The 55907-nt window shown below is 39.7% G+C and carries 65 protein-coding genes and 1 riboswitch (2 of these 66 only partly in view); of the genes, 15 read left to right on the forward strand and 50 right to left on the reverse strand.

The genetic code is table 11. The features are described 5' to 3' along the window. From MKX82_RS12765 to MKX82_RS12780, 4 genes are all read right to left on the reverse strand, one after another. Positions 1–128, reverse strand: the 5' portion of a protein-coding gene (locus tag MKX82_RS12765) for an adaptor protein MecA (protein ID WP_233313335.1). The gene continues 457 nt to the left of window position 1, outside the view; 128 of the gene's 585 nt are visible here — the first part of the coding sequence; it begins with the start codon at positions 126–128; its stop codon lies beyond the left edge, outside the window. 83 nt (positions 129–211) lie between these two features. Beyond that, the gene (locus MKX82_RS12770; RefSeq protein WP_251646257.1) at positions 212–1006 is read right to left on the reverse strand and encodes a metallophosphoesterase; all 795 of its coding nucleotides are present in this window, start codon (positions 1004–1006) and stop codon (positions 212–214) included. Positions 1007–1501: 495 nt separating this feature from the next. After that, on the reverse strand, positions 1502–2293 hold the full coding sequence (locus tag MKX82_RS12775) for an ABC transporter permease (protein WP_341077604.1): 792 nt from the start codon (positions 2291–2293) through the stop codon (positions 1502–1504). After that, the gene (locus MKX82_RS12780) at positions 2290–3210 is read right to left on the reverse strand and encodes an ABC transporter ATP-binding protein (protein WP_237941667.1); all 921 of its coding nucleotides are present in this window, start codon (positions 3208–3210) and stop codon (positions 2290–2292) included. The genes MKX82_RS12775 and MKX82_RS12780 overlap by 4 nt, the downstream gene beginning before the upstream one ends. A 636-nt stretch (positions 3211–3846) precedes the next feature. Between MKX82_RS12780 and MKX82_RS12785 the strand changes: the two genes are divergently transcribed. Beyond that, positions 3847–3969: a hypothetical protein gene (locus tag MKX82_RS12785; RefSeq protein WP_341077605.1), complete on the forward strand. Its 123-nt coding sequence runs from the start codon at positions 3847–3849 to the stop codon at positions 3967–3969. 311 nt (positions 3970–4280) lie between these two features. Here MKX82_RS12785 and MKX82_RS12790 read toward each other — a convergent pair whose 3' ends face one another. After that, the gene (locus tag MKX82_RS12790) at positions 4281–4790 is read right to left on the reverse strand and encodes an ankyrin repeat domain-containing protein (protein ID WP_341077607.1); all 510 of its coding nucleotides are present in this window, start codon (positions 4788–4790) and stop codon (positions 4281–4283) included. Positions 4791–5008: 218 nt separating this feature from the next. Between MKX82_RS12790 and MKX82_RS12795 the strand changes: the two genes are divergently transcribed. Genes MKX82_RS12795 through MKX82_RS12805 form a run of 3 tightly spaced genes read left to right on the forward strand, consistent with a single transcriptional unit; the run spans position 5009 to position 6083 of the window. Next, a complete protein-coding gene (locus tag MKX82_RS12795) occupies positions 5009–5233 on the forward strand; it encodes a spore coat associated protein CotJA (RefSeq protein ID WP_233313330.1) in 225 nt (74 codons plus the stop codon). Further along, positions 5233–5493, forward strand: coding sequence for a spore coat protein CotJB (locus MKX82_RS12800; protein ID WP_282581436.1), 261 nt, complete (start codon positions 5233–5235; stop codon positions 5491–5493). The genes MKX82_RS12795 and MKX82_RS12800 overlap by 1 nt, the downstream gene beginning before the upstream one ends. Before the next feature lie 20 nt (positions 5494–5513). Continuing rightward, positions 5514–6083, forward strand: coding sequence for a manganese catalase family protein (locus MKX82_RS12805; RefSeq protein WP_341077610.1), 570 nt, complete (start codon positions 5514–5516; stop codon positions 6081–6083). 44 nt (positions 6084–6127) lie between these two features. On the opposite strand, the gene MKX82_RS12810 is transcribed toward MKX82_RS12805, so the two are convergent. The 5 genes from MKX82_RS12810 to MKX82_RS12830 form a co-directional block, all read right to left on the reverse strand. After that, complete coding sequence (locus MKX82_RS12810) at positions 6128–6586, reverse strand: YpbF family protein (protein WP_341077612.1); 459 nt, start codon at positions 6584–6586, stop codon at positions 6128–6130. 66 nt (positions 6587–6652) lie between these two features. After that, entirely contained in the window at positions 6653–7474 is an 822-nt protein-coding gene (locus tag MKX82_RS12815) for a LysM peptidoglycan-binding domain-containing protein (RefSeq protein WP_341077613.1), read from the reverse strand. 41 nt (positions 7475–7515) lie between these two features. After that, positions 7516–8094, reverse strand: coding sequence for a CPBP family intramembrane glutamic endopeptidase (locus MKX82_RS12820; RefSeq protein ID WP_341077615.1), 579 nt, complete (start codon positions 8092–8094; stop codon positions 7516–7518). Continuing rightward, positions 8087–9598: a RecQ family ATP-dependent DNA helicase gene (locus tag MKX82_RS12825; RefSeq protein ID WP_341077618.1), complete on the reverse strand. Its 1512-nt coding sequence runs from the start codon at positions 9596–9598 to the stop codon at positions 8087–8089. The genes MKX82_RS12820 and MKX82_RS12825 overlap by 8 nt, the downstream gene beginning before the upstream one ends. Further along, entirely contained in the window at positions 9595–10650 is a 1056-nt protein-coding gene (locus tag MKX82_RS12830; protein ID WP_341077621.1) for a helix-turn-helix domain-containing protein, read from the reverse strand. Before MKX82_RS12830 ends, MKX82_RS12825 begins: the two co-directional genes overlap by 4 nt. 245 nt (positions 10651–10895) lie before the next feature. Between MKX82_RS12830 and MKX82_RS12835 the strand changes: the two genes are divergently transcribed. Continuing rightward, positions 10896–11144, forward strand: coding sequence for a ferredoxin (locus MKX82_RS12835; RefSeq protein WP_233313323.1), 249 nt, complete (start codon positions 10896–10898; stop codon positions 11142–11144). Positions 11145–11188: 44 nt separating this feature from the next. Here the strand turns inward: MKX82_RS12835 and MKX82_RS12840 are convergent, their stop codons facing one another. The 13 genes from MKX82_RS12840 to MKX82_RS12900 all read right to left on the reverse strand — a co-directional run bounded on the left by MKX82_RS12840 (position 11189) and on the right by MKX82_RS12900 (position 23761). Beyond that, entirely contained in the window at positions 11189–11779 is a 591-nt protein-coding gene (locus tag MKX82_RS12840; RefSeq protein ID WP_341077624.1) for an ECF transporter S component, read from the reverse strand. A 165-nt stretch (positions 11780–11944) separates the two neighbouring features. Beyond that, positions 11945–12077, reverse strand: a riboswitch (FMN riboswitch). Between the two features lie 217 nt (positions 12078–12294). Continuing rightward, entirely contained in the window at positions 12295–13176 is an 882-nt protein-coding gene (locus MKX82_RS12845; RefSeq protein WP_233313321.1) for a M23 family metallopeptidase, read from the reverse strand. A 287-nt stretch (positions 13177–13463) separates the two neighbouring features. Further along, positions 13464–14657, reverse strand: coding sequence for a hypothetical protein (locus MKX82_RS12850; RefSeq protein WP_341077628.1), 1194 nt, complete (start codon positions 14655–14657; stop codon positions 13464–13466). Next, positions 14632–15201: an RNA polymerase sigma factor SigX gene (gene sigX / locus MKX82_RS12855; protein WP_325169552.1), complete on the reverse strand. Its 570-nt coding sequence runs from the start codon at positions 15199–15201 to the stop codon at positions 14632–14634. Before sigX ends, MKX82_RS12850 begins: the two co-directional genes overlap by 26 nt. Before the next feature lie 184 nt (positions 15202–15385). After that, complete coding sequence (locus MKX82_RS12860; protein ID WP_237941671.1) at positions 15386–17152, reverse strand: ATP-binding protein; 1767 nt, start codon at positions 17150–17152, stop codon at positions 15386–15388. Continuing rightward, on the reverse strand, positions 17149–17865 hold the full coding sequence (locus MKX82_RS12865) for a response regulator transcription factor (protein ID WP_233313317.1): 717 nt from the start codon (positions 17863–17865) through the stop codon (positions 17149–17151). The genes MKX82_RS12860 and MKX82_RS12865 overlap by 4 nt, the downstream gene beginning before the upstream one ends. A gap of 225 nt (positions 17866–18090) precedes the next feature. Further along, positions 18091–18819 carry a pseudouridine synthase gene (locus tag MKX82_RS12870; RefSeq protein ID WP_237941672.1) on the reverse strand — a complete coding sequence of 243 codons (729 nt, stop codon included), beginning with the start codon at positions 18817–18819 and terminating at the stop codon, positions 18091–18093. A 158-nt stretch (positions 18820–18977) separates the two neighbouring features. After that, a complete protein-coding gene (locus MKX82_RS12875; protein ID WP_233313315.1) occupies positions 18978–19511 on the reverse strand; it encodes a spore maturation protein in 534 nt (177 codons plus the stop codon). 7 nt (positions 19512–19518) lie between these two features. Further along, complete coding sequence (locus tag MKX82_RS12880) at positions 19519–20106, reverse strand: nucleoside recognition domain-containing protein (protein ID WP_233313314.1); 588 nt, start codon at positions 20104–20106, stop codon at positions 19519–19521. After that, a complete protein-coding gene (locus tag MKX82_RS12885; RefSeq protein ID WP_233313313.1) occupies positions 20099–21247 on the reverse strand; it encodes a D-alanyl-D-alanine carboxypeptidase family protein in 1149 nt (382 codons plus the stop codon). Before MKX82_RS12885 ends, MKX82_RS12880 begins: the two co-directional genes overlap by 8 nt. Positions 21248–21401: 154 nt before the next feature. Further along, entirely contained in the window at positions 21402–22295 is an 894-nt protein-coding gene (locus MKX82_RS12890; protein ID WP_341077635.1) for a superoxide dismutase, read from the reverse strand. A gap of 132 nt (positions 22296–22427) precedes the next feature. Then, positions 22428–23009: an SMC-Scp complex subunit ScpB gene (gene scpB, locus MKX82_RS12895; protein WP_282581398.1), complete on the reverse strand. Its 582-nt coding sequence runs from the start codon at positions 23007–23009 to the stop codon at positions 22428–22430. Next, positions 23006–23761, reverse strand: a complete 756-nt coding sequence (locus MKX82_RS12900; protein WP_233313310.1) for a segregation/condensation protein A — start codon at positions 23759–23761, stop codon at positions 23006–23008. The genes scpB and MKX82_RS12900 overlap by 4 nt, the downstream gene beginning before the upstream one ends. Before the next feature lie 193 nt (positions 23762–23954). Here MKX82_RS12900 and MKX82_RS12905 point away from each other — a divergent pair, with 193 nt between their 5' ends. Next, positions 23955–24479: a DUF309 domain-containing protein gene (locus MKX82_RS12905; protein WP_233313309.1), complete on the forward strand. Its 525-nt coding sequence runs from the start codon at positions 23955–23957 to the stop codon at positions 24477–24479. A 58-nt stretch (positions 24480–24537) separates the two neighbouring features. Here the strand turns inward: MKX82_RS12905 and MKX82_RS12910 are convergent, their stop codons facing one another. After that, the gene (locus MKX82_RS12910; RefSeq protein ID WP_233313307.1) at positions 24538–24906 is read right to left on the reverse strand and encodes a GNAT family N-acetyltransferase; all 369 of its coding nucleotides are present in this window, start codon (positions 24904–24906) and stop codon (positions 24538–24540) included. Between the two features lie 448 nt (positions 24907–25354). Here MKX82_RS12910 and MKX82_RS12915 point away from each other — a divergent pair, with 448 nt between their 5' ends. Further along, positions 25355–26221 carry a DUF1002 domain-containing protein gene (locus MKX82_RS12915; RefSeq protein WP_233313305.1) on the forward strand — a complete coding sequence of 289 codons (867 nt, stop codon included), beginning with the start codon at positions 25355–25357 and terminating at the stop codon, positions 26219–26221. Between the two features lie 36 nt (positions 26222–26257). Here the strand turns inward: MKX82_RS12915 and lysA are convergent, their stop codons facing one another. The 9 genes from lysA to MKX82_RS12960 form a co-directional block, all read right to left on the reverse strand. Then, positions 26258–27583, reverse strand: a complete 1326-nt coding sequence (lysA, locus tag MKX82_RS12920) for a diaminopimelate decarboxylase (RefSeq protein WP_341077639.1) — start codon at positions 27581–27583, stop codon at positions 26258–26260. A 184-nt stretch (positions 27584–27767) separates the two neighbouring features. Further along, on the reverse strand, positions 27768–29240 hold the full coding sequence (locus MKX82_RS12925) for a spore germination protein (RefSeq protein WP_341077642.1): 1473 nt from the start codon (positions 29238–29240) through the stop codon (positions 27768–27770). Continuing rightward, entirely contained in the window at positions 29221–29802 is a 582-nt protein-coding gene (locus tag MKX82_RS12930; protein ID WP_233313295.1) for a stage V sporulation protein AE, read from the reverse strand. Before MKX82_RS12930 ends, MKX82_RS12925 begins: the two co-directional genes overlap by 20 nt. Before the next feature lie 34 nt (positions 29803–29836). Beyond that, complete coding sequence (locus tag MKX82_RS12935) at positions 29837–30256, reverse strand: stage V sporulation protein AB (RefSeq protein ID WP_233313293.1); 420 nt, start codon at positions 30254–30256, stop codon at positions 29837–29839. Beyond that, the gene (locus MKX82_RS12940; RefSeq protein WP_341077646.1) at positions 30246–30866 is read right to left on the reverse strand and encodes a stage V sporulation protein AA; all 621 of its coding nucleotides are present in this window, start codon (positions 30864–30866) and stop codon (positions 30246–30248) included. Before MKX82_RS12940 ends, MKX82_RS12935 begins: the two co-directional genes overlap by 11 nt. A gap of 118 nt (positions 30867–30984) precedes the next feature. Beyond that, positions 30985–31740, reverse strand: a complete 756-nt coding sequence (sigF, locus tag MKX82_RS12945) for an RNA polymerase sporulation sigma factor SigF (RefSeq protein ID WP_233313290.1) — start codon at positions 31738–31740, stop codon at positions 30985–30987. A 12-nt stretch (positions 31741–31752) separates the two neighbouring features. Beyond that, positions 31753–32193: an anti-sigma F factor gene (spoIIAB, locus tag MKX82_RS12950; protein WP_233313288.1), complete on the reverse strand. Its 441-nt coding sequence runs from the start codon at positions 32191–32193 to the stop codon at positions 31753–31755. Further along, positions 32194–32544, reverse strand: coding sequence for an anti-sigma F factor antagonist (gene spoIIAA / locus MKX82_RS12955; protein WP_233313286.1), 351 nt, complete (start codon positions 32542–32544; stop codon positions 32194–32196). Between the two features lie 125 nt (positions 32545–32669). Beyond that, positions 32670–33833 carry a D-alanyl-D-alanine carboxypeptidase family protein gene (locus tag MKX82_RS12960; protein WP_237941676.1) on the reverse strand — a complete coding sequence of 388 codons (1164 nt, stop codon included), beginning with the start codon at positions 33831–33833 and terminating at the stop codon, positions 32670–32672. Positions 33834–34060: 227 nt separating this feature from the next. Between MKX82_RS12960 and map the strand changes: the two genes are divergently transcribed. Beyond that, positions 34061–34807 (forward strand): type I methionyl aminopeptidase, encoded by a 747-nt coding sequence (map, locus tag MKX82_RS12965; RefSeq protein ID WP_233313282.1) that lies wholly within the window; start codon positions 34061–34063, stop codon positions 34805–34807. A gap of 45 nt (positions 34808–34852) precedes the next feature. On the opposite strand, the gene MKX82_RS12970 is transcribed toward map, so the two are convergent. The 9 genes from MKX82_RS12970 to spoIIM all read right to left on the reverse strand — a co-directional run bounded on the left by MKX82_RS12970 (position 34853) and on the right by spoIIM (position 42863). Further along, the gene (locus MKX82_RS12970; protein WP_341077653.1) at positions 34853–36268 is read right to left on the reverse strand and encodes an amidohydrolase; all 1416 of its coding nucleotides are present in this window, start codon (positions 36266–36268) and stop codon (positions 34853–34855) included. 118 nt (positions 36269–36386) lie between these two features. Then, a complete protein-coding gene (locus MKX82_RS12975; RefSeq protein WP_233313279.1) occupies positions 36387–36731 on the reverse strand; it encodes a DUF6176 family protein in 345 nt (114 codons plus the stop codon). 115 nt (positions 36732–36846) lie between these two features. Next, positions 36847–38151: a pyrimidine-nucleoside phosphorylase gene (locus MKX82_RS12980; protein ID WP_341079537.1), complete on the reverse strand. Its 1305-nt coding sequence runs from the start codon at positions 38149–38151 to the stop codon at positions 36847–36849. A gap of 26 nt (positions 38152–38177) precedes the next feature. Next, complete coding sequence (locus tag MKX82_RS12985) at positions 38178–38999, reverse strand: purine-nucleoside phosphorylase (RefSeq protein WP_233313274.1); 822 nt, start codon at positions 38997–38999, stop codon at positions 38178–38180. A 12-nt stretch (positions 39000–39011) separates the two neighbouring features. Next, positions 39012–40196, reverse strand: coding sequence for a phosphopentomutase (gene deoB, locus MKX82_RS12990; protein ID WP_341077656.1), 1185 nt, complete (start codon positions 40194–40196; stop codon positions 39012–39014). 167 nt (positions 40197–40363) lie between these two features. Further along, entirely contained in the window at positions 40364–41254 is an 891-nt protein-coding gene (gene xerD, locus MKX82_RS12995; protein ID WP_341077658.1) for a site-specific tyrosine recombinase XerD, read from the reverse strand. Between the two features lie 6 nt (positions 41255–41260). Beyond that, entirely contained in the window at positions 41261–41488 is a 228-nt protein-coding gene (locus MKX82_RS13000; protein WP_237941678.1) for a YqzK family protein, read from the reverse strand. Positions 41489–41621: 133 nt separating this feature from the next. Continuing rightward, positions 41622–42071 carry a ferric iron uptake transcriptional regulator gene (gene fur / locus MKX82_RS13005; protein WP_233313267.1) on the reverse strand — a complete coding sequence of 150 codons (450 nt, stop codon included), beginning with the start codon at positions 42069–42071 and terminating at the stop codon, positions 41622–41624. A 123-nt stretch (positions 42072–42194) separates the two neighbouring features. Then, positions 42195–42863 (reverse strand): stage II sporulation protein M, encoded by a 669-nt coding sequence (gene spoIIM / locus MKX82_RS13010; RefSeq protein WP_233313264.1) that lies wholly within the window; start codon positions 42861–42863, stop codon positions 42195–42197. Between the two features lie 155 nt (positions 42864–43018). Between spoIIM and MKX82_RS13015 the strand changes: the two genes are divergently transcribed. Next, positions 43019–43576, forward strand: coding sequence for a GNAT family N-acetyltransferase (locus MKX82_RS13015; RefSeq protein WP_233313263.1), 558 nt, complete (start codon positions 43019–43021; stop codon positions 43574–43576). A gap of 52 nt (positions 43577–43628) precedes the next feature. Here the strand turns inward: MKX82_RS13015 and MKX82_RS13020 are convergent, their stop codons facing one another. Then, complete coding sequence (locus MKX82_RS13020; protein WP_341077663.1) at positions 43629–44801, reverse strand: endonuclease Q family protein; 1173 nt, start codon at positions 44799–44801, stop codon at positions 43629–43631. Between the two features lie 9 nt (positions 44802–44810). Beyond that, positions 44811–45353 carry an NUDIX hydrolase gene (locus tag MKX82_RS13025; RefSeq protein ID WP_233313260.1) on the reverse strand — a complete coding sequence of 181 codons (543 nt, stop codon included), beginning with the start codon at positions 45351–45353 and terminating at the stop codon, positions 44811–44813. A 93-nt stretch (positions 45354–45446) separates the two neighbouring features. Here MKX82_RS13025 and mciZ point away from each other — a divergent pair, with 93 nt between their 5' ends. Together mciZ and MKX82_RS13035 are read left to right on the forward strand one after the other, a co-directional pair. After that, positions 45447–45599 carry a Z-ring formation inhibitor MciZ gene (mciZ, locus tag MKX82_RS13030; protein ID WP_233313259.1) on the forward strand — a complete coding sequence of 51 codons (153 nt, stop codon included), beginning with the start codon at positions 45447–45449 and terminating at the stop codon, positions 45597–45599. A 73-nt stretch (positions 45600–45672) separates the two neighbouring features. Next, on the forward strand, positions 45673–46584 hold the full coding sequence (locus tag MKX82_RS13035; protein ID WP_233313258.1) for an aldo/keto reductase: 912 nt from the start codon (positions 45673–45675) through the stop codon (positions 46582–46584). Positions 46585–46622: 38 nt separating this feature from the next. Here the strand turns inward: MKX82_RS13035 and MKX82_RS13040 are convergent, their stop codons facing one another. Together MKX82_RS13040 and MKX82_RS13045 are read right to left on the reverse strand one after the other, a co-directional pair. Further along, positions 46623–46868: a YqkE family protein gene (locus MKX82_RS13040; protein ID WP_341077670.1), complete on the reverse strand. Its 246-nt coding sequence runs from the start codon at positions 46866–46868 to the stop codon at positions 46623–46625. A 20-nt stretch (positions 46869–46888) separates the two neighbouring features. Next, on the reverse strand, positions 46889–47338 hold the full coding sequence (locus tag MKX82_RS13045; RefSeq protein ID WP_233313256.1) for an OsmC family protein: 450 nt from the start codon (positions 47336–47338) through the stop codon (positions 46889–46891). 305 nt (positions 47339–47643) lie between these two features. On the opposite strand from MKX82_RS13045, the gene MKX82_RS13050 reads away from it, so the two are divergent. Both MKX82_RS13050 and MKX82_RS13055 read left to right on the forward strand, forming a co-directional pair. Next, positions 47644–48552: an alpha/beta hydrolase gene (locus tag MKX82_RS13050; protein WP_233313254.1), complete on the forward strand. Its 909-nt coding sequence runs from the start codon at positions 47644–47646 to the stop codon at positions 48550–48552. Positions 48553–48592: 40 nt separating this feature from the next. Further along, on the forward strand, positions 48593–49030 hold the full coding sequence (locus MKX82_RS13055; protein WP_237941682.1) for an ASCH domain-containing protein: 438 nt from the start codon (positions 48593–48595) through the stop codon (positions 49028–49030). A gap of 47 nt (positions 49031–49077) precedes the next feature. Here the strand turns inward: MKX82_RS13055 and msrA are convergent, their stop codons facing one another. The 3 genes from msrA to rnz all read right to left on the reverse strand — a co-directional run bounded on the left by msrA (position 49078) and on the right by rnz (position 51541). After that, a complete protein-coding gene (gene msrA, locus MKX82_RS13060) occupies positions 49078–49593 on the reverse strand; it encodes a peptide-methionine (S)-S-oxide reductase MsrA (RefSeq protein WP_237941683.1) in 516 nt (171 codons plus the stop codon). Positions 49594–49792: 199 nt separating this feature from the next. Further along, positions 49793–50584: an SDR family NAD(P)-dependent oxidoreductase gene (locus tag MKX82_RS13065; RefSeq protein WP_233313251.1), complete on the reverse strand. Its 792-nt coding sequence runs from the start codon at positions 50582–50584 to the stop codon at positions 49793–49795. A 27-nt stretch (positions 50585–50611) separates the two neighbouring features. Further along, positions 50612–51541 carry a ribonuclease Z gene (rnz, locus tag MKX82_RS13070; protein ID WP_233313249.1) on the reverse strand — a complete coding sequence of 310 codons (930 nt, stop codon included), beginning with the start codon at positions 51539–51541 and terminating at the stop codon, positions 50612–50614. 386 nt (positions 51542–51927) lie between these two features. Here rnz and zwf point away from each other — a divergent pair, with 386 nt between their 5' ends. Continuing rightward, complete coding sequence (gene zwf, locus MKX82_RS13075) at positions 51928–53433, forward strand: glucose-6-phosphate dehydrogenase (RefSeq protein WP_245399878.1); 1506 nt, start codon at positions 51928–51930, stop codon at positions 53431–53433. Between the two features lie 88 nt (positions 53434–53521). Continuing rightward, complete coding sequence (locus tag MKX82_RS13080; RefSeq protein ID WP_237942315.1) at positions 53522–54631, forward strand: metallophosphoesterase; 1110 nt, start codon at positions 53522–53524, stop codon at positions 54629–54631. 49 nt (positions 54632–54680) lie between these two features. Here the strand turns inward: MKX82_RS13080 and gndA are convergent, their stop codons facing one another. Then, positions 54681–55907 carry the 3' portion of an NADP-dependent phosphogluconate dehydrogenase gene (gndA, locus tag MKX82_RS13085; protein WP_341077685.1) on the reverse strand. Its footprint extends 183 nt past the window's final position, so 1227 of the gene's 1410 nt are visible here — the last part of the coding sequence; its start codon lies off the right edge, out of view; it ends in the stop codon at positions 54681–54683.

Consider the following 55907-nt stretch of genomic DNA (forward strand, 5'->3'; position numbering starts at 1 on the left):
TCATGAAAAAAATATTGCCATTTTATCGAGTCTTTCCATATATCATCTTTCGTCAGTCCACGTTCATACAGATCATCAAATGTCAGGTATATCTTTATTCTATTATGATTCAATCGTTCTAAGCGCATGACAATGCCTCCTGCTTCTATCTGAAAAAACTCTTACTGTAGCGTATGAATGAAGCAGGAAAACGGTGATTTGTCTGTATTATTTAGATTCGTTTATCTTTAGTATGCTGGATTTTAATAATATGCGTTTCCGGCTTAGCTCCAAGCCTTAACGGTATGGAGGTTGTGCCGTATCCATTGCTGACTAGAATAGTCGTTTTCCCAATGACCTTCGTAGTTCCTTTCTCATATGGACCGAACCCTAATATCCGAATTTGTCCACCGTGAGTATGACCGCTCAGCACTAAAGTCACTCCATCATCGTCCGTTAAATCTTCCATTACTTTCGGATTATGACTGACAAGTATTTTGAAATCAGATTTCTTGATGCCTTGTAAAGCCATTTCTAAATCATCGTGTTCTAAGGAACGGTCTTCAATCCCAGCTAAATGCCATTTTTGTTTTTTCGGAGATGTAAAGGAAACCGATCTATTATCAAGAACCGTTACATTCTCTTCAGCAAAAAGCTCCTTCAGCTTTTCTATATCTGCTTCATAGTCATTATTTCCCCATACGAAAAAAACGGGGCCAATTTCTTTAAGCTTTCTGAGATTACTGCGGACCGTATCAAACTGGACGCCCTTTTCAAGTAAATCTCCGCCAATAATAACAAGCTCTGCAATTCCCTTTGCTTCCTCCACAATGGCAGGAGATACTTCCCTTCTATGTATATCAGAAATGAAAAATATCGTAATTTCCTTGAATGTCATTGGAAAATTAGGAAAGTAAAACATCTCATATTTCATGTTATCCTCCATTGCATTCTTATGCATCTTTACAATCAATGCTATTCCTGCAAGGATCATCAGGATGACTGCCACAACAACCAACACAAGCATACCCTTCCCCCCCTTTTTTTAGTCTATTGAATTATTGTATAATGTTCACTTTGTTTTTACCAATAAATCGACAGCTTGTTTTAAGCGAAGTCCTCAAATTAACAAGGCATTTTACGTGTTCCTTCTACTATAATTGTCTTTTCATGAAAAAATTTACATTTTCAGTTTTCATAAACGAAAACAGGGAGGCTTAGGACCTCCCTTTCCAATTTGGTAAACCTTGATTTTATATTACTTCTTGGGTATGAGGATTAATGTTAATACTTCGCCTCCCTTTGAACAGTTTGGATTACCTTACCTTCACCGTTGCTTACCGCTAGCAATGTTTTCAATAATTTGATTTGTAATTTAGGTATAAAATTGGATATCTGAGTTCTTATGCTCCAATATTATTTTTTTGCGTAAACTCCGTTACTCCGCTTCCCATTGCATCATGGCTGCTTTGACAAATTTGGGCTGACGCTGCTTAATTTGAAATGCCTCTTATCTAACCATCTATTTTAAAATAGATTCATAGCTAAATTTCTCCTTCGAGCCTTTCATAAGAATTGCCGCAAGCAATGCCAACACAACTCCTAAAGCTAATAAAATCCAGATACTTACAAGCAGTAATCCTGTAAATTGTCCAACCACGAGGAGTATCACCGGCAGGACTAGGAAGACTGTGCGCTGCTGGGCTTCCTCCACAGTTTGTGCTTTCGCAGATGCGCGTACAATTAGCGTAATGGCAATCAAAGAGATGGCCGGAGATATAAGCAGCATGATAATCATCCAACTAATGTCAGGCAATATAATGGCGCCTGTCGTTAAAACTATTTCAATTTCCATGACAAGAATCATTGCGAAGAATGATGTAAACGAGACAATCATGCTCATCAAAAAGGAAGCAATTATTTTTGATTGGAATATTTGCTGCAATGAAAGCGGGCAATAAAGTAACGTTTCCAGTGTGCGATTTGCTTTCTCCCCGACAATGGAACTTGCCGCCATTACAGAAGAAGCCATTATTGGAATGATTAAAAAGAATACAGGCATAATGTTGTTCAGCACAAGCTTTATTATATTCTGATTGAAGTTGCCTGCCTGTTCCGCAAGGGGAAGCATCTCTAACAGCTTTTGAAATTCAGCTGTTTCTTCTGGCACAAAGTGTATGACTAGGATAAATATCGAGGGTAGGATGACTGTCAATACCAGCGGTACAATCAACATAACGGAAAACATTTGCTTGTTACTTGTGATTCCTCGTAAATCCTTTTTTATGATGGCTCTTTGCATTGCGTTGATCATTTAATGGTCTCCTTCTGCTTTTCTTTTTCAATTAAATTGAAATAGATATCCTCCAGCGAAGGACGCTTCATTGACACATGGTAAACATCGCCACCTTCTTCTACGATGCTAGAGACAATATGGGGGATTTCCTCTTCCGTTTGAATATCCATTTCAAAATTCCGTTCTCCTATTTTTCGATATGACAGACTGCCGGGTAGCTTGCTGGCTTTTATCTTGACTTTCATTCCGGAAATAACCTTGGAACGAAGCTGCTCAAGACTTCCAGATGCGAGTAAAGTTCCCTGATTCATCAATCCAAATGAGGTGCAAACCTCCTGCGCATAGCGCAATTGATGGGTACATAAGAATATGGTCATTCCTTTGTCACGTGCAAGACTTTGGATCAGTTTGTTGACACTTTGGGCACTTTCAGGATCAAGCCCGGAGGTAGGTTCATCTAAAAACAGGACTTTGGGTTGATGAATCAACGCACGAGCAAGGGAGAGCCGTTGGCGCATACCTGTAGAATAGGTGGTTAGTTTTTTATCTTTCGCATTCGAGAGATTCAACTTTTCTAATAGAGATTCAGCGTGTCTTTCACTCTGGCCAGAACTTTTGCCGAATGCAGAGGCATAAAAAATGAGGTTTTGAATCCCTGTCAAATTGTCATACATCTGCGCATGTTCCGTCACAACACCGGATAGACCATGCACTTTTTCTGGATTTAGAGTCGGATCAATTCCTAACACCCGGCAGCTTCCCGCAGAAGGTGTGAGCATGCCATTCAAAACTTTGATAGTAGTGGTTTTTCCGGCACCATTCGGGCCTAAAAATCCAAAAACTTCACCTTGCTCAAGAGTGATGCTTATATTATCCACCGCCTTTTTACCCCCGGGATATATTTTTGACATATGATCTATAACAACTGCTTTCATTATCAAACCTCCTTATTTTCAATTAAAGTACTATGCTCTTAACCGTTGGTCAGATTCTTCCGGAGATTAATCCTGGGGTAGCGCTGTCTCCATTTTGATTTTTGTTTTTAGCCAGCTATCAATAAGAACAAAAAATCATCTCCGTGAAGATGCAAAAGATAAATGATACAAAACCAACTCAGTGTAATTCTCTGATAACTCTAATACTTATCCCATTCACTTCAGCGTTATATTGTCCTTGCACTGCGGATATATAATAACTTGCTGTTCTCTTGCATTCATTCACCACTCCTGAAGGCGTTCCCATCATGGAATCTATTAGAGAAAGCAAAGCCTTCTCCCGAATGCCCTTTAACGTTCATAGAGGAAGTAACCACGGATTTTCCCGAACTTTCCTTACCATCTAAATCTTGATAACGTACAAAGCTTGTTTAACCCCTAGAACACCCGCTGTTAAATAATAGGAATATTCTCTTATCCATTCACTGTCTAACTGTTCAAAAGCAGAATCTGACTCAGCTGCTTGCTTATAATAGAAATTATCCCCCTCTGCCTCTTCTATCCCCTGCCACCTCTAGCTCTCCATTTGTGTTTAGCACAACTACATTCTCGTTCGAATAATTACTGATAGATGAAATGCTAGAATTAGTTTCAGCTGCTTTTGTAGGTATTACAGCAGCATGTGTAATAACAATGGGTGATACTAAAGCAATCGCGATTGCCTTTTTGGAAAGAATGCTTTTCTTTCTCCCTTCCTAATTCTTTAGACATTATAAATCCTCCTTAGAAAGTCAATATTAATTAAAGCGTTTCCCATTGAGTCTGGCAGAGAAATAAAATTCTCAATACAAATATAACAAGTAAAAGAATAATTTTCTGCAGGACTTTTACTCTAATCTCTGAAAATGGTATTATCAGCATCCTTTTATCATAATAGTATAGAGGTCATGAGAATTTCACTTCCAAAAACGCAAGCAGATTTTAATCATGTCTAGTCTATCTTACATTGTAAAAACCCATCGCTTCACTAATGGAAATGAAAAACTCTCCAGTAGCGGAGAGTTTTTCATTTATTCTATTTCATTTATCTTCTGCTTTAAATATTTAGCGATTTCTGTTTGCCCAAATTGTCTAGCATATTCATATGCATCCATATTCTTAATATTCTCTCCTGTATATCTAATTGAGATATCTATTCCCTTTTCAACTAGAAACTCAGCTACCTCTTTATGCCCGCCATAAATTGCTCCAAATAACGGATTTCTGTTTGCCAAGCTCACATCTATTTCTGCACCATGCTCTATTAAATACTTCACTATTTTCAAATGCCCAGCTCCTGCTGCCAAATTTAATGAAGAAGCATCAAAGATACCACCTTTTGTATTAACATCGATTCCTTTTTGAACTAGATACTCTACTATTTCAAAATGTCCTTTCTTTGCTGCAACATGTAACCAGGTACCAAATGGTGTCATTAAGTGTAAAGATTCTGGATTATCATCTATTAAATGCTTTACTTCATTAATATCACCAATCTTTATAGCATTTCTTATCGTTTTATTTACAATTTTTTTATCCATAATATTAGCCCTTCTGTATTTTCTAATATCTTGTACTAGCTATGCACCTTAATCTTCAAGTCCTTCAACTATATCATCAAAGTCATGCCCATTAATCAAAAACCAAGTACTATTAGCAATCCGCATCAAGTTACTTCTTCGGTCAAAAAACATTAGAATGATTTTGCAAATCATTCATATTATTGTAAAGATATGAAAATAAAGGAGGGCTTTTTGTTATGAGTCAGTTTTATAAAAAATACCACCCTTATATAAGCCCTAATGATCCTTGCCCGCCATTGAAAACAAAAGTATATTCCACCCCGCCCAATTTATATATGGGCTTTCAGCCGCCCCATTTGCCGCAATTTTCACCAATGGAAGCACTCAAAGCAGGAACATTATGGAAAGCTTTTTATGACCCTTATTATAGTCCTTATGAAAAAAGAGAAGGTGATGCATGATGAAACAGCTACCTGCAGAATATTATCAGCTTCTTGAACAGCTGCAAGCTGTTGACTTCGTACTGGTCGAATTAACACTTTATCTTGATACACATCCGAATGATCAAGATGCAATCAATCAATTTAATCATTATGTTAAAGAAAGAGAAAAGTTTAAACAGCTATATGAAAGCAGGTATGGTCCACTTCTGCAATTCGGAAACAGCTATTCAGGCAGTCCATGGGATTGGGACACAGGGCCATGGCCTTGGCAAGTATAAATGATTGAGGGGGCATTGATATGTGGCTTTATGAAAAGAAATTGCAGTATCCTGTTAAGGTCAGCACCTGTAATCCCATGCTGGCTAAATTTCTGATAGAGCAATACGGCGGCGCAGACGGGGAACTGGCTGCAGCACTGCGCTATTTAAATCAGCGTTATACGATACCTGATAAAGTGATTGGCCTTTTAACAGATATCGGCACAGAGGAATTTGCTCATTTAGAAATGATTGCAACAATGATCTATAAATTAACTAAAGATGCAACTCCAGACCAACTAAAAGCTGCCGGCCTCGATGCGCATTATGTCACACATGAAAAAGCGTTATTTTATCATGATGCTGCAGGTAATCCGTGGACTGCTACATATATCCAGGCTAAAGGTGACCCGATTGCGGATTTATATGAGGATATTGCTGCTGAGGAAAAGGCGCGGGCGACCTATCAATGGATTATTAACATGAGTGATGATCCTGACTTAAATGATAGCCTGCGGTTTTTGCGGGAAAGAGAAATTATTCATTCCCAGCGGTTTAGAGAAGCGGTTGAACTTATTAAAGAAGACAGAGATCGAAAGAAAGTATTTTAGAATATGCAAAAAGAGACTAAAGTACAGTATTTTAGTCTCTTTCTCTACTTTGTTTCATGGAAAAGATTAATGTCATACTCCTGTTTCATCATATAAAAAACATGGTGACGGCCCTTCCACTCTTCTTCCTTCTTCCAAAGATCTTTAGCTTTATCGATAATCTCACAACGGAGCTCATGATATTCCTTCTCTGCTTTATCCTTTTTTTGTTTAAGAACATTCATAAATCCGAAGGAACCAACAATCATGGCCAGTGCATAGAGATTAAATGTTTTAGCGATAAAAATAGAAAACATGATGGCAAAGGAATGGGAGAACGGAACGGCAATATGTTTATACAGCCAGTAAGCGTAAAAAAATCCAAAAATAATTGTCAGCCACATAACAAATAAATGCCTTGTTTTTATCATGTCAAATTTACGTTTTTTCTCCACTAGCTTTTGCAGCATTTCCTTTGTCGTTTCATCTGTATTGCTGTCAAGATTTAATATCGACGATTCCATATGCCAATCCTCCTTCCCTTTCACTATATGAAAGGAAAGGACAAGTTAGAATCATTTATTTAGCGGTTATTGTGGAATTTTTAATACTTGCCCAGCCAGTACATTATCACTTGTAAGCTGGTTTGCTTGCTTAATGATCTCTATTCCAGTTTTAGAGTTATAATATTTCATCGCTATTCTGTATAGTGTTTCATTAGCTGCTACAGTATGATAGATAACCGATTGTTGGGAGGCTGCTTCTGCATTTTCTGTTTCTGTTTTTTCAACCGGTTCCTGCTTTTCCACCTCAGAAGCAGCTGCCTTTTCCGCTTGGCTGTCTGCTGTGGTTTTTTCCTGTTCTGCTGCTGTTTCTTGTTTCTTTGCAGCCTCTTCTTTCTGTTGTGCTGTTTCTTGTTTCTTTGCAGCCTCTTCTTTCTGTTGTGCTGTTTCTTTCTGCTTGGCTACTTCTTTTTCTTCCTGCTCAGCGCTGGATGCTTGTTCTTTTGCGGTTTCATCAGGCTTTTCTTCTGCTTCACTGTCTTCTTTTTCTACTGTTACATTACCAGTTGCAGAACTACTGCCCTTTTGTTCAACACCTATCTGCTCGAATTGATTGGAAGAGCTGTTCACTGGAAGCACTGTGTCAACTGAATAGCGGTTTATCATTTCATGTATGCCGAGCAATAGTACAGGCAGGGCAATAAAAGAAATAGCAAGAATCGTCATGCCTGTATACTTTTGGTTTTTCTTTTTCTTTTTTTTCTTTTTATGATGAACAGCTCTGCGCGACGGCAGTTCTTCTGTTACTCTGCTTGGAATCGGTTGAGCTGGCTTTTCACTTTCTTCCAACCGAGAAAGCCGTTTTTTCTGCCGTTCTGCTTGAACTCTGTAAGGATCTTCTCTTGTCATGAACATCCCTTCCCCCTAAACATATTTCAAACGTAATAATATTAGTCAAAAATCTTATATCTAATCAGCAAACCAAGGAAAAAGTCGATTGTAAAATGCATGATAATGGTCGCCAGTAAACTTCCTGTCCACATATATAAAAACCCAATTAAAAGACTTATAAAGATGATGTTTACAAATAAAAACCAATTAAATAAATATCGGTAGTGGATGACTGCAAAGATAATGCTTGCTGCCAATAATCCTAAATTTGTTTGAAGGATACCGCGAAACAATATTTCTTCACTGATACTAATCACAGCAGCGATTATGGCGATATGAGCTGGATGCATATTTTGAAATATTCGTTTGTTTAGTCCGCCGTCATCATGATACTTTTCAGGTAGATATCTCATAAATATCATATCGAGGCCAACAACCGCCGCACCTAAGGCAAAGCCGATTAAAATATGGTTCCAATTAAAGAGGCTTAAAGAAGTAAATAGATCCTCTATCTGGAATACGAATATACCTAAGCCTGCAGAAATAATTAATAATATAAATTGTGTTATATATAAGTGCTTTATAAGCTCTTTATCAGACAAAGTATTTAACAGCTGGGAATATTTTTGTTTATTCATCGGCTTTTTCTCTTCTCTTATTTAGAATAAAAGCAAGCTGTCTTTTCCAGCCATCACCAACAAGCTCTGCCTTATCATTAATAGGCTGACCCGCATAAAACCTCTCCATATTCAAACCGCAATTATCACAGCATACGGAATTAATTTGTGCTTCTTTTTCCTGGAAATAGCTCGTCAAATAGGATCTGCGGCATTGCTTTAATAATACCCATGCAAGCATATCGTGTATGCTTTGTTTTTTAACAGCAAGCCTGTTCTTGCAAAATTCACTAAAATGGTTAAGCTTTGCTTCTATTTGCTTGCAGGTTTTTCCTTCTGGCTGAACATAGGCAGTTAGCACTCGCCATTGAGTTTCAGTGAATTGCTCCATTATCCAAGCCAGCTCTTTTTCAGCCCAATCTTCATATGTAGTATATGGAAGCAGAGACCTTCGCAGTTGATTTAACTGCAGCTCATTCGGCAGCTCCATTTCCGTGAGCTGATAAGCAAGCGTTTCGTCACCTGGCACATATAAGAGGATGGAAATACTGTTTTGACGGTCTCTGCCAGCCCTGCCGATTTCCTGTAAAAAAGACTCTACTTGTGTTGGGAAATGATAATGAATAACATAACGGATGTTCTCCTTATTAACTCCCATGCCGAATGCACTTGTTGCACAAACGATATCAAGCTGGCCATTCAAGAACTGTTGCTGAATCAAGATGCGATCCTCTTGGGACATGCCGCCATGATAGGCATTTATTCTTTTACCCGAGTTTTGCTTAAGTTCTGCAGCAGTTTGCTCTGCCAGCTTTTTGCTTGAAAAATAAATGATGCCAGGTCCTTGCAGTGTGTTTGTCAGTTCTTCAAGCCTTTTCCTTTTTTCTATCCCACTCGATAAAATTTCTGCTGTTAAGGCAATATTGGGTCTGTCGACACTGTAAATGACTTGTTCAACAAATTCTAGAGCTAATGATGATATAATATCTTTTCGGATGGCGGGAGTGGCTGTTGCTGTAAGTGCCAATGTTAATGGATTTCCCAACTCCTTGCGCACTATCCCTAAATTTTGGTACTCTGGTCTGAAATCATAGCCCCATTGGGAAATACAATGAGCTTCATCGACAACAAATAAACCAATTTCCAGTTTTTTCAAAACATTCAATATATAGGGTGTTCCAATCATTTCTGGGGAAATAAACACGAATTTATACTTGCGTATATTTTTAATTACGTCATTTCGCTCTTGCCAGCTTAAAAAGGAATTAATGGCAACAGCACTTTTTTCGCCATTCATTTTCATTTGTTCGACTTGATCTTGCATGAGTGACAGTAATGGCGAAATGATGATGACCGTCCCTTTCAGAAGTTTCCCAGGCAGCTGATACACCAATGATTTCCCTGTTCCAGTCGGCAGCATTGCCAATGTATGACGATTCTCCATTAATGCTGAGATTGCTTCCTTTTGTCCTGGGCGGAAAGAGGGCAGCGAAAATAATTTCATTAGGTTTTTTTCTAAATTCAATTTATGCCTCCCCCTAACTTCGCAAGAACGATTCTTATTTCAAAATATGACACTTCAGGAAGCTGTTGTTTGATTTGCTTCAACGACTTGGAAGCAGTAACTTCTGCGATTTTTTTTATTTTAGCTATTTTGTCGGGACTAACATATTCTTCAATCGAAAAATCAGGGATATTCAATACGAGTTCTGCGATATGATCTTCAATTGTACTCATCTTCAAACGTCGCATTGTACTTATTTCGTCAAGGCTTAAGCCTTTTTGAATATATTCATATGTCGCTTTGGTTGAATTAGTCAAAATATATGCAGTATTATCATCCATCACCATTTGTCTTAAAAATGGGAATTTTTCTTTAGCATTGAGAATTTTCTTCAGCATAAAGTGAAGCAATGACAGAAAGTAAAGCTCATAATAACTTCTGTCTATCCCAAAACTAGCTGCCGCTTGCTCTGGAGTTAGCCCAATATGCTCTGACCCTGTTAACCTGCACACAAGGTATTCAGGTAACACTGCTTCATCATCGAGGCAATCAGCCAATTCTTGGTAAAGCTGTTCATTCAGTAATTGTCTGTCGCCAGCATAATTCTGCAATGCTTGCTTCATCCACGCCTGTACTACGATATTTCGCTGAATTGGCATATAGCGATTATCGCCTTTGGAAAGATGGGAGGCAACTTGAACAGAAAGTGCCAGCCGCTCCCAAAATCCTACAGCAATTCGGTGATATTTCCAGCCATTTAAATGGGTAGGAATAGGGTATTCTATAAGTAAACGCGCAAACTCATCTTCTTGTTTCGGATTGATGTCATAATGCTGAAATGTTTTTCCTTCAGCAGTCCATTTCTGCTCTTTTAAAGCAGAAATAATCCTGTCGAACTCTGCTCTTGATAAATTCGGGTATGTTTGAAAAAAAGGCATAAGTTCAAAAATATGGATATCCTGTATCGTTTGCGCTGATTTTTTGCCGTTTAGGATATGAAGGACAGAGTAGATAGTTCTTTCTCCCTTTATTCTTTGTAAACAATATAACACGATTACCTCAATAAAGGTCATATACGAAAACTCCTTAAAATAATGGTTCATGTCGAATTATGTACTTTCTTGCTTTATATTTTACCACGAAAACTGTACTTGGAGCTAAACTTGAATCATTAATGCGAGGTTTATTCCTTTATATTAGTCTTTTTTATTGAAAAGTTATACATTCAGTTTTACAATAAAGGATGGATAGTAAAGATGTATCATTATTTATAAATGCATATTACTTAACAAAAGAATACTGGAGGTTTTTACGACTCATGGCAAAATATACGATTGTTGATAAAGATACATGTATTGCTTGCGGTGCATGTGGAGCTGCAGCTCCTGATATCTATGATTATGATGATGAAGGCTTGGCATTTGTAATGCTTGACGATAACGAAGGAACTGTAGAAGTTCCAGAAGTATTGCTTGACGATATGCTTGATGCATTTGAAGGCTGCCCAACAGATTCCATTAAAGTGGCAGATGAGCCGTTTGAAGGCGACGCATTAAAATTCGAATAATAAAAAAAGCAAAAAGAGTTTTTCTCTTTTTGCTTTTTTTATTATTATGCTACCTTACGATATTGAGCTTGCTTTGTGATCCAGCCTTTCATTTTCGTAAAAACAAGCAGGAACAAGGCTGAAACGATAGCGCCTTTAATAAGGTTAAACGGCAGGATTAAGGAAATTACATATGCACGCATTTCGGCAGATGTCATTGGGTCCCATCCGATAAACTTAATATAAACTGGCAATAGTACAAAATAATTGAAGAAGCTAAGGGCTATACTCATCACAAAGGCACTTGAGATAAGGCCGAGCACCATTCCCAATTTTGATTTCAATTTATTGTAGATGAAATAGGCAGGCAGGATAAATGCAACTCCAGCAATGAAGTTTGCTAAATTTCCTACAGGTATTCCAATCTCACTGTTATGGACAATATAATCCAGAAGGTTTTTTATCAACTCTACCAATATACCTGCAACTGGACCAAGAATTAACGCTGTTACCAATGCTGGCAAATCACTGAAATCCAATGTCAAAAATGGAGGAAACGTTGGAAGCGGGAACTTGATAAACATAAGCACAAAAGCCATGCTGCTCATCATTCCAATCAAGACAAATTTCCTTACATTCATTTTCTTTTTATTCATTTCTTACTCTCTCCTTTTAGGATCCATCTGCCTAAGAAGAGAGATTCAGCAATTTTGTTAAGGCACGCCAAATAAAAACCTCAAGCTAACATGAGCTTGAGGGAGTGTTTAAAGGCATACTTAACAAACGTTCTAACTAATAATTTTTTCGAACGATTGCAGAACCTCCATCTTCTCCCATCCAGACTTTACTGTCGGTTTTGGATTTTCACCAAATCAGCCTAACGAATAGGCTCGCGGACTTAGAGCAATACTCCTCACCGCCGGTCGGGAATTACACCCTGCCCCGAAGATAGATCAATATTTTATTTTTTTACTAATTTATATTATACATAAGATTGGCTGTTATGGGAAGAACATTGCTTATAATAAAAGCGGGAAGTTTTATCGGAATTAAAAGGAGATTTTCGAACTGGGGCAACTCACAAAGAAAGAAACATACTGGGAACTTTGTTTATTGCCCATTCTCACTTAGTGATACTACTTTTATGTAAGTCAAACCTTTAAGGAATACATTATTCATAATAGATGTTCACATTAGGTGTGATGCCGCTATTTTTATCTTCCTGCTCCTTTAATTGCTTAAATTGAAGCAGACTCATGCTTTCAGGGGGAAGCAAGGCAGGTTGTTCACCTAATATTGCGCTTATTTCGTTTTCTTTTATGTAATAGATTGCTTTTTTATATGGAACTTGCCCAAGAGTTGGGTTATAGCCTACCGGCTCTTCTACCGTTATTTCCAAAGTTTCTGGTTTTACCTCTGCCTGTTTTTCGGCTTTTGCCTTTTCCTTTTTATTTTCTTTCGTGGTTACTTCTTTTTTTACAGGTTTGCTTTTTGCTTCAGCAGCTTCCTGTCTCGCTGGTTTCGCTGCTGCTTCGACTGTCTGTCCCACTTCTGCCTCTCCTAATGCCAATATCGGGTTTATCGCATTTTCCTTTGTTACCGTCCATTCTTTTTCGTGAATCTCAAAATGCAGGTGGACGCCAGAGGAATGGCCAGTATTGCCCATCTTCCCAATGAGGTCGCCCATTTCAACCTTTTGTCCTTCCTTCACTACTCGTTCATTTAAATGGGCATAAACGGTTTCTAAGCCATTAGTATGCTTAATAAAAATTACATTCCCGTAGGATTGGGAATAATAAGACTTTGTGACATTGCCGCTGTCTACAGCAAATACAGCAGCTCCAAGGTCACCTGCAATATCAATTCCTTTATGATCTCCATGTCTTGTATTAAATGTATCTGAAATCATGCCTTCACTCGGCCAAGTCCACCCTTTGGTGCGTTCAGACAGTGAAGGTGATTTAGCTTCTGAATGCTTGCCTCCTAAAAATAACAAGCTGACAAACAGAAGCATTATTGCAGCTATGAGCAGCCGTCTGATATAGTCTCCCATTGTATCCTCCTTTTTTTCCTAACACGAAAATAACCTGCAACAAATATTTGTTGAGAGAAAAAAGAAAATTGAAAAGTTCCTCTTTCACCATATGAGTACATGTTTCGTTATAGAACTGATCAGTCCACCTAGATGAAAGTGACAACCATTAGCATAAGAGCATTTGCCTAGTCTCCTAAAAGCTATGAAACAAATGTTAGTATGGGATATGTTCTCTTAATTCATGCATTCTTTTTCACCGTCTAACAAAAACAACTAAAAAAAGCTCCAGCTAAGCTGGAACTTTTTTAATTCATTTCTCGTTTATTTGCCGCTACAGGAACTGGGATTTCATCAGTAAATACAAATCTTCCAATTTGATTAATCCCAGCGTTTTCAAATCTCACTGTTTTAAATTGGAAATCCTTAGCGGTCAGCAAGATCGATTCTATAGCTCTAAGTGTAGCTTTATCCGCATGTAGGACGCTGTCTTTTGTTAAATACAGCTCCAATTCACTTGTTTCTATATTTGGAACTATCTTCTCGAAACGGATATTGTCAGGGATTGATGCAGACAGACCATATTCCGGCATATCCTTTTGCATATTGATAAGTGCGGTCTCAATATCATGATACGGTGTCTCCCAAGGAACATACAGGGCATTTTCAGCCTCGACTGAATCTGTTAAGAGATAGTACCCTCTGTTTTCAAGCTGCTGATAATATATCTCCGTCAAATCTCTGTCACCAACTAATACTCCCTTTTGACCCTTTCTCCTGAATTCCATTTTATCGGCACCGACACTTTCCAGCTGCTGATAAACAATAGAGTTTAAGAAGTCATCTGAACCGATTGCTCCAAGGGATGTGACATCATCTGCGAAGTCAATAATAACTGTCTTATTGCTCATGTCATAACTGACTGTCCCATCAAATGGGTAATAGTTATCAAGGCCCCAGCTTGTTTCCTCAATGGCAGACATGTATTTTTTATACAGGTCAAATTTAGATAAGCTGTCCGGATTTTCAACAAGAATGCTGACAGGCACTGCCACCTGCAGATTCTTATCAGGAATAGGGTATGTGAGCAGCTCTTTGTCTCCTACTTCTTCTGCATACAAAGCTGTTGTTTGTAATTCAACATCTGCCTGTCGATTCTCGACTTCTCCTGACTGCTCTTTCATTTGGAACGAAGATGAGTTTTCTGTGCTTTGGCTGTCTTCATTAATTGCTATATATTTGCTGTTTTCGGATGAAGATGAATCACTTAAATTATAATTGCCGTAATTTGACCGAAAGAAGCTTTCTCCTATAACAATAAGAAGCATGAAAGCAAATACAGAAGCGACTGCTGGCATGAGCCAAGGACGGCGAATCCGTTGTTTAGACTTGCCGGCCGCAATATTTTGATAAATGCTCTTTGGGTCCCGTTCATCCTTAATGGCCGGGAATTGCCTCAACAGGCTTTTTAGCTGCTCATCGCTCCAATTGTTTTTTTCCATTGTATTCCTCCTCTCTCGTCCATTCCTCCATATGTTTTTTTAGTGCTTTTAAAGCGCGGTGCTGTGTTGTCTTTACCTTACTTTCTGTCCAGCCGAGTGTTTCTGCCGTCTCTGCAATGGACCGTTCCTGAATATAGCGAAGAATAATGACCATCTTTTGGTCCACTGTACATACCTTTAATGCTTGATATAAATATTGCACTTCTTCAGATAGTATAGCCACTTCCTCTGGCAGAGAATCATCAGCTTTGATTTGCTGTTTAGACCAATCAAACTTCTCCATGATTCTGTCCTTCCAGTTTTTATTTTTACGAAAATGGTCGATCGCTACATTCCGTGCAATACTGAACAGCCACGTTTTTTCTGCACTTTTCCCTTCGAAACGGTCATAGGATTTCAATACGCGAATATATACTTCCTGCACTAAATCTTCTGCCGTCTCTTTATGGCTGACCATATAAAATAGAAATTGAAAAACGTCATGATGATATTTTTTATATAGTTCATCAAAAACGGAGTCCATCAGTTTCTCCTCCCCGTTTATAAAATTAGTCGTATTGTTTTCCACAATAGTTACGGATTTTTTTCTTCTACAATAATTTTTTATGTAATTATTAAGATTAATCGTATTTTTAAGCAAAACAAAAAGGAAGGAATAATCCTTCCTTATGTTCTATTATGTTAAATTGTTTCTTGTGAATCAAGAAGAATCGGCAACATCTCTAAATTTATTCAACATTTCGGGGCAAAAAGATAAAAAATGTCGTTCCATGACCATACTTGCTTGTGACAGATATATGGCCATTATGAGCCTCCACGATATTTTTGGCAATGGCAAGCCCCAGTCCTGTGCCCGCGCTGCCTCTCGTCCTTGCCTTATCCGCCTTGTAAAAGCGCTCAAAAATATATGGCAAATCCTCTTCTTTAATCCCGGCACCGTTATCTTCTATTTCCAAGTAAATGCCGACATTATCTGATTTTGCATTGATTTTCACAGTACCATTGTCTTTCGTATGCCTGATGCAATTGTCGATAATATTTGTGACCACCTGCTCCATTTTATCAACATCCATCACAAATGGCGTCATATCCTCTTGGATATCCATCGTTATTTCAATATTTTTTTCTTTTGCGATTGCATTAAACTTCCGTGCAACCCGATGAAAGAAGGAAGTCATTTCCACTTCATCTAGGAATAGCTCAAGATGTCCCGCTTCCATCCTTGCTAAATCAAGGAGCTCATTGACAAGGCGGCCCATGCGAAGAGATTCGTCATAAATGATTTTGGCCATTTCCTGCTTTTCTTCCTCAGATTGTGCAATATTATCTACAATGGCTTCACTATAGCCTTGCAGCATACTGATCGGTGTGCGCAATTCGTGAGATACGTTAGCAATAAAATCGTTGCGCAGCTTGTCCAGCTTCCGCTCTTCGGTCATATCCCTAATAACTGCAATAGCTCCTCTTATCTGTTCCCTATTATAGAGGGGACTTACAATAATCACCCACGCTCTATGCGAAAGCTTCATCTCGGCAATTTGCTCTTCTCCCGTGCCGATGGCAAGCTGAAACAGTTCTTTCACTTCTGCAGGCACTTGCTCTTGCAGCGGCTCACTGCTGCCTTGTTCATAATGCCAATATTGCAGAAATCTTTCTGCCGGAGGATTTGTTATAAGCAAACTTCCGTTTTTATTAAACGTAAGCACCCCGTCTGCCATGCCGCTCAGTATATTACCGAGCTGTTCTTTTTCTTGGCTTAAGGCATTTATGTTAAAGTTCAGCCGTTTTGCCATTTGATTAAATGCTACAGACAGCTCCCCTATTTCATCTTGAGACCATATTGGAACAGTAGTCTCGAAATTCCCTCTTGCCAGCTCCATTGCAGCCTCTCTCATCTTGCGGAGAGGGGCTGTAATTCTAGTAAGCAAAAAGAAAGCAAATATTGTTGTTAAAATAATGGCGACAACAGCAGCTAACACAATAAACTTCGTTGTTGAGTTTTTTGTATCATTAAGAACAGACAGATTTTGAAAAACATAGACTGCACCAATCGGTTTATCTCCCTGAAGTATAGGAACACCGCTTGCTGTCACTTCAACATTCTCATTTGTTCCTTCGCTTGCAAGTTTAATTGTTTGCATAGTCTCCTTGCCGTTAACGTTCACTTGTTTAAGCTGTTTGCTTGATAGGGCCGTTTCCATTGAATCCTGCGTAAATTCACTGTCCGGAGATATCGAAGTCTTACCATCTAATTCAATCGCCGCAGCGGCAGATTCATCCACCAGCTCCCACACGATATCCATGCCAATATCCGGATGTTGCTCAAGAATGCTTGACGCCTTGGCAGCATTGCTTGTCAGCTCTTTTTTTGTCAACTCCATATGATACTGCTCAAAATACTCAAGGAGCATAACAGTCAATATAATCAATACGACTGAAATCAGCAGTAAAAAGGTACTCCAAAGCTTAAATACAACACTTCTCCAAAACATCATCCATTGCTGACCTCGAACTTGTAGCCTACTCCCCAAACTGTAACAATCATCCGAGCAGCGTCCTCTGATACTTTATTCAGTTTTTCTCTCAAACGTTTAACATGTGTATCGACTGTGCGTAAATCGCCAAAAAAGTCATAATGCCACACTTCTCTCAGCAGCAGCTCCCTGTCATATACTTTGTCTGGTGATTTAGCAAGAAATAACAGCAATTCATATTCCTTTGGCGTGAGACTGACTTCTCTGCCATTTGCAAGAACACGGTGCGCATCATTGTCAATTGTTAAGTAAGGAAACACAATTAAGTCCTTTGCACTGCTTTCACTTTGTACAAATCCAGCTGGAGCAGATCTTCTTAATAAAGCTTTGACTCTCAACACCACTTCCCGCGGACTGAAGGGCTTAACAATATAATCATCTGTACCTGCTTCAAATCCTTGCACCCTGTTAATTTCTTCTCCTTTGGCAGTAAGCATAATAACAGGTGTCGCCTTTTTCTCCCTCAGCTCCTTGCAAACTTCCATTCCGTCCTTGCCTGGCATCATCAAATCGAGCAAAATAATATCATAATCGCTGGAAAGAGCTTTATTTAAAGCGGTTTGCCCGTCTGATGCTTCCTCAACAAGAAAGTCCTCTCGTTCTAAATACATTTTCAGCAGCCTTCTGATTCTGTCCTCATCATCCACGACAAGAATTTTTATTTCCTTCTCCATTTGGTAATCCTCCTTACAACGCTTCTATGATAATAATGGAAGCACGCTAAACACTTTTTTGCATGTTTCCTTTTTTGCCCATCTTATAAACAATAAAATCCCAAAGACTTGTTAAATATCAATGGGATTTCCGTAAAAAACTTATAATCATTATAGCATTTTAATGTTGCAGATATTGTAATCATGCACCTTGTTCTGTGAACGTTTTATGAATTTTTAACAAGCTTATTTTTTCTTATTCGCTTCCGTGCGAAGAAGTTTTACTTCATGTGCTGTTAATTCACGTGCATCACCAGGGCTCAAGCCATTCAAATTCAAAAAGGAGTATCGTTCCCTTTTCAGCTTTAACACAGGTGTGCCAATCGCTTCGAACATTCTGCGGACTTGGCGGTTTTTGCCTTCATGAATTTTCAACTCAACGATAGACGTTCCTTTTTTCTTATCCACAGACAGAACCTTAGCTTTTGCTGGTGCTGTCTTACCGTCTTCAAGCATAACGCCTTTTTCCAGCAGCTTGATTTTCTCTCGCATCGGAATGCCTTTAATCTTTGCGACATATACCTTCTCTATTTCCCCTTTAGGGTGCATCATCAAGTTGGCGAATTCTCCATCATTTGTGAGCAAGATAAGTCCAGATGTGTCATAATCAAGACGTCCGACCGGATAGATTCTTGATGATATTACTTCAGAAAAGAAATCTGTTACGACTTTTCTGCCTTTATCATCATTCACACTCGAAATCACGCCGCGAGGCTTGTACAGCAAGAAGTATACAGGCTCCTCCCTTTCAATCGGAACACCGTTCACTTCAACCTTGTCAGAAGGTCCAACTTTTACACCTAATTCTTTTACGACTTTACCGTTAACAGTAACTCTTCCATCCAGAATTAATTCTTCTGCTTTCCTTCTCGATGCAATCCCAGCATGGGCAATTACCTTTTGCAGTCTTTCCATTTATGTTTCACCTCATTAAATTCATCAACAGCAATAGCTTACTTTTCAAACAGCCATATTTTTTGTCATCTTTTGAATTATGACATAAGTTTGCCCATTTTCAAAGGAAAGTCTGTAAAAACACTGAAATAAAAAAAAACTCCGAACGAATCGGAGCATCACTTACCAAACATTAATGTCACAACAACAATCGCTGCTACAAACCCGACAAGGTCTGCAAGCAGCCCTACTTTAAGTGCATCACCCATCTTTTTGATGCCGACAGCGCCAAAATACACAGTTAGCACATAAAAGGTCGTATCAGTACTGCCTTGAATAGTAGCCGCAAGCCGGCCGATATAGGAGTCCGGACCATAGGTGGCAATCAGGTCACTTGTCATACCAAGTGCTGCATTGCCAGAAATAGGGCGAATAAACGCAAGCGGAGCAACCTCTGATGGCACTCCAAAAAAGTCTAATGCCGGCTTTAGAAATCCCATAAAATATTCCAATGCCCCTGATGCACGGAATACCGAGATTGCCACAAGCATGCCCACTAAAAAAGGGATAATGGAAAAGGCCATTGAAATGCCCTCTTTCCCTCCTTCTACAAAACTTTCATATGTTGGTACACGCTTGTATGTTCCATAAACGAGAATAAAGCAAATTAAAGAAGGAATCATCCAAACTGACAACAGTGAAATAATTTCCATTATGAATTCATCCTTTTCTCATTCTTCGATAGTAAAAATATCGATCAATTAAAATCCCGCTAATTGCGGAGAAAATCGTCGCAATTAAGGTCGGTCCAACTATATCAGTCGGTGAAGCTGAATCGTAGTTGATGCGAATGGCGATAACCGTTGTTGGAATAAGCGTTATGCTGGAGGTATTTAATGCCAAAAAGGTTATCATACTGTTGCTTGCACTCGTCTTGCCTCCGTTTAACCGCTTCAGCTCCTCCATTGCTTTTATTCCAAGGGGAGTCGCAGCATTTCCCAAACCGAAGATATTGGCCATCATGTTGGAAAGAATATATCCCATGGCCGGATGGTCCTTCGGCACCTCTGGAAACAGCTTGGATACTAAGGGTCTGAACAGATTTGTAAGTTTTTTCAAGAGTCCTGCTTGTTCCGCAATCTTCATCATGCCAAGCCAAAAGACTAGCACACTGATTAATCCGATACATATCGTAACTGCTTCTTTTGCACCTGAAAAGATTGCCTTGTTGACTTCATCGATAGTCCCATTAAAGATGGCAAAAACTATTCCAATCACAGTCAGGAGCACCCAAATGATATTAACCATCCTTATCTACTCCCATAACTGCCAGAAACATACTTTTAAAATGGTCAAAGAAGCTCTTCTTTTCTTTTACTTTTGCATGTTCAAAATAAACGGGAGCAGTTTCTACCAGCTTGCCTTCTAAATAGATCTCTGCATTGCCGACTATGTCAGGAACACTCTGCTCCTTCTTTTTCCAATCTGCTTGGACTTTTGAAAGCTTAAATTGGATTTTTAACTCATCCTTCTCCGCTTCCGTAATCGGATACACTAAATCCTCTTTAATATACAGCTTGTTTTTATAGAAGGAGTCCTTTGTCTTAACTTTGCCTTTTTCCAGCACTAATGCCATTTGATAATTCTTAAATGCAGTCTCATACATGTTTATATGATCATCCCAATCATCAGGATCGTTTAAAGTGACTGCAATCAGCTCGACTCCATCTTTTTCCGCTGTGGAGACAAGGGTTCTTTTCGCTCTTTTTGTATAACCTGTTTTTCCGCCTGTGGTGTACTCATAAAGACCAGTCAGCAGCTTGTTTTTGTTCTTCCAAACCCGGTCCCATTCTCCATCAGGATTTTCTGAACGGTAATTTTTTGTTCCTGCTATTTTTTTGTATTGCTCATTATCCATCGCATACTTTGTTAGTAACGCCATGTCATAGGCAGATGAATAATGATCCTCATGATCATCCAGCCCATGAGGATTAGCGAAATGTGTGTCCTTCATGCCCAGCTCTTGTGCTTTTTGATTCATTAAGTAAACAAATCCGTCCAAACTTCCGCCGACATGCTCCGCAATAGCAGTAGCTGCATCATTCCCAGATCGAAGCATCAGCCCGTACACCAAATCTTCTAGAGAGATTTTTTCGCCGGCCTTCAAGTAAATCGAAGATCCCTCAGATCTAACTGCATTCTCGCTAATTTTCACCATATCATTCATTTTTCCCGACTCAATCGCAAGAATGGCTGTCATAATTTTTGTTATGCTGGCAATCCTTCTTTGGGTATGTGCATCCTTTTCATAAATGACTCGTCCTGATTCCTGCTCCATCAAAATGGCGCTGCTAGCACTGACATATATTTGCGCATTGGCATTTTGCGGGATAGTCAGCAACAGAAATGCCGTGATGCAAGATAGGAGTAATATCTTATATGGTTTCATATAACACTACCTCGTCTCCTTATATGGTTTGTACATATTTATGCAGGACAAGCGGGCTTATGACAAATTGGTAAAAACTTTAGACTTAGGCTCTCTTTTTAAAATCAAAAAAACAGACGAACCATTGCTGTTCGCCTGCATGCTCAATAAAAAATTAAAACGGCCTCCATTTCAAATCACTTGCCTTCGCAAACCTCTCTTCAACATCTTTCCAGTTAACGATTTTCCACCAATTACTGATATAATCAGCACGGTTATTTTTGTACTGTAAGTAATAGGCATGCTCCCAAACATCCAATGCCAACAAGGGAATTGTATCCCATTGAGTCAACAGCATATGCCTTTCTGATTGGAGAATTTCCAAATGGCGCGCCCGAGGTGACCAGACTAGGATTGCCCAGCCTACCCCTTCCACTGCCTTGGCTGCTTCTGTAAAGTGCTGCTTAAAAGCGTCAAAGCTGCCGAAATAATCCTTTATTGACTCAAGAAGCATCCCTTTAGGCTCTCCTCCGCCGTTTGGACTCATATTATTCCAAAAGATCGTATGCAAATAATGACCAGATCCGTGGAAGGCTAGCTCTCTCGACCAATGCTTCACAAGGTCAAACTTTCGATCTTTTCTTGCTTGTGCCAGCATTGTTTCTGCTTTATTTAGTCCATCCACATAGGATTGATGATGTTTTGTATGGTGAAGCCTCATAATTTCTTCCTCTATATAGGGCTCCAATGCATTATAAGCATACGGCAGCGGCGGCAGCTTGTGGCCTCCTGCCTTTACTGATGGTTCATTGATGAATATCGTTCCAACCTGCTGTCTCTGCTTAAAGTAACCTTCCATTTCGTCCTGAAGCTCTTCCGCTTTATGCTGGATTTTAATCAGTTCCTCTGTATCAATCGGTTTGCGTTGGACCGTTTCCATTAAAGATGTAAACTTATCAAGGCTTTTCCAAATTTCTGCGCTTCTTTGGACATTCTCTGTTTCTAAAAAGTCCTTCAATTCTCTGTTCCAGACTAACACATCTTTTACATATTCATTGTAGCTGCTCATTGATCTCAGATAACCCCTTTTCTATCTAAAGTCATTCTTTACAGAATATGTGCAGAATGGGGGGAACATGTTTAAATAACCGAAAAAAAGAAGCAGGATGAATGCGTTGCTTTCATCCTGCCTCTTTTTGTTTTAGTCATCCAATTGCTGGAATGATTCGAAGAACAAATCTGCCTCTTCCTGCTTATAATCTTCCTCTTTTTCTGCTAATTCAGGAAGTTCCTTTAAGTCCTTTAAACCAAAATGATCTAAAAATTCCTTTGTCGTTCCGTATAAGATTGCCCTGCCTGCACCTTCTGCTCTGCCGACCTCTTTTATTAGCGCTTTTGCAGAAAGGGTATGAAGGGGCCTTTCTGTTTTCACACCGCGGATTTCTTCAATTTCTGCTCTTGTAATCGGCTGCCTGTAAGCAATAATGGCAAGGGTTTCAAGTGCAGCCTGTGATAATGTAGAAGCATGCGGGGATTCAACAAGCTTTTTTAAATAGACTGAATGCTCTTTTTTCGTGGCAAGCTGAAAGGTCCCGGCTATTTCCACAATGGAAATACCTCTATTTTCATCTTTACGATAATCCTCCATCAGCTCTCTTGTTACCTGCTCCGCCTCGAATTGCTCCACATTCAGGACATGGGCCAGCTGCTTAAGTGTCAAGCCTTCATCTCCAGCTGCGAATAATAAACTTTCAATAATACCTTTCCAATTTGTAACCATCAAAATCTTTCCTCTTCCTTTCCAACCACAAATATATCTGCAAAGTTATGCTCTTGTTCCACAAATAACGCCTGGCGCTTCATTAGCTCCAACAGAGCAAGAAAGGTCACAACTATATGGGTTTTATCATGGACAGGAAAAAGCTCTTCAAAATGAGTTCTTCTTCTGCTTTTAATGAAAACAAGAATTTCCTCCATCCTGCTCTCGATTGGAATTTCCTGTCTTGTTATTTTTGTCGATAGGGGCGCCTGCAGCTTTTTCCTGCGCATCAGCTTTTGGAACGCAGCCAGCATATCGTATAAAGACACGTCCAAATCGCTTTTAGCATTTTGATCTGCATCTTGGGTAAAGTCAGATAAATCGCTCGGAGGCTTCGTGAAAATCAACCCTCTCTCCTGCTCCATCTCCTTAAGATCATCCGCTGCTTCTTTAAATTTACGATATTCTACCAGTCTTTCGATTAAGTCTTCTCTTGAATCTTCTTCCGGCTCATACATAAGGTCATCATCAAGAAGCTCTTCATCGTATTTAGGAAGCAGCATCTTGCTTTTAATTGCGAGAAGTGTCGCTGCCATCACTAAAAATTCACTTGCAATATCAAGCTGCAGCTCTGACATTGCATGGATATATTCTAAGTATTGTTCCGTTATTTCCGCGACATTTATATCATATATATCAATTTCTAATTTATTTATTAAATGCAGCAGCAAGTCCAAAGGACCTTCAAAACTGTCAATCTTCACATTATATTGCATTATATCTCACCAAAATCCTAATAAAATAACATCCATATTCCTTATGCTAGTATAAGTATAGATGATTCCATAAAGTTATCCAATAATAAATTATACCATCTTCAAAAGCATATAGGGTAACTGACTTTTCTATCTGCTTGTAAAGGAAGTATAATAGCAAAAGATACTTTTTGTCGGGAAGGAGAAAATAGTGGTGTATCCAGATGAATATATTGAGTATTTGGCACATTTTCATGGAGATCAAGATTTCTTTGAGTGCCATGAAATATTAGAGGAATATTGGAAAGAGGTTGATCCAGGCAATAAAGAATCGATTTGGGTCAGCTTTATTTTAATGGCAGTATCATGTTATCACCATCGTCGCGGAAATTTCACTGGCGCACGCAAAACATTAGAAAAAGCCATTATCATGTTTAAGCATGGAAACTGGATATGGTCAGACTATGGACTGGATGAGCATATATTGCTGGCGAGATTGGAAGAAAGATTGCATAATATCAATAACCAGCTTCCCTTTAAACCGTTAGTCCTGCCTATTAACGATGCTTTTTTAGAAGAGCAATGCGTGAAATGGTGTCTATCGCATGGAATGGAGTGGAAATCAAGTTTAATACCTGCTGAAGCAATTGTTCATCGTCATCTGACACGAGATAGAAGCGAGGTCATCTTAGAAAGAAATGCTGCCATTGCAGAGCGTAAGGAACGCAGGAAGAAATAGGTAGCAAAAAATCCCTGACCGCTTACCTGTAAGGAATCCGGTCAGGGATTTATTTTTATTACGAATTAAGATTTTCCTCCATATTCATGCATTTAGAAAGAAAGCCTACAGTCAATTCGTTCGCTTCGATTTTTTTGTTGGTATATAATGACTTAATTGCTTGCACCATCGATTTACCGACACCTTGATGTCTGTACGAAGGGTTTACGGATATATGCTGGATGCTGATTCTGTCCGCATCTTCAAAGCTGATTCCTATAAGCCCGATAATATCCTCTTCTTCCTTCCATAAAAAAAGCTGCCAATTCTCGTTAGCTTCGTATTGCTTTATCGTTTGCTGTAGCACTTTTAAATCCTTTTCGGCAGGCATAAAAGAAAGCAGGCCCATCGCAATTTTCTCAAAAGATTTTTTATAACGAATAATCATTTGTATCCCTCATTATTATTAAAGCATATTTACCTGTAAGTTTTCCCATAATGGATTGTTTCCAAACAATATTCTATTTTAAATATGAAGAAACCGGCACTAGTATTAAAATCCGCCATAAGAGCATAAATTATCTGACTTTGGCGAAACCTGTTATAAATACTATCATACATAAATTATGATTAATCTTCAATGAAAATATTATAAGAAGAAAGCATCATTACAGTAACTGCGTCAAAATCCCTACTGTTTGCAAGTAATCCATATATCATCTTCTCATTATAATAGTATGCTAAAACAATTCATTCAGCTACTATTTTTATTAGCCTTATTATCGATTATAATAGCAAGTGCAAATCCCGTCCTTTACACAATTTGTGGGTAGAAGGAAACTTTTTGATTTGCCTGTACGTCTATATGCATAGAACATATTTAGGAGGAAACACAGATGATTAGAAAAAAATGGGCTGTGCTTGTCTTTTCACTTTTGCTCCTGCTGCCATTGCACGCATTAGCAGATGCAGCGCCAGGGGATATGATTATCACTTTAGGTGAAAACTTGACAGAAGAGCAGAAGAAACTGCTTCTGACGGAAATGAAAGCGCCTGATGATGCACAAATCATTACAGTCTCTAATAAAGAAGAACATCAATATCTAGGAAGCTATATTTCCAAGGCATTGATTGGCACAAGAGCCATCTCTTCCTCCGCTATTACCATCAATGATGCAGGAAGCGGAATAGAAGTGACAACTAAAAATATAAACTGGGTAACAGATGAAATGTATATTAATGCGTTAATAACTGCAGGTGTAAAGGATGCTGACATTTATGTTACAGCTCCAATTGAGGTTTCGGGGACAGCAGCACTTACAGGTCTTATTAAAGCATATGAAGTATCAACAGATACAGAAATTCCAGAGGATGTTAAACAGGCTGCCAATGAAGAGATGGTGCAGACCGCTAACCTCGGTGAAGAAATAGGAACAGATAAAGCATCTGCACTAATGGCAAAAATCAAAGAAAAAATCGCGGAAAATAAACCGTCGACAGATGCTGAACTGGAAAAAATCATCAATGATGCAGCAAGCGAGCTTAATATTTCGTTAAGCGATACTCAAAAGCAAACATTGATGGATTTCTTCAATAAGCTTAAAGAGCTGGATATCAACTGGAATCAGGTTGGAGATCAGCTGCAAGATGCAAAAGATAAATTTAATGCATTTATTGAAAGTGAAGAAGGTCAAGGTTTTCTTGCAAAAGTAAAAGAATTTTTTGCAAGTCTCGTTGATGCGATAAAATCATTCTTCTCTTAATAGAAAAAAAGGAAGTGCAAATGCACTTCCTTTTTCTTATTTATTTACAGACGCCTTCTCTTTCAAAGGTAAATCCAGACGAACTATGTCCTCATACGTCTCTCTTTTTACAACAAGAACCGCTTCCTTGTTTTCCACAAAAACGACTGGAGGTCTTGGAATTCGGTTATAGTTATTAGCCATAGAATAACCATATGCACCTGTGCAGAACACTGCTAAAATATCTTGTTCTCCTGCTTTGGGCAGTGGTAGATCCCAAATTAGCATATCTCCTGATTCACAGCATTTACCAGCGATGGACACCGTTTCTTCTGCTTCAACCAAAGGTTTATTTGCCAAAACAGCCTCATATTTCGCATCATACAATGCCGGACGGATGTTATCTGTCATTCCTCCATCAATCGCTAAGTATTGGCGCACTTCTGGAACTTCTTTTCTCGAACCAATCTTATATAGAGTTGTGCCTGCATCCCCAACTAGTGATCTGCCTGGCTCAATCCAAATTTCCGGCATGCTCATGCCAAATTGATTCATATTTTTCTCCACTTCAGTAATAATCTCTTCCACATATTCTGAAGGCTGGATCGGTTGGTCTTCGTTTGTATATCTGATACCGAAGCCCCCGCCAAGGTTTAAAACTTTAGATTCAAAGCCGAAAGCCTGTTTCCATTTATAAAGCTGACCAATAATCTTTTTTGCAGCAAGCACAAAGCCTGTTGTCTCAAAAATTTGAGAGCCGATATGACAATGCAGCCCTAACAGCTCAAGATTTTCAGCTTCCATCGCTTTAAGGATCGCTTCCTCTGCTTGTCCATTTTGCAGTCCAAAGCCAAATTTAGAATCCTCTTGTCCTGTAAGGATATAGTCATGTGTATGTGCTTCAATCCCAGGTGTTACGCGAAGCAGAATCGGCATCTTGCTGTGGTTCTGTTCACACAGCTCCTGCAATAAGGTAAGCTCATAAAAGTTGTCAACTACAATACAGCCGATTTTATGCTCAATTGCCATCAGCAGTTCTTCTCTGCTTTTGTTATTGCCGTGGAAATGGATTCTTTCCATCGGGAAACCAGCTGTAATTGCCGTATAAAGCTCACCGCCGGATACTACGTCAAGGGACAGCCCTTCCTCATTGGCAAGCTGTACCATTGCAATCGTTGAAAATGCTTTGCTTGCATAAGCAACCTGTGCCGGAATACCCCGTTTAGCGAATGTATCCTTAAATCCTCTTGCTCGTTCTCTGATAAGTGCAACATCATATACATATACTGGTGTTCCGAATTCTTCGACTATTCTCACTGTGTCAACACCGCCAATTTCCAAATGGCCAGCTTCGTTCACACTGGAAGTTCCATAATAATGCATATATCCCCCTCGATTCTCCCTAAGATTGATATGAAAGGCTAAGATGAAGAAAAATAAGAAACAAGCAGACAGTTCCCCTTTCGAACTGCCTGCCTTTTTATGTCCAATTATTTAACAGCCTACTTGATTAAACAAATGTATCATAAATAAACCCATTTCTCAATCCTCTTTTTATTGGATATTTCTATTTATTACGGTCTTGAGCATGTGCATGGCTCGGTCTTAATTTACTACCAGGAACTGTTCTTCTGATAAGAATATTAAGTAGCGCCTTTGGATAAAACGGAATGAAAGGCCATAGATATGGAACATTCAATGTGCGCAAGCTTGCTAAAAACAGAACATACAAAGTACAGCCGACAACAAAACCTGGAGTATGGAATATAGCGACTAATATTAAGAGAACAAAGCGTACGAGCTTATTGGCAATCCCTAATTCATAACTTGGAGTCGCAAAATTGCCGATTGCTGCCACTGACACATAAAGAATAACTTCTGGTACAAACAAACCAACATCAATGGCGATTTGCCCAATCATAACGGCCGCAATTAAGCCCATAGCGGTCGACAGCGGTGTCGGTGTATGAATGGCTGCAATCCTTAAGAATTCTAAACCGAAGTCAGCAATAAATAACTGAACAATAATCGGCAAGTGGGTACGCTCTGTCGGTCCGATAAAGGCCAGGTTTTCCGGCAGCAAAGACGGCTCAAGTGTAACAAGAAACCACAATGGCAAGAAAAACAAGGAAGCGAGAACACCTAAAAAGCGAACCCAGCGCACAAATGTGCCGACCATTGGAGCTTGTCGATATTCCTCAGCATGCTGCAAATGATGAAAGAACGTAGCAGGTGTAATAATAACACTCGGTGATGTATCAACATATATGACAACATGGCCTTCTAGCAAATGATTGGCAGTGACATCTGCTCTTTCTGTGTAGCGGACTAGAGGATATGGATTGTAACCTTGCTTTAGCAAAAACTCCTCAATTGTCTTGTCTGCCATCGAGATGCCATCAACATTTATTTGCTCTAGCTCCTTTTTAATGATTGCAACTAGATCTGGATCAGCAATATCTTTAATATAACCAATTGCCACATCAGTTTTTGACCGTTCTCCGACCTTCATAATCTCAAAACGGAGCCGCTCATCACGTATTCGTCTTCTTGTAATAGCCGTATTTACGATAATATTCTCGACAAAACCATCACGAGAACCGCGGATAACCTTTTCCGTATCCGGTTCCTGCGGAGTTCTGCCAGGATAGCTTCTTACATCGATGGCAATACCTTTTTCATAGCCTTCCATGACTGCAACAACTAAACCAGACAGCACTTGGTCTACAAGCTCATCCATTTTTTCCAGGGGCTTTACTTGGTGGTGCACAAGCTGGTTTTCAATAATTTTAAAAAAGTCATCGGATTGATGTACACGTTCTTCATCATTTAAGAATAATAGCTGTTCTAAAAGCTGAGAAATGATGGCACTGTCAACGAGTCCGTTCACATAGTACACATTTACCTCATGATGGAGAACACTGATTTTTCTCACTCCAAGGTCAAAGCTGACACCTAAGCCTACCCTGTCGGTCATGTACTTTTCTACATCGCAGAGCCTTCTAAAAATAGTCTCCATATCATGTGTTTCCTTGCTCATAAAATCCACTTCTTTCTAAAATATATTCCACTGCAATTCGTGTTATTGGTGCACCTTTTTCATAGGAATCTCTTTTGCCCATTTTGCCTATATCACCGATGCCGACAACTAAAGGCAAGTCGAGACTATCGAGACTGTAGACAGTATCACCGCTCATTCTTCCTATCTCATACTCTGGAATGCCAAGCTTATCTACACCGTAAGGAGTCAGATTGCCATCTTGGTCGATTGCCACATCAATCCTTGTCCATTCCTCTCTTCTCGTTCTGCTTGCAACAGCAATTACCCCAAGCACTTCCACATCCTTGTGTGCTGCTATGTATTTCAAAGCTGTCTCGCCTGCCCCCTCACCCACATAGCCACTATCATCAAACATCACTAATACGGGATCATTTTTGGCTTTTTTTATGAGATTTAAAATCTCCGGTCCACTATGGGTGGAGGGATTTCCAAATGACGTAGAAATGCAGCGGCCTCCCACTTCTTTTGCCACCATTTCAACTGCTCGTTTTGCATATTCGTCTCCATCTGTTATTAAAATAATTTTTCTTTTTGTACCCATCTGCAAATTCCTTTCTTTGACACTTTGCTAGAATCTACGGTGCAAAATACATCCAGTGAAATAAGGAGCCAAAGATTTTACCAAAGACAAGTGCCATCATCAATACGAGCAGCCGATCATCGAGGCTTACCCTTTTTGCGAGAAGAGGAAAAACATTTAATACTTCTGTAAGTGCTGCAGCAATCATACCTATATAGATTCCACCGGCTAGACCCATTACTGTTAACAGAATGGCTGGTAATGAGAAGGCTGGTTCTCTCAAAAAGACGAATGTACCGCAGACTGCACCGCAGACGACAGACCATTCATAGGAATATATCTTGCTTCCTGTTTTCGTCAGCTGCGTCAATCTCGGAATAATCCCAAAGACGGTTAAAAAAGCAACATAACCGGCTCCGACTGTTATTCCCCAAGCTCCCCCAATAAAAAGGACAGCAAGTATTTTAATGATCATCTAATTTTTTCATGCTTTCTTTATTTTCATGCATGATGACATATTGGTCCAAAGCTTGCTGATAAGAGAAAACTTCTACTTCCAGGGGGCTTGGTTCCTCATTAAAACGCTTTTTGAATACATGGTTGAAAAAAATGATCATTCCTAAGCCTAAACCTAGACTATAGGGAATTTGGAAGATGAGAGGCTTTTCTACCTCTTTTCCTGTAATGATTTTATACAGCTTTTGGTGGACTGCCTGCATGCTGACGTCTTCATGAAAATTCATAATAGTCAAGGCAGAGCCAATAAAAAGGAGCAGCCAAACCAAAAGGAACAGCGGTATAGACACTTCTTTTTTTTTGAGGATGACTTCAATGATGGTTTGTGCAGGACCGATAATCTGTATCTCCAAGTTTAGATTGAAGCTGCGTATTGCCTTAATTACCCTTGTGCTGTCGATGATGATGATGTTACGGTCACTCTCTGAAATAGAATAGATTATCAAATTATTCAATTGTTCCATTAAGCTATCAGCAGCTATTACTTGGGCTAAATCCTTCAGCAGCACTTCTTCATTCAATCTTTTTTCGATACGATTTCTCATCCGAATATAGACTGTCTCAGCCATTCATCAACACATCCAATCATCTAATGTTTTTACGATGATGGTAGTATTTGCTTAATGTGGGCAATTTATAATGATAATTTTTTTGGTAATATTTCCATATAAAAAGAGCAGATGGATATTAAATATCCATCTGCTCTTTCATTTGTAGCAATATTTTTTTCTCAAGGCGTGATACTTGGACTTGGGATATTCCAAGCCGGGTTGCAACTTCAGATTGTGTCTGATCTTTGTAATAGCGCAAATACACAATCAGCCTTTCTCTTTCGTCGAGTTCCCTAATCGCCTCTTGCAGGGCGATTTTATCAAACCATTTGCCCTCATTGCCATCATCTATCTGGTCTAGAAGGGTAATAGGATCGCCGTCATTTTCATATACTGTCTCATGGATAGAGGACGGTGTTCTGGCGGCCTCTTGTGCTAAGACAATATCTTCCGGCGGAATATCAAGATGCTCTGAAATCTCTCCAACAGTTGGTGTACGGCCGTACTGCTTGGAGAGTTCATCTTTTGCTTTCCTGATTTTATTGCTCAGTTCCTTTAAGGAGCGGCTCACTTTCACGGTTCCGTCATCACGGATAAAGCGCTGAATTTCGCCAATGATCATCGGGACTGCATAGGTCGAGAACTTCACATCATAGCTTAAATCAAATTTATCTACTGATTTAAGCAATCCGATACAACCGATCTGAAATAAGTCATCCGGATCGTAGCCTCTGTTCAAAAACCTTTGCACGACTGACCATACAAGTCGCATATTCTTCTGGACTATTGTATCTCTAGCTGACTGATCGCCATCTTGGCTTCTTTTGATAAGCTCCTTCACTTCATGGTCTTTTAAATACGTTTCTTTCTCCTTTTTTACCTCCACATCCATAAGCGATTCTCCTTAATTGCTTAGCATTTTGCTCTTTATTAAATGCTTGCGCAGGCGGATCTCAGTTCCATTTTCTGGGCTAGAATGCACTTCAATTTCGTCCATAAAATTTTCCATGATGGTGAATCCCATTCCGGATCTTTCCAATTCAGGCTTTGTCGTAAATAACGGCTGTCTTGCTTCTTCTACATCCATAATTCCTCTTCCATCATCACGAATGGTCAAATCGATAAAGGAATCTTCCATAATGACTGAAATGTAGACAATCCCGTCAGGGTCATTTTCATAACCATGAATAATACAGTTTGTGACCGCTTCTGATACGACTGTTTTGATTTCTGTCAACTCATCCATCGTTGGATCAAGCTGTGTAATAAAAGCAGCGACAGTTACCCTTGCGAAGGATTCGTTTTGGCTTTGTGCGCTGAATTGCAAATGCATTTCATTTCTCATTTATGCAACCCCCAATCTTTCAAGTGCAAATTGTTCATTTGTTTCCAGCTTCATTATCTTAAACATGCCAGACATATCAAACAACCGTTGTACACTCGGGGAGATTGCGCAAATCACCATTTCTCCGCCTAGCTGCTTTATTTGTTTATATCTGCCTAAGATTACTCCTAAGCCTGAACTATCCATAAATGATAAATGCTCTAAGTTTAAAACAATATGGCGAATATTTCTGCTCTCTATCGCATCAGTCGCTTTTGTGCGCAGCTCTTCTGCGTAGTGATGATCTAATTCCCCTGCTAAACGAATACAAAGAACATTGTTTTTTGTTTCCAGCTCAATATTAAGACTCACTATCCATAGCCTCCTCTTTTTAGGTTAGTGAGTCAATTCTACCTTTAATCCTGCATTTCCTTCAAGCAAGACAAAACTAGTGTTGATTCGCTAAAAAAAGAGGAATGCTGACAGTTTTAGCAAGCTTATTGCGTTTTTGTAAACATACCGGCAGTTCGTTTAAACAGTGTCCACCAGCCTGCTTCTTTAATTTCTGTTTGCGATACGAGCGGACTTTCCACGATTGTCTTGCCATCTTTCACAAATTGGACCTTGCCGATTTCCTGACCCTTTGCAATTGGGGCTTTTAAGTTTTTGTTCATGACGATTTTTTTCTCTACGTCATCAACCTTTTCTCCCTTTTTCGTCAATAGAGAGATTGGTTCGCTTGTAACAGCTGATGCCTGTTTTTGGTCCCCTTTGCTTACATTTACTTTGCCGATAAGCTCATTCCTCTTATAGACTGGATGCGTTTCGTATTGGCTAAATGCATAATCAAGCATTTTTGTTACTTGTGCATTCCGCTCTTTTGATGTAGGCGCACCAAAAACAACAGCAATCACACGCATTCCATTCTTTTGGGCAGTTGCTGTCAGGCAGTATTTTGCTTCTTTCGTGAATCCCGTTTTCAAGCCGTCTACTCCAGGATAAAACTTAACAAGACGATTAGTATTTACAAGCCAGAACTTCTTGTCAGAGTCTTCTCGCAAGTACGCCTCATATGTACCTGTAAATTTAGTGATATCCTCATATTTCAATAATTCCTTCGCCATGATAGCCATATCATGTGCTGTGCTGTAATGCTCATCGACCGGGAGGCCTGTGACATTCTTGAATGCTGTATTCTTCAATCCTAAACTGCTCGCTTTTTTGTTCATCATTTCTACAAATGCTTCTTCTGAGCCAGCAAGTCTTTCGGCTACTGCCACTGCTGCATCATTCCCAGACCCGATTGCAATGCCTTTAAGCATTTCCTCTGTTGTCATTTCTTCTCCAGGCTCCAAGAAGATTTGGGAGCCGCCCATTGAAGCTGCATGTTCACTCGTCCTGATTTTCTCGTCTATTTTGAGTTTACCTTGATCGAGTGCTTCCATGATTAAAAGCATAGTCATTATTTTTGTCATACTTGCCGGCGGCAGCTCTTCATTGCTGTTTTTCTCATATAGTACTGTCCCAGTGTCTCTGTCAATCAAAATAGCTGATTTAACATTGTCCACCAATTCACTACTTTTCTCTGCAGCAAGTGTGCTTGGTGCCAACATAGATGCAAATAGTAACATGGTTAAAAAGATTGTTGCGATGCGTTTCATCTCAAAGACCCTCCATTCTATATACTGTCCCATTTTTTCCAATCATGTTTTTTTTATACAGTCAGCTATAAATATTTTTCTTAGGAAGACTACTGTGCGCACGAGGAGTGAGTATCCTTGACACAATCATGCATTTAAGCTATTTTTAGACTGTTATATAAATAGTTCGGCTATAGAAATAAGCTGTATTAACTTAGTGGTTTTTTCGAAATAAAGGAGGAGAAATTTTGATTCAAATAAAAACAAAGGAGCAAATCGAAAAGATGAAGAAAGCCGGGGAAATCCTTGCAGATTGCCATAAGGAAATCCGCAAGTTAATTAAACCTGGCATTACAACACTTGAGATTGATAGATTTGCAGAAGAATATATCACAAAAAGAGGAGCAACACCTGAGCAGAAGGGATATCACGGTTATCCTTTTGCGACATGCGCATCTGTCAACGATGTTATTTGCCACGGATTTCCAAACAAGACTGCTTTAAAAAATGGCGATATCGTTACAATTGATATGGTGGTGAATTTAGACGGATGGCTTGCCGATTCTGCCTGGTCCTATGCGGTCGGAACGATTTCGGAGGAAGCGCAAAACTTGCTGAAAACGACAGAAGAGGCCCTGTATAAAGGGATAGAGCAAGCAGTTGTAGGAAACAGGGTCGGCGACATTTCCCATGCCATTCAAACCTTTGCAGAGTCAAAAGGCTATGCCGTTGTTCGCGACTTTGTCGGCCATGCGATTGGCAGAGACATGCATGAAGAGCCGCAAATTCCTCATTTTGGTCCTCCAAATTTGGGTAGAAGGCTGAAAGAAGGCATGGTTATCACGATAGAACCAATGTTAAATACCGGAATGTATCATGCGAAGGTTGATTTAGATGGCTGGACTGCAAGAACAGTAGACGGCAGTCTCTCAGCTCAATATGAGCATACGCTCGCAATCACAGCAAATGGGCCTGAGATATTAACAAAGCAATAAGAAAAAAAGGGAAGCTAATTTTAACGCTTCCCTTTTTGTATGCAATTATTCGTGGATAAGCTGTCTCACTTGATTTGGCGGCATTACATCTGCCGGTATTCCAGGCTCATAAAGTTTCACAGCCGATGTTTTTGCAAACTCTTGTTTAGCTTCGTCTATTAAAGAATGATCTTCCAACAAATCATAAAGTGTTAAAGCCATTGTTTTGGCAGCTAAATGCATTCCTTTAAAGCCGATAGAGCTGCCATAACAAGCCGTTGCTTGCCAGGAATGCGCTTGAACTCCTACCGGTGCACAAGTTGTCATCACTTGTCCTACAGGGGTGATCCAGCTTACATCGCCGACATCTGTTGAACCACCGATTGATACACCTTTCATTCTTTGATCGTCAATATTGACTGTTGGAAGGAGATCATCTGTGAATGCTGCAATGCGCTGTTTAGATGTAGCAACGATACTTGGGTCAATGGAAGCGATAACTTCACTTGCAAATTGTTTTTCCTCTTCTGTAAAGAATAACGGGTTCTCCTCCATATTTTTCAGCATTAGCCCGTTTAATGTATCGTTGGGCAATGTTTCATAGGCGAAAGCAAGAATTTCAGAACGAACTGTCGTTTCTGTCATTATGGCCGCTCCATCGGCACATTTTTTTACCCTTTCAAGCAATTCGTCCACTTGTTCCTTTGTGGCAGCCCGGATATAATACCACACGGTGCTAGCATCTGGAACAACATTAGGAGCAAAACCTCCATTAGTAATGACATAATGTATTCTCGAGCCATCGAGGATATGTTCTCGCAAATAATTGCTGCCAATATTCATGATTTCCACGGCATCAAGTGCACTTCTGCCGGCATGAGGAGCTCCTGCAGCATGTGCGGCAATTCCGCTGAAATGGAATTTAATTGACACCATTGCTTGCATGCTAAAGTTTGACGTCATATTAGCAGTACCTGGGTGCCAAGTAAGGGCACAATCTAAATCATCAAATACTCCTTCTCTTGCCATAAAGGTCTTGCCTGACAGAACCTCTTCGGCCGGACAGCCATAATAACGAATCGTTCCAGTGAGGCTTTCCTCTGCCATTTTCTCTTTTAAGGCAATAACTGCTGCCACCCCTGCTGTCCCTAATAGATTGTGTCCGCAGCCATGGCCTGGACCGTTTGCAACTATTTCCTCCCGAACTGGCGATACGGTTTGAGAAAGACCTGGCAATGCATCATATTCTCCTAATATGCCGATGACTGGACTGCCGCTACCAAACTCTGCAATAAAAGCCGTTTCTGAGCCTCCTGCATTTTTTGTAACCGTAAACCCGGCATTTTGCAGTGCTGCTATTTGCAGCCCGACAGCATGCGTTTCCTCATAAGCAAGCTGCGGATGTTCCCATATATCCTTCGCCATGTCAGTAAAGAATTGTTCATGTTCGTTCAGCCACTCTACTACATCTGTTTTACTCATATAAAGCCTCCTAATCAATTAGTTACAAAAAGAAGAATGAATATTCTGTATTTTAAAAGCATAACCCATCTTTTTAATTCGTGCCACTAATCAGTCAGGAAATCTGACGAAAACATTTTTATTGAAGAACATCCATCACTTTATTCTGTATCATGACAACCTCATTTTTCATATGTACTGGCTCATATTCCTTGTCTATACATTCCTCCCAATAGGCAATATGAAGGTTATCTATTTCATGTTTGGATTCCGCTAACAAAGCTCCCCCTTCACCTTGGATTGAGTACCAATAAAGAAATTCCTCACCGCCTGTAACCTCCCGAAAGATTGTTTCCACATACATTTTTTCATCTTCCAACGTCAGCAGCACCTTGTCCATTTCCTTATTTAGAAGCGCCATCCATTTATCCACGACTGCAGATTTACCTTTTTTCACTTTTACTTTCGTCAACTCTATATTCACAAGCAGCACCCTCCTCAAGTAATTAATGTCATTATAGCAAACTAATTAGATATCTGTCTAATTAGTTTGCTATAAAAGAAGATCGAGTTCGCCTCGACCTTCCTTCCTGCTTTATTTAGCCTGTAATTACTTCATAAATTAATTCAGGAGCATCTACTTTTTGATCTGTCACTTTAATATGCTCATATAATCTTTGTTTAACATCATCGACATTGTCTGTATTACTATAAATCGTCACAAGGGATTCGCCTGCTTCCACCTTGTCACCGATTTTCTTGTTTAGAACCAATCCAACAGCTAAGTCAATTTCTGACTCCTTCGTCGCTCTGCCAGCACCTAGAATCATCGCTGCTGTTCCGATACTATCAGCCGTGATTTCTGCCACATAGCCGGACTCCTTTGCAGGTAGCTCAAGCTTGTATTGTGCTTGTGGAAGACGCTCAGGCTCATCCACAACACTTGAATCGCCGCCTTGTGATTCTAAAAACAGCTTGAACGTTTCCAAGGCTTTGCCGCTCTTAATTGCATCCTCGAGCATTTCTCTCGCTGTTTCAATACTTTCAGCCTTCTCCGCTAAATACACCATCTGAGAGCCTAGAGTGAGACAAAGCTCTGTTAAGTCTGCTGGTCCTTGACCCTTTAATGTATCGATTGCTTCCTTCACTTCTAGAGCATTACCGATGGCAAATCCAAGCGGCTGGCTCATGTCAGAAATAATTGCCATCGTCTTGCGGCCGACATTATTGCCGATTCGAACCATTGCTTCTGCAAGTTCCCTTGAGTCATCCAATGACTTCATAAAAGCTCCTGCCCCTGTTTTAACATCAAGACAAATCGCGTCAGCACCGGCAGCGATTTTTTTGCTCATTATGCTGCTTGCAATAAGAGGAATACTGTTTACTGTTGCCGTAACATCTCTTAAAGCATACAATTTCTTATCAGCAGGAGTCAGATTGCCGCTTTGACCAATGACAGCAACCTTATTTTTATTTACTAGTTTAATAAATTCTTCTTTATCGATTTCCACATGGAAACCTTTTACTGCTTCTAATTTATCAATCGTTCCGCCAGTATGGCCAAGACCCCTGCCGCTCATTTTCGCAACAGGAACGCCTACAGCCGCAACGAGCGGGCCGAGTACAAGTGTCGTCGTATCGCCGACACCGCCAGTAGAATGTTTGTCAACTTTGATTCCTTCAATTGCCGACAGGTCGATTACATCACCGGAATGAACCATTGCCATTGTTAAATCAGCTCGTTCCTTCTCGGTCATGCCTTGAAAAAACACTGCCATTGTAAATGCACTGATTTGATAATCAGGTATTGTACCATCTGTATAGCCGTTGATAATGAAAGAAATTTCCTCTTCCGTCAATTCGCGTCCATCACGTTTTTTCTCAATTAAATCAACCATTCGCATTTTCATAGTGAGAATCCCCTTATCTACTATTCGCCGATTTTTGTAACCAATTCTTTCACATATTTAAGGAAGTCTGCTTTAACTTTTTCTGTCGTTTCAATTACTTCTTCATGATTCAACGGCTGGTCAAGAATACCTGCTGCCATGTTGGAAATACAAGAGATTCCAAGGACTTTAAGTCCAGCATGTCTAGCAACAATTACCTCTGGAACTGTTGACATACCGACTGCATCTCCGCCAAGAACTCTAAGCATTCTAACCTCTGCCGGTGTTTCATACGATGGACCTGTGTTACCGACATATACGCCTTCTTGTACCTTTAAGCCGATGCTTGCAGCGATTTCTTTAGCTGTTGAACGTAAATTTTTGCAATATGCTTCAGACATATCAGGGAATCTAACGCCTAGGGCAGAATCATTTGGGCCGATAAGCGGGTTTGTTCCCATATTATTAATATGATCTGAAATAAGCATTAAGTCTCCAGGAGCGTATGATTCATTCACACCGCCTGCTGCATTTGTTACGATTAAGTTTTCGACACCTAATTCTTTCATAACACGAACTGGGAATGTCACTTTTTCAAAAGTGTACCCTTCGTAATAATGGAATCTCCCTTGCATTGCAACAACTTCCACACCGCCAATTGTTCCAAATACAAGCTGACCAGCATGGCCTTCTACTGTTGAAACTGGGAATTCTGGAATTTGCTCGTACGGAATTTTTACAGCATTTTCGATTTCTTCAGCTAGAACACCAAGTCCTGAGCCTAAGATGAGGCCAATTTTTGGCACAGCGGAATATTTTCCCTTCAAAAAGTCTGCTGATTGTTTAATTTTAGTATAATCCATGTTCACTGCTCCTTATATTAACTCTTTTAAAAAGCTCTTTCCGTTTTTTGGCATAGAGACATTAAAGTTTTCTGCAATCGTTGCGCCAATGTCCGCGAACGTTTCTCTTAACGGAAGCTGTTGTCCTGCACTGATTTTTTTGTTGTATACTAACAGCGGCACATACTCTCTCGTATGGTCAGTTCCATGATGGACAGGATCATTTCCGTGGTCTGCTGTGATAATCAGCACATCATCCTCGTTTAAGAGCGGCAGCACTTCTGAAAGCCTTGCATCATATTCCTCAAGCGCCTTGCCATAGCCGATTGGATCACGTCTATGTCCGTAAAGAGCATCAAAATCGACAAGATTTAAGAAGCTTAATCCCGTAAAGTCCATATGTAAAGTTTCAAGCAGCTTATCCATCCCATCCATATTCGATACGGTTCTTAGTGACTTAGTAACACCTTCGCCATCATATATATCAGAGATTTTACCGATAGCAATGCTGTCAAAACCGCTGTCTTTCAGTTCGTTCATTACTGTTCTTTCAAACGGCTTCAACGCATAATCATGGCGGTTTGCTGTTCTTTTAAAGCTGCCTGGTTCACCGACAAACGGTCTTGCAATAATTCTGCCTACCATATACTTCTCATCAAGTGTCAATTCTCTTGCAATTTCACAAATCTCGTAAAGCTCCTTTAATGGTACAACTTCTTCATGTGCTGCAATTTGCAGGACAGAATCAGCTGATGTATAGACAATCAAGGCACCTGTTTTCATATGCTCTTCGCCAAGCTCATCTAAAATTTCCGTACCGCTGGCAGGTTTATTGCCGATAATTTCTCTGCCTGTTTTTGCTTTTAATTCATTTAACAGCTCATCCGGGAATCCTTCCGGGAAAACACGAAACGGTGTGTCAATACGCAGGCCCATGATTTCCCAGTGACCAGTCATTGTATCCTTGCCGTTTGATGCTTCCTGCATTTTCGTATAATGAGCCATCGGCTTGTCTGCTTTATCAATACCTTTAATTTCTTCGATGTTGCTCAAGCCAAGTTTCCCCATATTTGGCATATGGAGACCATTCATCTTTTCAGCTATATGACCAAAAGTATGGGCACCTAAATCGCCGAATTTTTCAGCATCAGGAGCTTCACCAATTCCGACTGAATCCATCACAATTAGGAATACCCTTTTAAATGGATATGTGGACATTTAATTACCTCCTATATATGAATTAATCATCCTATTTTACCCTTTAGTATGTATCTTTAACCTAAAAAATTATAGCATATTGTCAGAAGTCTGACATCTATTTGCATAAAAATAATTTTAGGGCCAGTCCTTCCACCATTGTATGAAAAAAGGTGAAAGGGCTGCCCCTATGCTCTTGGATGATATTGACTATAAACGTCTTTTAATCTTGTTTTTGTAACATGTGTATAAATTTGTGTTGTAGAGATGTCAGCATGTCCAAGCATTTCTTGAACTGCCCGCAGATCTGCCCCATTCTCAAGCAGATGTGTCGCAAAAGAATGCCTTAGGGTATGGGGAGTTATCTCCTTATTAATCTCCGCTTCTTTGCCGAGTCGTTTTAAGATTTTCCAGAAGCCTTGCCGTGACAGTCTTCTGCCGTGATGGTTTAGAAACAGGGCATCTCCTACTTCTTTTTTGCTTATAAAAGCAGGTCTTCCTTCTTCAAGGTATTCTGTAAGCGCCCTTGTGGCGGCACCCCCGATTGGAATGATTCGCTCCTTATTCCCTTTACCGATACACCGAACGAAGCCCATCATTAAATGGACATCATCCATATTCAACTGAATCAGCTCACTCACCCGTATTCCTGTTGCATATAAAAGCTCCAGCATAGCCTTGTCTCTTTTTCCAAAATGATCCAGCTTATTCGGAAATTCAAGCAACGCCTCTACCTCTTTCATAGACAGCACCTTAGGCAATGACCTTTCTCCTTGCGGCGATTCAATATGTACGGTCGGATCCTCTTCGGTCACCCTGTCCCGAAAAAGGAATTGGTGAAACGCTCTGATAGAAGCTATGTGTCTGGCAATTGTTTTAGAAGATTTTCCGTTATCTTTCAAAAACCCCAAAAACCGAACAATATGTGCACGCTGAATATCGGTAAGGCTAACCATCTCTACTTCTTTCATGTACTTACTGTAGGATTTCAAATCCCGTTCATACGAAACTAGAGTGTTTTTTGCCAGACCCTTCTCCACCAATAAAAAATGCATAAAGTCCTTTAGCTGTTCTTCCATTAGTCATTACTCCCCATTTAAGTAAAAAAGAAATATTCGTTCCTTCCAGGAAAACTCCTCTGCCTTTCCATCACCGCTCACTTTCACAGCAGCTCCAGATGGTTCATCATAACGATGAAAATCCTGATATTCTTCATTAAACCATATAAGCGCATAATAAAAAAGAACTGTGCATCCTACAAACAGCAAAAAAACCTTTGCTGTCCGAAAAACTACTTTAGACCATTGCAGCATTATTACTCCTCCAAACTAGTGTCATACTAAAAGCTATGCCAGTTTACGGAGTAAATATACCTGTAATAGGGCCTAAAACTACTAAACAATGCAAAAAACCTTCTCCATATGAAAAAGGTTTCTCATTCTTTGATTAATCTGCACTTTTTTCAATACAGCGATGACATATTCCATGAAAGGTTAAACGGTGATCTTTTATTTTAAAGTTCCAGTCACGTTCAACCACTTTTTCAACATCCCCTAATAAATCCTCTTGAATTTCATCAACAGCTCCACATTCTATGCATACTAAATGATGGTGAAAGTGAGCTGCACCTTCTTGTCGCAAGTCATATCTAGAAACACCGTCACCGAAATTTATCTTGTCGACTATTTTCAGCTCAGTCAGCAGCTCTAATGTCCGGTAAACTGTCGCTAATCCAATCTCGGGAGATTTCTCTTTTACAAGGAGGTAAACATCTTCTGCACTTAAGTGGTCTTCTTCATTCTCTAGCAAAACCCTCACTGTTGCTTCCCTTTGAGGAGTTAATTTATAGCTCGAAGAATGCAACAGCTTTTTTATTCTATCTATTCTACTTTCCATTCCGAAAGTCCCTCCCTAGCCACTGTCCATATCATTATAACAGAAGAAGGAATAGAATCCTAATAAAAATTATTATAAATAAGAATCAATAATTATTTGTTAATTAAAATAATTATAATTTACTTACACTTTCGGGATGAACCCTATAAATGATTCTACCATATTAATAATCGATTTCATAAGTCCTGGTGAAATATAGGCCTCCACTCCAGCGGCAGCAGCAAGGAATATCATAGCAGCAAACAGCAGAAACATATATCTTCCAAATAACGGCAGCATCGGCTCTCCCATTTTTTTCATAAATTGCTGTCTAATCATCTTAAATGAAAACGAAACAGACAAGGTTGCAGAGATGATAAAAATCGGGATAATGATAATATTTTGAGGCAAAACAGACACAAAAGAAAGCAAGAAGCCGTTCCAGCCCATCTGGTTTACTAAAAATCCGACTGTAAATCCAACAACCATCCCTTTAATGAACAATAAAATGAGAATAACCGGCAAACCGATGATAGAAATACCCAAGAGCCACATCAAGCCGATGAATTTACTGTTATGAGAAAAGCTTTGAATAAATAAATCCTTGCTGTCAGCAACCTTGCCATTAGAAATTTGGCTGAAAAACTGTGACAGATAATAGAATAAATCTTCCTTTTGGCTCAATGTTAAACTGTTCACGACAATTGCTCCAAATATGACACCCATCAAAAACAACACCGCAATAAATAAATAGATGGAGGAATGCTCCCGAAAATGATTTGCTAGAATGTTCTGGTACTTATTTTTTTTCATTGCTACCTCTCCTCTGTGCCAATCTGTTAGTTCATTCTATGAAAAGATTCAGCAGTATATGACTAGCAAATCTAGTATTTTTCTACCAAAAGTATCTGTAAATTATAGATGGCAGCACGTATACTAAAAGAAACCAATAGAAGGGGCGAGCGCTTATGAAACCAATCCTCCTTGATTTTCCTCCTAGAATAGAAACAGACAGACTGTATTTAAGGCCATGCCTACCAGGTGACGGAAAACTAGTTTTGGACAGCATCCAGCATTCCTTGCAAGAGCTGCAAGATTGGCTCCCTTTTGCCCACAAACAGCAGACATACGAAGAAATAGAAGAGAATATTAGAAGGTCGTATGCTAAATTTATTTTACGAGAAGACATTCGCTTGCATATCTTCTTGAAAGAGACAGACACATTTATTGGATCAACTGGCCTTCACAAAATTAATTGGGATGTGCGCATTTTTGAAATCGGCTACTGGTGTGATTCAAGATTTGCTGGATGTGGCTATATTACGGAAAGCACGAAGGGATTGGTCCAATTTGCGAAAGATGTTCTAAAAGCAAATCGAATTGAGATTCGCTGTGACCCTCTCAATACAAAAAGTAGAAACATCCCTGAAAAGCTCGGATTTACGCTGGAAGGAATTCAAAGGAAGGATTGTATGAGCGCAGACGGAAGTACCCTTAGAGATACTTGTGTGTTTGCTTTGACTTAACTCATGACAAAAAACGAAAAGAAACGGCCAATCCGCCATTTCTTCTCGTTTTTTATTCGTCATTTTTATTAGAAACACGCCCATACCTGCCGCCGCCGCCAACAGTGAGCGACAGCTTGCCAGCTCTTGCAGCTTGGATATATTCGGCCACCTGAGTCGGAAGTATTTCAGCAAGCTGCTCATACGGTGCTTCGTGAATAATTTGCATTTCCGTCGAAAAATAATGAAGCAGCTTCTCAAGTGTTTTTTTCCCTAAACCTGGAATAAACTCCAGTGGAACTTGATGAATATAGGGCGGCCTTGACGGCTTATCACCAGCAGTGGCAAGCTCTTTTATCCTTACAGCCACCCCTTTTTTTCCGTTTTTATGCCCGCAGCTTGAGCATACCTCTTCCTCTTCTCCTAATGGCTTGTGGCATTTTAAACAAACTGTATTATGATATTTGCCTAACAAAGGATCCATTCCATAGTTTTCTGCGACTTGCCGGCCATCGACACCCTGCAATGCTTTCTCCAGCTCTGTGAAGGATGCTTCCTCTACCTCTAAAATTTGATACTCTCGGGCAATTTTTGCCAGAGAATGGGCATCTGAATTGGTGATATACGTATAGCTGTGTAGCTCCTTGATCTGATCTGCCATCATAGTATTCGAGCTTAGGCCCAGTTCTACAGCATCAATCAAATCTGGATCAAAAACTTCTGAAAGGGATGCTTTTACGCCGCTTCCGTACAAACTTTTATATGGTGTAAAGATATGTGCAGGAATAAACAAACCGCCAAGACTCTTTACCTTTTTTTGCAGTTCTTTGCCTGTCACATAGATGCGCTGTGAGCTTAATTGAATGTTTTTCATGTATTTAGAAAGCCATGATGAGAATTCCTTCATAGCCGTCAATGTCGGCATATAACAGAGCACATGGATAGGCCCTTTACAAGAATCATCATATATTTCAAGCTCAGAACCAGGAATAATGGTTATTCCATCCATCTCCAGTCCCCCGCCTGTCTTTTGAACCATTCTGCCTTTTGCGATGTATTCATCCATTTCCATTAGTATTTCTGGCGAATGGCAATCGATAATTCCAATCATATCAAGCCCCTTTTGATAACTGGCATATTCGATAATGTTCAAAAGCGTCAATGTACGAGATCCTGTGATTTTTACTGCCTTACCGCTTGCTGTTCTGCCGATATGGATATGTAAATCTGCAAATATGCGAATCATTAAATCACCTTATTTTCCTAGAAGCTGCCAGTACTGGACGGCATACATTGTTTTGGCATCAAAGATTTTTTGCTCCGTTATTAAGCTTTGTGCTTCCTCCATTGTAATTTCCATCAAGTTGACGAATTCATCTTCATCTAGTTCTGCCGCATTTTCTATTTTATAAAGACCGCTCGCCAAGTATACATGGACAATTTCATCAGCAAAGCCAGGGGAAGTATAAAAGGAGCTGATAAGCTTCATTTCTTTACAGCCATAGCCGGTTTCTTCCTCTAATTCCCTTCTTGCACAAAGAGCTGGGTCCTCATCCTTTTCAAGCTTGCCTGCCGGAATTTCCACAATCGCTTTTTCCAAGGCTTTCCTGTATTGCTCCACCACCACAAGCTTCCCTTCTTCTGTTATCGCTATAACTGCAACAGCTCCAGGATGCTTAATAATCTCTCTTTTGGAAGTACTGCCATTCGGAAGCATTACCTCATCCACTTGTAAGGAAATAATTCTCCCGTTAAAAATCTTCTCTGTGCTGATTGTCTTTTCTTCTAAATTTTCCATTTGTCCTTCACTCCTGTTCTAAGCAATTCCATTTTTCATATATTTCATTATACTTATTTCCCTGTGCAAAAGGGAAGGAAACGGAGGATGTCTTTGAAGATTTATAAACAGGAAAAAGCCATTATACTGACTGGAAAGGCATGGCAAGTCCGGCATATGCTTAAAAACTACCGTAAAGACTATGTTTATATTAAGGATTGGATAAAGGGCGAAAAAACACTGCAGAAAAAAGAAGACAAACTTTAAGCCACTTTTTTTGTCTTCTTCTCCTCCTTTTCGTTAAAATAAAGATGGAAATACTAGTGAGAGAGGTGTGCTTATGAAGAAAAATCGTTTAGGTCAATCTGATTTACATGTTTCTGCTCTCGGACTAGGCTGCATGAGTCTTGGGACAGACGAAAAAACAGCCTTCCCTATCCTTGAAGCAGCACTGGAAGCAGGCGTTAATTATTTTGACACAGCCGATTTATATGATTTCGGACAGAATGAACAAATCTTAGGTAAATTCTTTAAGCAAAACCGAGAGAATGTTATTATTGCTTCTAAAGCTGGCAACAAGTGGCAGGAAAACAAAGAAGGCTGGACGTGGGATGCCAGCAAGGCTTATATAAAAGAAGCGGCCAAACAAAGCTTGAAACGCCTTGATACAGATTATATCGACTTGTACCAGCTTCACGGCGGAACGCTCGATGATCCTATTGAGGAGACGATTGAGGCATTCGAAGAGCTAAAAGCAGAAGGTTATATCCGTTATTACGGCATTTCTTCCATCCGCCCAAACGTTATTAGAGAATATGTAAAGCGTTCTAATATTGTTTCAGTTATGATGCAATACAGCATATTGGACAGGCGTCCAGAAGAGGAAGCCTTGCCACTTCTTCATGACAGCGGAATCAGTGTTGTCACGCGCGGTCCAGTAGCAAAGGGCTTGCTGAGTGATAATTACCTAAAAAAGCTTACGGCAAAAGGCTATTTAGACTACAGTGAAGAAGAGCTCCGCTCCACACTGGAAGGTTTACAGGCACGCTTTGAAGGCAAACGCTCTATTTTGGAAGCAGCTGTCCAATACAATCTTTCCAATCCGGCAGTTGCTACTGTTATTGCTGGGGCTAGCAGTGTGGAACAGCTGCAGGAAAACGCCAGAGCTGTTAACAGCATTGCCTTAACTCAGGACGAACAAAAAGTCATTCAAGCCGTATCAAAAGCTTCCTTCTATAAGGATCACCGATAAGAGTAAACAAAAAAAAGCAGGATTTTAGCCTGCTTTTTTTATTTGTATTCTTTCCAATTCATAGGGGTCTCGTTCAAAAGTTCTTCAAAGCTTTTGTTTTTATCACGCTGCCTGCGCTCTTCTTTTTTTCTTTCTTCTTCGACTTTAAGTTTTTCTTCTTCTGCAGCTTTCAGCTCCTGCTTCTTATCCTTAAGCTGTTTGGCAAGCTGTTCATTCAGCATATCTCCAAGTGTTACAGGCTTATCTGCGTTATCCTTTTTTGCAGGTCTGTTTTGTTTTCTCATGGCAAGAAACCACCTTTCCATTAATCTTCGATTGTAATCGTCTCTTCAAGGCTAACCTTAACATTGCCTTTAATTGCTCTTGTAATCATGCAAGATGCCTCTGCCTTTTCCGCGAGCCTTTTTGCAAGCTCCACCTCTTTGCTTGAAGATCCAGCTGGAAGAACTATATTTGGACGATGGATGATTTCTTTATATGTAAAGACACCGTTTGTCACATCTACAATCGCTTCCGATGCCAATGTTAAGCTATTTTTATCTAATTTGCTTCTTTCCATCATTGCTGCCAATGTAATTATAAAGCAAGTAGCCGCTGCACCGAGCAGCATTTCATCAGGATTTGTCCCGACACCTGGACCATCCATTTCCTTTGGAATAGAAATTTGTGTTTTTAAATTGCCGCTTTCAATTGTGCCAATATCATTACGAAGTCCTGGCCAATTTGCCTGCAAATGAAAATGATGTTCTGCCATTCCTTTCATCGTCCTTTCTGTAAAACCTGATGAAAGTATCATACCATAATTTTGGAGCGTTTGTTCGTTGGAAGCTTATACAATTACTCACTTGACTCATCTTTTCCTGTTTAGGCTTTTATGTGTATCGAATCTCGTGTTTTTGTGTATGTATAATACTAGCAAAGCTTGTTTCATGCTTAGCTAAAAGCCAGTAAGGAGACAAGGGGTGCAAATTATATTATTGTCCGCTTTGTTTCTATAGAAAATAATGGTAAACTCATATTAGTTTTTTGAAATGAAATATTTTGTTCGGAGGAATGAATGTGAAAAAATTTTTTCGCTATTTTTTTTCATTCTTAGTTTTTATCTCATCCATCGGTGTATATTGTACGAACCGATTGATGTATATGAAGAAAAAAGAAGACGAATTTATTTTTAACAGGGAAAAAGCAGCTGGAAGACTTAAGCCAGAAGTTCTGGAATCCCTAAAAAAACGGGAAGTAACCATCCCTTCCCCATATGGATACATGCTGAAAGCAGTTGTAGCAGAGCCTTTCCCTGAAAAGCGGTATATTATTATTGCCCACGGGGTGACGGAAAGCAAAACGAACTCCATTAAATATATGAACTTGTTTCTTGAGAGAGGATTTAATGTTGTCATTTATGATCATCGTCGTCACGGGGAGTCTGGCGGAAAAACAACGAGCTTTGGTCATTACGAAAAATTCGATTTAAAAGCTGTTGTTGATTGGTTAAAGGCAGACAAAGGCAAAGACATACTTTTAGGTATTCACGGGGAATCGATGGGAGCTGCCACGATGATTCTATATGCCGGGATGGTCGAAGACGGTGCTGATTTTTATATTGCTGATTGCCCTTTTTCCGATTTTGGCGAACAGCTTAATCATCTTGTCAAAGCTGAAATGAAGGTGCCTGGAAAACTGTTTCTGCCAATTGCTGATGTTTTTCTGCGGGCAAGAGAACGATATTCTATCCGCCAAGTGTCTCCCATTGCAGTTATTGATAAAATCGCGAAGCCGATGCTGTTTATCCATAGTGAAAAAGACTCCTTTATTTTGCCGCATATGACACAGGAGCTTTTTGAAAAGAAACAAGGACCTAAAAAGCTTTTTTTAGCATTAAATGGTTTTCATGCCCAAAGCTATAATGAAAATAAAGAAGAATATGAAAAAGTAATTGATGATTTTTTGCAGGAATATGTCATTCAGTGATTTATTCACATATTCTTTATAGGAAGGTTGGCTTCTTTATATGAAAGTTCTATCCATGATCCAGCCTTGGGCAAGTTTATTTGTACTTGGTGAAAGTAAATTCGAGACAAGGTCGTGGAAAACAAATTACCGCGGACCTCTTGCCATTCATACGAGTAAGAAAATAGACAAGAAGGCAAGCAGCCATCCCAATATTCAAAAACTGTTGAACTTAAAAGGCCAAGCGCCAGACACTCTCCCAACAGGAATGATTATCGGCGTCTGCATGTTAACAGACTGCTTACGAGTGATAGACAGCCGAGAGAATGAGGCAGTGTTGGCAGATGGCCGCCTTGTTATCGGCAATGAATTTTTCCTTGGTGACTACACTGTCGGCAATTATGCTTGGGAAGTGAGCTCTATGAAGCAGCTGGATGTATTTATCCCTGCTAAAGGGCAGCTCGGATTATGGGAATATAATGGAGATATCTCCATTTAAGCAAAAAAAGACATGCAAAGCTTCGTTCTTTGCATGTCTTTTTTTGCTTATTTCCAGTGCTCGTTTATATACTCATCTCTTCCAGACATTGCTCTGTCCTCTTTGTAATGCTGTTTATTTTTCTTATGATAATCTTGATGATAGTCTTCAGCTGGATAAAAGATAGCTGCCGGCTCAATTTCTGTTACAATCGGCTTTTTGAAACGGCCGCTGTCTTCAATTGCCTTTTTCGAGTTTTCTGCCAACTGTTTTTGCTTTTCATTATGATAGTAAATAGCAGTACGGTACTGGGAACCTCTGTCTTGGAATTGCCCGCCGCTGTCTGTCGGATCTATTTGCTGCCAATACAGCTCCAGCAGTCTCTCATATGGAAAAACCTCTGGATCGAACGTGATTTGTACCACTTCTGCATGTCCAGTGCTACCCGTTTTCACTTGTTCATATGTAGGATTTTCAACATGTCCTCCTGAATACCCTGATACAATGCCTCCGATTCCCGGAAGCTCTTCAAAAGGCGTTACCATACACCAAAAGCATCCGCCTGCAAATGTTGCTTTTTCCATCTTCATCCCTCTTTCTGACCACTAACTTCCTAAACGGAAGATTCTTCTAAGTTAAGATTGAAACTAGTATATACTAAATTCTAGTAGGATACTACCATTTAACACTAAAAAAGGACTTGCATTCATTGGATAAATAGCTATAGAAAAATGCTTAAAATGGCTGAAATTAAGGTTTTTGGCTATATTACCGTTAAGGAGATTACTTTTTGTCCAGCATGCCGCCCATAATCCGGTCAGCAATACGAGGAAACAGATTATAAAGAACGCTGCCTGCATTCATCCATTTCGGCAAATTCAACTCTCTTTTCGGTTTTAAAATCAGCGCTGTTATCTTGTCCGCAACATAATCTGTGGAAAGCATGAACTTCTCCACATTTTTTGCATAGTTGCCGGATTTATCTGCAATCTCAAAAAAATTAGTATCAATTGGTCCTGGGTTAACTGCTGAAATACGGATATTGGTTTTAGCAACCTCCATTCGCAAGCTGTTAGTGAAGCCTAACACAGCATGCTTTGTTGCTGAATAGCCGCTTGACTTAGCTGTCGCTAGCTTGCCGGCTTGTGAGGCAATGTTAATTATATGACCTTTATTGGCACTTAACATCGACGGCAAAACTTCCTTCGTACAAGCAATCAGTCCTAGAACATTGACAGCAAACATTCTTTCCATATCAGCAATACTTGTTTCATGGAGGTACTCAAAAATGCCAAAGCCGGCATTGTTCACTAAAATATCAACAAAACCGACCTGTTCCTTAATTTCAGCAAATACCTCATGCACTTTTTCCAGATCGCTTACATCTAAAGCGAAATAGATTGGATTTACTGCTGTTTCACTTTGTATTTTTGCTGCGATTTTTTGGAGCTTTTCCTCTGTTCGCGCAATCAGGATTGGTCTTCCACCAAGCAATGCTATATTGATAGCAAGCCTTTCGCCAATTCCTGATGATGCTCCTGTTATTATGATATTTTTACCTTGTAAGCTTTCCATCCGTTTCACCTCTTATATCATTCATGATTAATCGCTATCTTTTTGTACTGGAATATCATATTCCTTGAAATCCTCTGCAGCAGAGGATGGCGGGAATATTCGTTTTGCTTCTTCAAGAAGGCTGTCGGCACAATCATATCTGGCGCTAATATGGGTAAGAATCAAAAATTTCGCCCCCGCTGCCTTTGCGTTTGCAGCTGCATGTGTTGTCGTCGAATGATAATATTCCTTTGCTATGTCTGCTTCCCCTTCAGCAAAAGTGGCTTCATGTACTAACACATCAGCATCTTTTGCAAGCTCTACTGCTGCTTGACAGGTTCTTGTATCACCTAAAATTGTGACTATTCTCCCCTTAATACTAGGTCCAACAAAATCTCTGCCATCAATGATACTGCCATCTTCAAGGGTAACTTTTCGGCCTGCTTTAATCTCTTTAAATATCGGTCCAGGCTTTACTCCGATTTCTGCCAGTTTGTCTGTTTGCAGAACACCAGGCTTATTCTTTTCCACAATACGGTAGCCAAAGCTCACCACACCATGCTCCAGCATTTTCGCTTCCACTGTGAATTTATCTTCATCTAATATAATGCCATCTTCTATTTCTACTATCTTTAATTCATATTTTAAGTATGTTTGACTAACCTTCAGACTAACAGCAATATATTCAGCAATTCCTTTTGGTCCGTATACAGTAAGAGGTGTTTCTCCTCCTTGAAAGGATCTGCTTGCTAAGAAGCCTGGTAACCCATATAAATGATCGCCATGAAGATGGGTGATAAACACCTTTTCCACTCTTCTCGGTTTAATGTTCGTATGTAAAATTTGGTGCTGTGTTGCTTCCCCACAATCAAACAGCCAAATGCTTCCTGTTTCCTCGAGCAGTTTCAATGCGATGCTCGTCACATTTCTTGCCTTGGCTGGAATGCCAGCTCCTGTTCCTAAAAATGTAAGCTGCATATTCAAGTCACTTCTTTCTCTTTTTCTAAGCTTCTTTCTACTAAAAGTATGGGTATGTGATTGGACATTTTGCACAAAAAAATCGATACTAATAGCAGTATACGGCAAAAAATGCCACAAACCAAATATATTAAAACTTTTTCCTAGTAAGTTTCCCTATTATCATGTAATATCTAAAAAGACAACATATTTTTCAGATATGGATATAGGCTGCTTACCTTTTAAAAATTTTCAAATATTCAAACATAATATTTGCCAAATTAACTTTAGTCAGCTAAAATTCTATATCTGTACAGATGCTCAAGGCTTGCAAACCGAGTTTTGCAAGAACTTGAACAACAACAATGGGGATACAAAGATCATACATATATATAGAAAAGAGGTCCATGTACGTGAATCAAAATCAACAATCTACTGCGTTAATCATGATTTTTGGGGCAACTGGAGATTTGGCAAACAGAAAACTGTTTCCTTCCCTTTACCGTCTATACCAAAAAGGCAAACTTTCTCGTTTTGCTGTAGTCGGCGTCGGAAGAAGAACTTTAACAGATGAGCAATTCAAACAAAATGTACAAAACTCTGTCGCTGAAGCAATATCTGGCAGCAAGGATTTAGAAGCATTCGCTTCCCACTTCTGCTACCATTCGCATGATGTAGCTGATTCCAGTTCCTATGCTGCTTTGAAAAACATTGCGGACGACTTGGATAATAAATATAATTTGGGCGGAAACAGAGTGTTCTACTTAGCAATGGCACCTGAGTTCTTTGGTCCGATTGCCATACATTTAAAAGAGGACGGTCTGACAGATGTTGCTGGCTTTAAGCGCCTGATTATCGAGAAGCCGTTTGGACATGATTTAGAATCAGCCAAAGAGCTGAATGAACAAATTCGTACGGCATTTGCAGAAAATGAAGTATACCGCATTGACCACTATCTTGGTAAAGCGATGGTTCAAAATATTGAAACAATTCGTTTTTCCAATGCTATTTTCGAAAATCTATGGAATAACCGTTATATCAGCAATATTCAAGTCACTTCTAGTGAAGTGTTGGGTGTGGAAGAAAGAGGAAGGTATTACGAAACAAGCGGCGCTTTGCGTGACATGGTGCAAAACCATATTCTGCAAATGGTTGCCTTGCTTGCAATGGAGCCGCCAATCCGTCTGACTCCAGATGAAATCCGCTCTGAAAAGGTTAAAGTATTCCGTGCAATGAGACCTGTTGAAGGGGATGCAGTGAAGGATTATTTCGTCAGAGGGCAATACGGAAAAGGTGTAGTGGAAGATTTGGAGGTTCCTAGCTACCGCGAAGAACAAATGGTAAATCCAGAGTCGCAAACCGAAACATTTGTGGCTGGAAAAGTGATGATTGATAACTTCCGCTGGGCTGGTGTGCCATTCTATATCCGTACAGGAAAACGCCTTGAATCAAAATCAACCAAAATTGTCGTTCAATTTAAAGATATCCCAATGAATCTTTATGACAGACCAGATCAAGCGTTAACGCCAAATCTGCTTGTTATCCATATCCAGCCGGAAGAAGGAATCACCTTGCACTTAAATGCAAAAAAAGCCGGCCAAAACATGGAAGCTACACCAATTAAATTAAGCTATGCCAACACAGGCATCGCAAGCATCAATACTCCAGAGGCATATGAAAAGCTGATTGATGACAGCATTCATGGTGACGCAACAAACTTTACCCACTGGGATGAAGTGGCACTTTCCTGGAGCTATGTTGATAAGATTTCACAAGCTTGGGCAAGCACTCCAGCAGAAAACTTCCCGAACTATGTTTCTGGCAGCATGGGTCCGAAAGAAGCAGATGAGCTTCTTGAGAAAGACGGATTCTTCTGGTGGCCGCTAAGTCAGTTTGAAGTAGATGTTTGCTGATTATAATAATAACAATATTAAAACGTGAAATCCTCGATTTCACGTTTTTATGTACTTATCAATATTATGATGGGAGTTTCGAAGTTTGATGGGAAAAACAAAAATAGTCGTGCAATTTTTACTCGTGTTTCTTCTATATAATTTAATTATTTTATATATTGGCTGGAATATCTTCACATGGCTTGAAGTATTGCTGCCGAATGTGTATGTTCCTGTTTTGACGGCTATACTGCTTATCGTTGCGTATTCGTATTTTGCCGGCCATCTCATCCGTTCCATTCCCTTATTCCGGATTGTCGGTTCGTATTGGCTCGGTTTTCTTCAATATGCTGTCCTTATCTTGCCAATAGCTGACTTAGCAGCATATATTATTTCAAGATTTACGGATGCCGATAAAACAGTTGCCATTATTGGAATTATGACCTTTATAGCTTTTGCTTATTTACTGATTGCAGGGAGCTATAATGCTTACTCCCCTGTTATTAAACAATATGAGCTTATGCTCCCTAAAGGTACAGCAAAACCTAGTAAGCTGAAGATAGCAATGGCATCCGATATGCATTTTGGCACATTATCAGGCAATGCCCACTTAAACCGGCTTGTAGAGCAAATCAATGGACTGGAACCTGATATCATTCTTTTTCCAGGTGATATTATTGATGATGACCCTATTCCCTTCCTCCGTAAAAGAATGGGTGATAAAATGATGGAATTAACCGCTCCTTTAGGAATTTATGGTGTATTAGGAAATCATGAATATTATGGTAAAAAAATTCCGGAGTTTTTGGAGGAAATGAATCGTGTCGGTGTAACGATTTTAATGGATGAGACAGAAGTCATAGATGACCGATTTATCCTGATTGGCAGAAAAGATAAGACAGACAAAGACCGCTTGCCTATCAGGGAATTGGCTCACCAAAAACCTGCTGATCTCCCTGTCATCATGATGGATCACCAGCCAGCAGAGTTAGTGCAAGCTATGGAGGAGGGCATCGATTTATCTTTATCTGGCCATACACATAGAGGTCAAATGGCACCAAACCATTTAATTACTAGAAAAGTATTTGAATTAGATTGGGGCTATAAACAAAAAGAGCAGCTTCATGCCATTGTTTCATCTGGCTATGGATTTTGGGGTCCTCCAATCCGCATGGGCAGCCGCTCGGAGATTGTATGTATTGATATTGAATTTGTATAAAATTCAGCAAACAAAAAAACACCGAATGGTGTTTTTTTGTTTTAACTGTTTATTTCATCCAGTTAGTGTGGAATACGCCTTCTTTATCCGTGCGTTGGTATGTGTGTGCACCAAAGTAGTCACGTTGTGCTTGAAGAAGGTTTGCTGGAAGCGTTTCTGTACGGTAGCTATCGAAATACGCTAGTGCAGCAGCAAAGCTTGGTACAGGAATACCGTTCAATACAGCACCTGAGATTACTTCGCGAAGAGCAGCTTGGTATTGCTCTGCGATATCGCTGAAGTATGGATCAAGCAACAAGTTCTTCAATTCTGGGTCACGGTCATAAGCATCTTTGATTTTTTGCAGGAATTGTGCACGGATGATGCAGCCTCCGCGGAAAATCATTGCGATTTCGCCGTAGTTAAGATCCCAGTTATACTCTTCAGATGCAGATCTCATTTGCGCGAAACCTTGCGCATAAGAAACGATCTTGCTCAAGTATAGGGCTTTGCGAACAGACTCAATATATGCAGCTTTATCGCCTGTAAACGGCTTGATTTCTGGTCCAGTCAATACTTTGCTTGCTTTAATACGCTCTTCTTTCATTGCAGAAATGAAGCGTGCAAATACTGATTCAGTAATCATTGGAAGTGGAACACCTAAGTCAAGTGCACTTTGGCTTGTCCATTTACCAGTACCTTTTTGGCCTGCAGTGTCAAGGATTAAGTCTACAAGCGGCTTGCCTGTTTCTTCATCCACTTTAGTGAAGATGTCTGCAGTGATTTCGATTAAGTAGCTGTCTAATTCGCCTTTGTTCCAGTCAGCAAATACTTCATGCAATTCTTGAGCATCAAGGCCAAGAACATGCTTCATGATGAAGTAAGCTTCACAGATTAATTGCATATCTCCATACTCAATACCGTTATGAACCATTTTTACATAATGACCAGCACCGTCTGGACCGATGTATGTTGTACAAGGCTCATCGTTTACTTTTGCAGAGATATCTTTGAAGATAGGAGCTACTAGCTCATAAGCTTCTTTTTGTCCACCAGGCATGATAGAAGGCCCTTTTAGTGCTCCTTCTTCACCACCAGATACACCAGTACCAATGAAGTGGATACCTAGCTCACTCAATTCTTTGTTGCGTCTTTGCGTATCTACGAAGAAAGTGTTTCCTCCGTCAATAACAATGTCGCCTTTATCAAGCAATGGCTTCAATTGTTCAATTGTAGCATCTGTTGCTGGACCTGCTTTAACCATAAGCATGATTTTGCGCGGCACTTCTAATGATTG

It is taken from the genome of Niallia sp. FSL R7-0271 (assembly GCF_038005785.1).
Classification (GTDB): domain Bacteria; phylum Bacillota; class Bacilli; order Bacillales; family Cytobacillaceae; genus Niallia.

Bases quoted from the DNA above. Each gene is read 5' to 3' on its own strand.
- MKX82_RS12860 (WP_237941671.1), bottom strand. From the start codon at position 17,152: ATGATGTTTTGGAGAAGTGTTGTATTTAAGCTTTGGAGTACCTTTTTA.
- MKX82_RS12925 (WP_341077642.1), bottom strand. From the start codon at position 29,240: ATGAGCAAGGAAACACATGATATGGAGACTATTTTTAGAAGGCTCTGC.
- MKX82_RS13020 (WP_341077663.1), bottom strand. From the start codon at position 44,801: ATGATTCGCATATTTGCAGATTTACATATCCATATCGGCAGAACAGCA.
- zwf (WP_245399878.1), top strand. From the start codon at position 51,928: ATGTACGTGAATCAAAATCAACAATCTACTGCGTTAATCATGATTTTT.
- MKX82_RS12785 (WP_341077605.1), top strand. From the start codon at position 3,847: ATGCTAGAATTAGTTTCAGCTGCTTTTGTAGGTATTACAGCAGCATGT.
- MKX82_RS12830 (WP_341077621.1), bottom strand. From the start codon at position 10,650: ATGACCTTTATTGAGGTAATCGTGTTATATTGTTTACAAAGAATAAAG.
- msrA (WP_237941683.1), bottom strand. From the start codon at position 49,593: ATGGAAAAAGCAACATTTGCAGGCGGATGCTTTTGGTGTATGGTAACG.
- MKX82_RS12870 (WP_237941672.1), bottom strand. From the start codon at position 18,819: ATGGAAAGACTGCAAAAGGTAATTGCCCATGCTGGGATTGCATCGAGA.
- MKX82_RS12780 (WP_237941667.1), bottom strand. From the start codon at position 3,210: ATGAAAGCAGTTGTTATAGATCATATGTCAAAAATATATCCCGGGGGT.
- MKX82_RS13080 (WP_237942315.1), top strand. From the start codon at position 53,522: ATGGGAAAAACAAAAATAGTCGTGCAATTTTTACTCGTGTTTCTTCTA.
- MKX82_RS12880 (WP_233313314.1), bottom strand. From the start codon at position 20,106: ATGGTTAATATCATTTGGGTGCTCCTGACTGTGATTGGAATAGTTTTT.
- MKX82_RS13045 (WP_233313256.1), bottom strand. From the start codon at position 47,338: ATGGCAGAACATCATTTTCATTTGCAGGCAAATTGGCCAGGACTTCGT.
- MKX82_RS12845 (WP_233313321.1), bottom strand. From the start codon at position 13,176: ATGGGAGACTATATCAGACGGCTGCTCATAGCTGCAATAATGCTTCTG.
- MKX82_RS12815 (WP_341077613.1), bottom strand. From the start codon at position 7,474: ATGACAAGAGAAGATCCTTACAGAGTTCAAGCAGAACGGCAGAAAAAA.
- MKX82_RS12865 (WP_233313317.1), bottom strand. From the start codon at position 17,865: ATGGAGAAGGAAATAAAAATTCTTGTCGTGGATGATGAGGACAGAATC.
- MKX82_RS13065 (WP_233313251.1), bottom strand. From the start codon at position 50,584: ATGGAAAGCTTACAAGGTAAAAATATCATAATAACAGGAGCATCATCA.
- MKX82_RS12810 (WP_341077612.1), bottom strand. From the start codon at position 6,586: ATGGAATCGTCGATATTAAATCTTGACAGCAATACAGATGAAACGACA.
- MKX82_RS12940 (WP_341077646.1), bottom strand. From the start codon at position 30,866: ATGGCTGAGACAGTCTATATTCGGATGAGAAATCGTATCGAAAAAAGA.
- MKX82_RS12790 (WP_341077607.1), bottom strand. From the start codon at position 4,790: ATGGATAAAAAAATTGTAAATAAAACGATAAGAAATGCTATAAAGATT.
- MKX82_RS12840 (WP_341077624.1), bottom strand. From the start codon at position 11,779: ATGAATAAAAAGAAAATGAATGTAAGGAAATTTGTCTTGATTGGAATG.
- MKX82_RS12875 (WP_233313315.1), bottom strand. From the start codon at position 19,511: ATGGAAATTATTTCACTGTTGTCAGTTTGGATGATTCCTTCTTTAATT.
- MKX82_RS12915 (WP_233313305.1), top strand. From the start codon at position 25,355: ATGATTAGAAAAAAATGGGCTGTGCTTGTCTTTTCACTTTTGCTCCTG.
- MKX82_RS13035 (WP_233313258.1), top strand. From the start codon at position 45,673: ATGAAGAAAAATCGTTTAGGTCAATCTGATTTACATGTTTCTGCTCTC.
- MKX82_RS12770 (WP_251646257.1), bottom strand. From the start codon at position 1,006: ATGCTTGTGTTGGTTGTTGTGGCAGTCATCCTGATGATCCTTGCAGGA.
- MKX82_RS13015 (WP_233313263.1), top strand. From the start codon at position 43,019: ATGAAACCAATCCTCCTTGATTTTCCTCCTAGAATAGAAACAGACAGA.
- MKX82_RS12890 (WP_341077635.1), bottom strand. From the start codon at position 22,295: ATGAGCAGCTACAATGAATATGTAAAAGATGTGTTAGTCTGGAACAGA.
- MKX82_RS12800 (WP_282581436.1), top strand. From the start codon at position 5,233: ATGAAACAGCTACCTGCAGAATATTATCAGCTTCTTGAACAGCTGCAA.
- MKX82_RS12775 (WP_341077604.1), bottom strand. From the start codon at position 2,293: ATGATCAACGCAATGCAAAGAGCCATCATAAAAAAGGATTTACGAGGA.
- MKX82_RS12935 (WP_233313293.1), bottom strand. From the start codon at position 30,256: ATGATCATTAAAATACTTGCTGTCCTTTTTATTGGGGGAGCTTGGGGA.
- MKX82_RS12805 (WP_341077610.1), top strand. From the start codon at position 5,514: ATGTGGCTTTATGAAAAGAAATTGCAGTATCCTGTTAAGGTCAGCACC.
- MKX82_RS13000 (WP_237941678.1), bottom strand. From the start codon at position 41,488: ATGCTGCAATGGTCTAAAGTAGTTTTTCGGACAGCAAAGGTTTTTTTG.
- MKX82_RS12960 (WP_237941676.1), bottom strand. From the start codon at position 33,833: ATGAAACGCATCGCAACAATCTTTTTAACCATGTTACTATTTGCATCT.
- spoIIAB (WP_233313288.1), bottom strand. From the start codon at position 32,193: ATGAGAAATGAAATGCATTTGCAATTCAGCGCACAAAGCCAAAACGAA.
- MKX82_RS13025 (WP_233313260.1), bottom strand. From the start codon at position 45,353: ATGGAAAATTTAGAAGAAAAGACAATCAGCACAGAGAAGATTTTTAAC.
- MKX82_RS12850 (WP_341077628.1), bottom strand. From the start codon at position 14,657: ATGGAAAAAAACAATTGGAGCGATGAGCAGCTAAAAAGCCTGTTGAGG.
- spoIIM (WP_233313264.1), bottom strand. From the start codon at position 42,863: ATGAAAAAAAATAAGTACCAGAACATTCTAGCAAATCATTTTCGGGAG.
- MKX82_RS12820 (WP_341077615.1), bottom strand. From the start codon at position 8,094: ATGAATAAACAAAAATATTCCCAGCTGTTAAATACTTTGTCTGATAAA.
- MKX82_RS13055 (WP_237941682.1), top strand. From the start codon at position 48,593: ATGAAAGTTCTATCCATGATCCAGCCTTGGGCAAGTTTATTTGTACTT.
- deoB (WP_341077656.1), bottom strand. From the start codon at position 40,196: ATGTCCACATATCCATTTAAAAGGGTATTCCTAATTGTGATGGATTCA.
- fur (WP_233313267.1), bottom strand. From the start codon at position 42,071: ATGGAAAGTAGAATAGATAGAATAAAAAAGCTGTTGCATTCTTCGAGC.
- MKX82_RS13040 (WP_341077670.1), bottom strand. From the start codon at position 46,868: ATGAGAAAACAAAACAGACCTGCAAAAAAGGATAACGCAGATAAGCCT.
- MKX82_RS12930 (WP_233313295.1), bottom strand. From the start codon at position 29,802: ATGGGTACAAAAAGAAAAATTATTTTAATAACAGATGGAGACGAATAT.
- sigF (WP_233313290.1), bottom strand. From the start codon at position 31,740: ATGGATGTGGAGGTAAAAAAGGAGAAAGAAACGTATTTAAAAGACCAT.
- lysA (WP_341077639.1), bottom strand. From the start codon at position 27,583: ATGCATTATTATGGAACTTCCAGTGTGAACGAAGCTGGCCATTTGGAA.
- MKX82_RS12980 (WP_341079537.1), bottom strand. From the start codon at position 38,151: ATGCGAATGGTTGATTTAATTGAGAAAAAACGTGATGGACGCGAATTG.
- xerD (WP_341077658.1), bottom strand. From the start codon at position 41,254: ATGGAAGAACAGCTAAAGGACTTTATGCATTTTTTATTGGTGGAGAAG.
- MKX82_RS12795 (WP_233313330.1), top strand. From the start codon at position 5,009: ATGAGTCAGTTTTATAAAAAATACCACCCTTATATAAGCCCTAATGAT.
- rnz (WP_233313249.1), bottom strand. From the start codon at position 51,541: ATGCAGCTTACATTTTTAGGAACAGGAGCTGGCATTCCAGCCAAGGCA.
- MKX82_RS12970 (WP_341077653.1), bottom strand. From the start codon at position 36,268: ATGAGTAAAACAGATGTAGTAGAGTGGCTGAACGAACATGAACAATTC.
- MKX82_RS12985 (WP_233313274.1), bottom strand. From the start codon at position 38,999: ATGGATTATACTAAAATTAAACAATCAGCAGACTTTTTGAAGGGAAAA.
- MKX82_RS12900 (WP_233313310.1), bottom strand. From the start codon at position 23,761: ATGCAATATAATGTGAAGATTGACAGTTTTGAAGGTCCTTTGGACTTG.
- MKX82_RS12910 (WP_233313307.1), bottom strand. From the start codon at position 24,906: ATGATTATTCGTTATAAAAAATCTTTTGAGAAAATTGCGATGGGCCTG.
- MKX82_RS12835 (WP_233313323.1), top strand. From the start codon at position 10,896: ATGGCAAAATATACGATTGTTGATAAAGATACATGTATTGCTTGCGGT.
- MKX82_RS12885 (WP_233313313.1), bottom strand. From the start codon at position 21,247: ATGAAACCATATAAGATATTACTCCTATCTTGCATCACGGCATTTCTG.